Origin of the sequence: Paracoccus methylarcula (assembly GCF_003007735.2) — a bacterium.
Taxonomy (GTDB): Bacteria; Pseudomonadota; Alphaproteobacteria; order Rhodobacterales; family Rhodobacteraceae; genus Paracoccus; species Paracoccus methylarcula.
In genome coordinates this window covers 112,897-168,256 of record NZ_PXNQ02000012.1, presented here as the reverse complement: position 1 = coordinate 168,256, position 55,360 = coordinate 112,897, and the positions used below count along the sequence as shown (strand labels likewise).

The following is a 55,360-nucleotide window of genomic DNA, read 5'->3' as shown; positions in this document are numbered from 1 at the left end:
TCATTCCGCGATCGGTCAGCAGGTCGCGCGTCGGAACCAGCCAGTCACACAGGTGAAACCCCATGATCCGTTCCTTGCCTGCCCGCTTCAACTGGGCTTCGAGCTCGGGATCCCACCAGACATGATAGGCGTCCACCGCGCAGCCGATCCCCGGGCCAAGCCGATCGCAGATATCCAGTGCCTGGCGCATGGTGTTCACGCAGGCCCGGTCGGCCGCATACATCGGGTGCAATGGCTCGATCGCCACCTTGACCCCGGCCTTGCGGGCATATTCCAGCGTTGTAGCCAGCCCTTCCTCGACCACGGCCCAGGCATGGGGCAGATCACGGCTTCCCTCGGCAAGCCCGCCAACCACCATCACCAGGCAATCGGCGCCAATCTCGGCGGCCTCGTCGACGGCGCGGTGATTGTCGTCGATCACGGCCTGATCCAGCGCGCCGGTGGCCGTGTACCAGCCGCCGCGACATAGGCCGGAGACCCCCAGACCCGCGTCACGGATCGCCTTGGCTGCGGGCTTGACGCCCATTTCCTGAAGCTTGTCGCGCCATGGGCTGATGCCGCCGAAACCGTGCCGCGCACAGCCTTCGATACATTGCGCCAGGTTCCATTGCTCCCGCACGGTCGCGGTATTCAGCGAAAGCTGATGTGGTTCCAACCCGCTCATAGCTCGACCCCCCGCGCGGCAAAGACCGGCCGCGCCCGCGCTGCCACCAGTTCCGGATCAGTGAACAGCCCCGCCGAATTGGCCAGCCGGATGATGTCTGCCAGATGCAGGGTCGAACGCGTGCTCTCCTGCCCGCCGATCATGGTGAAATGATCCTGATGCCCGGTCAGATAGGCCATGAACACCACGCCGGTCTTGTAGAACCGCGTCGGGGCCTTGAAGATATGGCGGGACAGTGGAACCGTCGGAGCGAATGTCTGATGATAGGCCGCCTTGTCGCCTTCGGCCAGTTGCGACAGGGCGCGGGCCGCGACCCCGGCGATCGGATCGAAGATACCCAGAAGCGCATGCGAATATCCCCGGTCATCCCCTTCGATCAGATCGGGATAATTGAAATCGTCGCCGGTATACATGCGCACGCCCTCGGGCAGGCGGCGGCGCATGGCGATCTCCTTTTCAGCGCTCAGAAGGCTGATCTTGATCCCGTCCACCTTGGCCGCATTGGCCTCGATCACCGACAGGGCGGTATCCATTGCCGCCATGTGATCGGATGTCCCCCAATAGCCTTCGAGTGCCGGGTCGAACATCTCGCCGAGCCAGTGCAGAATGGCAGGTTGCTGAAGTCCGGAAAGCACGCGGGTATAGACGCGCTCGTAATCTTCCGGCCCCTTGGCCGCCCTTGCCAGCGCCCGGCTGGCCATCAGGATCACGCGGGAGCCGGCGGCCTCGACCGCCTCGCATTGTTCCTCGTAGGCTCGGATCACGTCATCCACCGTGACATCCGGCCCGGGAGCGAGATGATCGGTCCCTGCCCCGGAAGCAATCAATGCCCCCTTGTCCCGAGCCAGGGCGGTCGAGCGCCTGATCAGTTCCAGCGAGCTGGACCAATCCAGCCCCATTCCGCGCTGCGCCGTATCCATGGCTTCCGCCACGCCGAAGCCGAGCGACCACAGGTGCTCGCGGAAGGCCAGGGTGCGATCCCAATCCACATTGGCATCCAGCCAGGGATCGCCATCGGCCAGCGGATCGGCCACCACATGGGCGGCGGCATAGGCGATGCGGTTCCAGTTGCCGGTGGCTTTCGGCGCCGGTCCGGCCTGCAATGTCACCGCGCCATCGGGAAGGTTCAGCCTTGTCATAGCCCCAGATCCTCCAGATCGATCCAGCGCCGCTCTTTCGAACTCTGATAACCGGCCTGCGCCAGTTGCACACCCTTGGCCCCTTCGGCGAGGGTGTAATGCCAGGGCGCGTCCTCGGCCACATGCCGCAGGAACTGTTCCCACTGCACCTTGAAGCCGTTATCGAAAACGGTGTTATCCGGCACTTCCTCCCAATCGTCATAGAAGTCGAGCGGCTGAGGCATATCGGGGTTCCAGACCGGTTTCGGCGTATTCACCCGATGCTGGCTGTAACATTTATGCAGCCCGGCCACGGCAGAGCCATGGGTGCCGTCGACCTGGAACGTCACCAGATCGTCGCGCCGAACCCGTGTGCACCAGCTGGAATTGATATGCGCGACGATCTCGCCATCGGGACCGTCCAGCAGAAAGGTGGCATAGGCCGCGTCATCGGCTGTGGCCCGGTATTGCTTGCCCGCCTCGTCCACACGCTTGTCGATATGGGTAAAGCCGAGGCAGCTGACCGATTTCACCGGCGCCACCACGTTATCCAGCACATAGCGCCAGTGGCAGAGCATATCCGAGATCATGCCGCCGCCGTCCTCGGCACGGTAATTCCAGCTGGGGCGCTGCGCAGGCATCCAATCGCCTTCGAACACCCAATAGCCGAATTCTCCCTTGACCGAGAGGATCTTTCCGAAAAAGCCACTGTCGCGCAGGCGCTTGAGTTTCAAAAGCCCGGGCAGGTCCAGCTTGTCATGCACGATGCCATTCTTGACACCCTTGGCCTTGGCATGCCGGGCGATTTCCACCGCCTCCTCCAGCCCCTCGGAAACCGGTTTTTCCGAATAGACATGCTTGCCCGCGTCAATCGCCTGACGCAGCAACCCCGGACGCATCTGCGTGCTGGCAGCGTCAAAGAAGATCGTGTCGTCCGGATTGGCCAATGCGGCCTCCAGGTCGGTGGTGAAACGCTCGACCCCATGCGCCTTGGCCAATGCCTCGATCTTGTCTGCATTCCGGCCAACGATGATCGGGTCGGGCACCAGATGGGTACCATCGGCCAGCACGACGCCGCCCTGTTCACGAATGGCCAGAACCGATCTGATCAGGTGCTGGTTCATGCCCATACGGCCGGTGACGCCGTGCATGATTATTCCAATGCGTTGTTTTTTCATTATTATATCCTCTCGTGCTATTTTGCTGATGTCGAAACCCGGTCAGGATGCCATGTCCAGAACCCCGGACGCGCCAAAGCCGGGACGATCGAGGGAGGCGATACGCACGCGTCCCGTCCCGATCGCCAGTTCAATCCGGCCGTCCTGCCGCCGGAATATGTCTCCATGTGCTGAAAGCATGGCTTGTTGCTCGGCTGGCCCCGCCCCCTGCAAACCTCCCGCGAAATGATGGCCGTTGCGCTCCACGTCCCGCACGCCGCAGGCTGCGGCCATGGCGCTGTCCTGTGTCCAGCAAAGGCCGGGCTGGCAGGTGAGATCCTCGCCGCTTAATATGGCGCCCGCGGCCTTGGCCCGTGCCATGTTCACCAGCGCCCGCAAGACCCCTTTGCAGCTTTTGATAGAGGTCCCGGCCCAACCCAATGCCAATGCCCTTGGCAGGGCATCAAGACTGTCGTCGCTTTCATCGATCACAAGCGGAACGCCGAAATCCGCGAGGGTCTCAAGAGCGGTTTCCCGGGCAAAGGGCTGTTCGAAGAACCTGATCCTGCTGCTGATTTCGGCCAGATCGTTCCGGGCAAGCCTGTCCAGCAGGACGCGGAAGGCATCGGGGGTGTATTGCTCATTGGCATCCAGCGTCACGCCGCCCTGCATCCGCCCGCCCAGAATGGTCTGAAGCTCCGTCAGCCTTGCCGCGTCGCGCTCGGGATCGCCTTTGAGCTTGATTTTCCAGGCACGGATTCCGGTTGCATGCGAGACCTCGGTCACGGTCACCGGCAACCCGTCTTGCGGAGCATCTTGCGGGCGGTCCCGCAAGGGTGCATCGAACCCGATCGTGTGGCGCAGGTTGATCTGTTCCGGCGCCCCGATCCCCTTCATCACCGACAAGAACCTGTCCTTGGGCAAATCGGCGGGCAGATGACGCGACAGTCCGAAGATATCCGCCTGTGCCGCGCGCCAGAAAGGAAGCCCCGCCGCATGGCAGGCCGCATCGATGAGCGCCATTTCAAGCAGCGCCGGGCCGAAACCGGCGGCCAGTGCCGGCATGTCCGGGTTCAGTTGTTGCGGCACCGCCTCGCGCAGGTTCTGTGACAGGCTGGCAACCGTTCCCGACTGCCCATTCGCCAATCCGGCGGCAATCCCGGAAATTCGGCGCAGCTCGTTGACCGTGTCTTCGTTGCTCAGGGTGGTGCGCTTGTCGAACCAGCGCGGCACCATCAATTGCGCCGAATACCCTCGCAGGACGCGCCCCGCGATCTCGGTTTCTATTCGGCAATAGATCTCGGCGGTTTCGCGCATCTCGGTATTGCCGAACTGGAACGGCAAACGCATGGTAACGGGCCGCTCGGACAAAACGACATCGAGGATTTTCAGCTTCGGAGCGCTCATTCCAGCCCCCTTTCACATGCGCGCAGCGTGGCCATGGCCACCCCCGCGGTCACCCGCGCGTCGATCAGCTTGCGGAATGGCTCGACACCCACCGGGGTGGACCAGCCGGTCTCCCTGAGCGCCGCGACGATCTCATGGAACGGATCATCCCCCATGCCGGGCGCGCCGCGATTGGTGTCATTGGCGTGGATATGGCCGATATGCCCGCCCGGAACCCATTTCCGGATCAGCCCGCAAACGGGCGGCTCCATCTGCCCGGCCGCGCTGCAATCGATCATGGTGCGAAAGGCAGGGCTGCCGACCGCCTCGGCAAGTGCCGCGCCCTGCGCCACCGTCGTGATCACATCGGTCTCGGCCGTGGAAAGCGGTTCGATGCAATAGGTCACGCCCCGCGTCTCGGCCCGTTCCGCGACAGGTTTGAAAAACACCGCGAGATGTTCCGTCAGGGCATCGTCTGCCATCCCATCCGGCCGGCGCCTTTGTCCGGGAGAGCCATGAATCAGATAGTCGCCGCCCAGATCAGCACAAAGATCAACCAGATCCCCCAGAACCCCGGCGGTTTCAGCTTGCTTGTCCGGTGCGGTGATCGACAGATCGGGATAGCCCGACAGCAGCCAGTGAAGGCCGGTAATCCGAAGTCCGGCATCGGTAACGACAGTCCGGATTTCGTCGCGCTCCTGTTTGCTCAGCATATGCGGTGCGGAGGCAAGGGTCGCGGGGGCCAGTTCCAGCCCCATATAGCCCAACTCGCGCGTAACCGCGCATTGTTCGCGCAGGCTCAGCCCATCCGCCGCAAGCAACTCATTGCACAGGGTCAGGTCAAGCATCCTGCCCCCTCCGCCGGAACAGGCGCAGGACAGCCCGGCGCAGGAATGGCAGGTTGAACAGGATGGAGAGCACGATCAGTGCCACGAAACACGCCGAAACCGGGCGCGTGAAAAACGGCGTCAGATCGCCGTCGCTCAGGGTCAGACCACGGCGCAGGCTCTTGTCCAGCAGATCGCCCAGGATGATCCCCAGCACCAGCGGCGCCATCGGATATTTCATCTGCCGCAACAGGAAACCGGCAATGCCGAAGAACACCATGATCCAGACATCGAATATACGCTGGCTCAAGGCATAGGTGCCGATGACGCACAGGACGAAAACGACCGGCATCAGATAGGCATAGGGGACTTTCAGCACCTGGATGAAAGCCCGGGTCAGGGACAGCCCGTAGATGCCCATGGCAATCGTCGCCAGTATCAACATGGCGGCGATGGTGCTGATGAATTCCGGCTGCTCGATCATGATCAGCGGGCCGGGACGGATCCCGTGAATGAAGAACGCCGCGATCAGCACCGCCGCCGATGCCGAGCCGGGCACCGCCAGCGTGATCGCCGGGATAAGGGAGCCGGGAACAACGGCCGAATTTCCGGTTTCCGCCGCGATCAGTCCTTCCTGACTGCCCTTGCCGTATTTCTCCGGCTCCTCGCTGGTCTTGCGGGCAGCGGCATATGATGCCCAGGCACCGATATCCTCGCCCACGCCGGGAATGATCCCGACGAGCGTGCCGATGATGCCGGAACGGATGCAGACGAACTTGTAGCGCCAGAGATCGATCAGCCGAGGCAGGCTCCGGTCACTCTTGTCCTCTGTCACGGCCAAGACGCCCCGCCGGTTCCACATGGCGGTAAGCACTTCAGCAAAGCCGAAAGCGCCGACCATGGCGGGAATCAGCGCGATTCCGGCATTCAGGTCGTTAAACCCGAAGGAAAAACGCACATGGGCGTGGATCCCTTCCGATCCAACCATCGCGACCATCAGGCCGAGGATACCGGCAATATAGCCCTTGAGCGGCTTGTTGTCGGCTGTGAGCTGACCGGAAATCACCACACCGAACACCGCCAGCCAGAAGAATTCGAAACTGCCGAAACTGATCGCGGCCTCGGCCAGCGGCGGCGCGATCATGACCAGCATCACGATGGCCACAAGCGTGCCGATCATCGACCCGGCGGTCGCCAACCCCATCGCGTAGCGTCCGCGCCCGGATCGTGCCAGAGGGTAGCCATCAAGCGCCGTCGCGGCCGAGGCCGGAGTCCCCGGAATATTCAGCAGGATCGCGCTGCGCGAGCCACCGTAGATCGCCCCGACATACATGCAGAGCAGCACGAGTATCGCTGTGTCGCGATCCATCGAGTAGGTCAGGGTCGTCAGCAGGGCGACCCCCATCGTCGCCGTCAGGCCGGGCAAGCTGCCGACGAAAATTCCCAGCAGCATCGACCATGCCACATGGAACAAGGTGATCGGTGTCAGGAGCGTCCAGAGCGCGTTTCCGAGATCGATAAGCCCGCTCATGGCAGCCTCACCAGGAAAGCATGCTCGAACAATGCGGAAATGCCGTAGGAGATTCCAATGCCGAACAGCAGGGATACTGCCACGGCGACAAGCTTGTTTTTCCTGTCAGGCCAACTGAAGATCAACGTAAAGCCAAAGACGAATGCCGCGGTTGCCCAGATGAATGGCAGGGCTCCGACAAGCACCAGCGCGTAGAGGACGCAAATTCCACCGGTCAGGACGAGCCGCAGCCATGAGCCGTCGGCCATGACTTGTTCGTTCTCCGCCTCGGTCGTTTGCAGCGTGGATCGCCATAGAAAGATCGCGCAAACTGCCAGGAGAATACCAAGGATGATTGGCACCAGGCCCGGGATTGATGCCGGATGGATCTGGCGTATCTCCAGCCGGTCCATTGTCCAGCCACCGGCAGCCATTGCCACGCCGAGCACGAACAGGACCACCGCAGTCATGCGGTCAGCCGTCGTCATTCTCAACATTGGAGTTCCTTTCGCAGACACTGCGGCATTCGGGTTTTCCGGAAACGCCCAAGTCTCGAATCCTGTCGGTTCGATGCGTCCCCGGGTTCAGTCAGGCATCCGTTCCTGCCTTGAATGCCTGTGGCGGGAAGACGGCCCCGGCCGCCTTCCGAAAGCCTACTGGCTGCAATCGATGCCGATTTCCGACGGATCGATCACTGCCTCGCCGCGCTCGACGCGCGCGCAAGCTTCGTCGATCACGACAGGCATCGCCTTTTCCAATGCTCCGTCACCATAGCTCGGATCGAATATCGCGCCCTGCTTTGCCGCGTATTCCTTGAGCAGTTCCGAATCCATCACATGGTCCTGCCAGACCTGATCGACCGTGTCATAGACTTCCTGCGGCGCTCCTGCGGGGATGAAGACACCGAAATAATCCTTCGCCACGTGGAAATCGCTGATGAAATCGGTGATCGGCGGGATCGGGTCCACGCCTTCGAATTCCAGGGGCGCATCGGAAAGGACCGCAAGCCCGCGCAACCGCCCGGCACGGATCATTTCCGCCTGTTCGACTGCCAGCTGCGTCGTCGTGATCGCCTCACCGCTGGCCGCGGCGATCACCGCCGGGTTGCCCCCGTCATAGGTGATCATCCGGGCGCCGGCCAGTTCGTCACCGGCCTGTTGCTTGATGGATGCCAGGGCCATCCCCCCGGACGAATTCACGCCCGCCGTAGCGACGGTGACCGAGCCGGACTTCATCGCCTCCAGAAGAGCGGGGAAATCCTGATACTCGGAATCGGCATTGACGCTTACCACCGGGGCATTCGCGACATGCAGATAGATATGGTAATCCTCGATCGAGGTGCCTTCGATCAGCCCGGTCACCGAATAGGTGGCATTATTGGCAATGGCATTCGCGGTCCAGGTATAGCCATCGCGCGCGGCATCCAGCGCCGCTCTCGTCCCGGTTGAGCCAGAGGCTCCGGGCTGGTTCACCACGACAACCTCGGTGCCCAGTGCCTCCTCCAGGATTGGCGCCACGATGCGGGTCACCTGATCTGTCGATCCTCCGGCCGCCCAGGGCACAATGATGTTGATCGGGCGATCCGGTTGCCAGCTATATTCCGATTCCTGCGCTGCAAGCGGCGTTGACAGCAAAGCCAGAACCCCTGTGATTCCAGCGAGTTTCACGATTCTCATCTAACTCCCCCCAAACTTACCTTTCGGTAGGTTACCGTATGGTAATATACCTGTCAATCATGCTGAGAAGCAATCTGCAGCCGCCCTGATCCCCGCATGTGTGAACCCCGGGCTCACCATGTTCCCGTCAGCGCAACTCAACCTGAACGGCTTCGCGGCCGCCGCAGCGATCCAGAAGATCGCCATGCACGGTTGACCGGAAGCATGTCGCCGTTGAGGGCACAGGTCATGTCAGCGGCGTTTTCCGCGACAAGGCCGGGATATTTGCGCAATGAAAAGGGGATCGGCCCCGTCAGCGGCCAGCGGCCTTACCGATACAGACCCGTGGAAATCCGCGGGTTCACGATGTCTCGCGGGTCCTTGTGCGAATATGCCACAGGGTCCTGCCAAGAATGGCCAGAACCACCACCACGATCAGAAACACCGAAATTGCGGCAATCGCCGGATCGATATTGTCGCGAAGCCCCATCCACATCAGGCGTGGCAGGGTGACGGCCTCGATCGAGGTGATGAAAAGCGTGACCGCGATTTCCTCCCATGACAGCACAAAGGTCAGAAACAGCGACAGGATCAGACTGAAGCGGATGTTCGGCAGGATGACCCGGAAAACCCGCGTGCCCAACCCTGCACCCATCGACCGCGCCGCCAGATCCATCCGTCGGTCAATCTGCGACAGCCCGACCGAGATCAGCACCACGGCGAAGGGCGCCACCATCACCACATGCGCCATGACCACCCCGGCCCAACGGTCATAGGCGATGAAATCGTTGAACTGCGACAGCGTCACCAGAAAGAAATACAGCGTCAACGCCGAGACGACGGGCGGCGCCACCATGGGCAACAGCGCCAACCCCATCAGGAGCCCGGCAAACCGCGGACGCAGCATCCAGATCCCGATGGCGAAACCCGCGGCAAGCGCCGTCGAGACCAGCGCCGAGACCACCCCTACCCGGATCGACAGCCACGCGCCCTGCGCCCAAAGCGGATTTTCGATCAGCGCGCGGTAATGGCGCAGTGACAGCTCGTCCGAGGGGATCGAGAGAAAGCGCGAGGGCGTGAAGCTGACCGGGATGACCGCGACCAGCGGCATCAGCAGGAACAGCGCCAGCAAAGCCGCGATCACGCGTGCAGGAAACCCTGGTTGAAGACGTTTCATCGGGCTGTCCTTTCCCCAAGCTGGCGCAACAGCAGCGCGATCAGCAGGCCGACACCGGCCATCAGGATCACGCTCATGGCCGCCGCCAGCCCCCAGTTCGGGCTTTGGAACAGGCGCAGATAGATCAGTTCCGCCACCATCACGCTGCGCCCGCCGCCCAGGATGGCGGGGGTGATGAAAAAGCCCAGTGAAAACACGAAGACCAGCAGCATGGCACCAAGAATACCGGGCCGCGTCATGGGCACGAATACCTGCCAGAAGATGCGCGCACGAGAGGCCCCCATGCTGCGCGCAGCCATCAGCACCCGTTCATCCACATTGCGCATGGCGGTGGCGATGGGGAAGACGGCAAAGGGGATCAGGAAATGGACCATCCCCACGACCACCCCGAATTCGTTGCGCACCATGACAAGCGGCAAGTCGATGATGCCCAATGCTTCCAGCCAGCTGTTCACCAGCCCCCGGTTCGACAGGAGTGCGAGCCAGCCGAAAGCGCGGGTAAGCACCGAAATCCAGAAGGGGATGAGGATGCACAGCTCTACCAGCACCCGTGCCACCGGCCCGCTACGCACCCAGATCAACGCCAGCATGTAGGCCGCCGCGACCGTAATCACCGTGACCATGGTGCAGATCCGCAATGTCCGCCAGATCACGCTCTGCACCAGTGGATCCGTCAACGCCGCGCGATATTGATGCAAACCCGGCTCAGGCAATGTCACGCTCCAGCGCATGACACCCAGAAACGGGATCAGATAGGCCGCCGCCAGAAACAGCAGCAGCGGACCAAGCAAAAGCATGTGACGGCGGGTCATGGCGTTTCTCCGGGATCCTTGCTGCCCCGGCCGAGATTGACCGGGGCAACAGGCATATCGTCATGTCAGGCCGAGATGATGCCCAGATAGGTATCGAGCGCCGCGGAATAATTTTCCTCGTACCACGCCATGTCGAGCGGGATCTGAACCGCGAAATTATCGGGATCGACAGGGTTGTAACGCACCTCTTCCGGCGGCAGCAGGGCATCGGCGGCCGGATTTGCCGGTCCCTGCCCCAGCATGCGGAACATGACCAGCTGCTTTTCGGGATCCTGCGCTGACGCGATAAACTGCATCGCCGCCTCGGTGCCGCCGGGATTGTTGGCAATGACGCCCATTGCCCCCGGCGCGATCAGGCCGTCGTCCCAGATGAAGCCGATATCGCCCTCGGAATCCTCTTCGATCAGTTTCGCGCGGGTCGACCAGATCAGCGCCATCGACGCATCGCCATTCATCAGCAATGCCTGGCTATCCGCGCCCCCGCCCCAGAAACCGATGACATGTTCCTTGAAGGCTTCGATCTTGGCATGCGCGCGATCGAGATCCAGCGGATAGAGCTGATCACGCGGCACGCCGTCAGCCAGAAGCGCTGCTTCCCACATGCCCACGCCCCACTGATACATCGCACGGCTGCCCGGATATTTCTCGACATCGAAGAAATCCGCCATGCTGGTGGGCGGGTTGTCACCAAAGCGCCGCGCGTCATAGGCGACGATGTAGCTGTAGAAATACGACGAGGCGGAAAATTCCCATCCAAAGCCCGGGCGCATCTTGTCGCGGTCCACGACATCATAGTCTATGGCCGTCATGAGCTCGCGCTTGCCCAGCATTTCAGCCGAGAACGGGTCAACATCGACAAGATCCCAGCTTGGCCGCCCGGTTTCCGCCTGCGCCGCTATTGCACCCTCGGTCGGGCCAGAGCCGTCCTGGCGCACGGCAATGCCGGTGGCTTCCTGAAAGGCCTGTCCATAGGCCGCGTCATAGGCCGGCCCGGCATCGCCCCCCCAGTTCACGAAAACCAGCTGACCGGTTTCCGCCTGAGCCGGGCCAGCGCGCAAGCCCAGGGCAGAGCTGCCCAGAAGCATCATCATTCCGGTTGCGAAATGCCGCCTCGAGATCTGGCCGCGCTTCAGCCGCGTTTGCAGGATATCCACCGCATCGCGTTGAAAAGGTCCGTTCATTTTTTTATCTCCCAAATTGGTTACATTGTTATTGTTCACTTGTCTGCCCGCCGTTTCGGCATGGCCCGCTTGCAGGTTCACAGCATGAATGCACGCTCGCCCGGCCATGTTGCCCAGATCTCGGCGCCTGGCGTCAGCCCATCGGAAAGCTCTGCCGTCGGAACCGATAGCACGAGTTCGGCGCCGCCGGCCGTGCGCAGGTTCAGCCGCGTCACCCCGCCCAGATAGGTCAGATCCGTCAGCCGGGCGGCCACGGCGTTTCCTTCCGCCGGGGCCTGGAGCGCGATCCGCATGTATTCCGGACGGATCGCCAAGTCACCATCAGGATCTCCCTGAACGGTGACCTCGCGGCCCTCAAGCTTGCCATCCCGTATTGGCAGGACATTTATGTCGCCCAGAAATTCAGCGACGAAACGGTTCCCGGGCCGCTCATAGATGTCGCGCGGCGAACCGATCTGCTGCAGGCATCCGGCTTCAAAGATGGCGATGCGGCTCGACAGCGTCAGCGCCTCTTCCTGATCATGCGTGACAAAGACAAAGGTTGTGCCCGTTTCGCGGTGAATGCGGCGCATCTCGTCCTGCATCTGGCTGCGCAGGTTGCGATCCAGTGCGGAAAAGGGCTCATCGAACAGCATGACCGGCGGTTCATAGGCAAGTGCGCGCGCAAGCGCGACACGCTGCTGCTGCCCGCCGGACAACCCGGCAGGGCGCTTGTGCCCATGCCCGCCCAGCCCCACCATCTCGATGATCTCTGCCACGCGACGACGAATTTCGGCCCGCCCGCGCCGCTGGACCTTTAGCGGAAAGGCGATGTTTTCCTCGACAGTGAGGTGCGGAAACAATGCATAGCCCTGGAAAACCATGCCAAAGCCGCGCTCTTCGGGGGAAATATCCGTCATGTCACGGCCGTCCAGCAGCAGACGGCCGGTCGTGGGCGGCTCGAACCCGGACAAGACCATCAGAAATGTCGTCTTGCCCGAACCGGAGGGGCCAAGCAATGTCAGGAATTCGCCGCGCGCGATGGTGAGTGTTACATCGGTCAGCGCCTTGAATGTGCCAAAGCTTTTCCCGATGCCAGTCGCATCGATTTCAGCCGCCTTGCGTTCAGTCCTTGCCATATGCTCCCCGGTTTTTCGTTGTTGAGCCGCAGCATGCCGACATTCCCGAACCTAGGAACCGTTACACCGTCATGGCAATCGAAAATCTTTCGCCCGGTTGTGAAACGGAATTTGCCGTTCGGCTTCCACGCCATCTTCGGTCAGTTCTGCTCGCAGCCAGTCACGGAACGCGGCGCTGGCCGGATTGCCGCTTTTTTCGGAAGGCATGACAACATAGTAGGATTCAGCGGACCGGATCGCCAGGTCGAAGGGGCGCACCAGTTTCCCGTCGGCCATCGCCTGTTGGCAGATGAACACGTCGCCCATCGCCACACCCTGTGCAGCCAGTGCTGCCGCATAGACCATGTTCATATCCGAGAAGAAGACCCCGCGCTGTGACGACGCCCTTGGCAGGCCCGCCACGCGAAACCATGCCTCCCAGTCACTGTTATCGTTCAGGTGCAGCAGCTCGACATTGTGCAGCGCGGAAGGCGACTCCAATCCGCCGATGCGGTTCAACAGGACAGGGCTGCAAACGGGAACGAAATCAACCTCTTTCAGCAATTCAACATCCATGCCCGGCTGATCCCGGAAACCAAAGGTGATGAACAGGTCAACATCGGGATTGCTGACGTCATCCAGCCTCCGGGGCGAAACGATCGACAGCGAGACATCGGGAAATGCGCGCGAAAACCCCCCGATCCGGGGACAAAGCCAGGAAGAGGCGATCCCCGGCGGACAACTGAGAACAAGCGTTCCACTGACCCCGCGCGACGCGCTGCGGATTGCGGCGCCCGAGATTGTCGCCAGCGCGTGGCGCACCTCGTTGGCATAGGCCTGTCCTTGCGGCGTCAGTTCAACCCGCGTGCCCACCCGGTTCATGAGCCGGAAGCCAAGCGTATTCTCAAGCAGGCGCAACTGATGGCTGACCGCACTGCGCGTCAGGTTCAATTCTTCGGCCGCCTGCCAGACGGTGCTATGGCGGGCAAAACATTCGAGCGCGCGCAGCGCTTGGGTCGAAGGTATGCGGGGCATCTGAACTCCGTGCTGGGGTCAGCGTAATGTCGCGATGGCTGCTTCACCAGCACTTGGTGAATTATTTTTTCCATTTCCAAGAAAAGGTTTCACTGGCCCGCATGGAAACCGGGCGCTACCGCTAAGGTCATATCCCCGCTGCCAGCCTGAGCGCCACCGCCCAAGGAGCCCACCTTGCACCCGAATGACCAGCCTCCTGCCCCGCAAACCGCCTTTACTGCCGCGCAAGGCAGCGCATTGGCTCATATCGAGGCGCAGCGCGCGGCATTGTCCGAATGGTGCGCGACGATCTTCGATTTCGGCGAAACCGCCTGGCGAGAATACCGGTCCGCTGAATGGTATGTCGCCCGGCTGAAGGACGAAGGGTTCTCGGTTGAGGAAGCCTCGGCGGGGATGGATACGGCCTTTTGCGCCGAATGGCACAACGGCCCCGGCCCGATGATTGGTCTTTATGCGGAATATGACGGTATTCCGGGCAATTGCCAGGCGCCGGAGACTCGCCGCACACCCCGCCCCGGCCTCGGTTACCAGGCAGGGGGCCATACCGATCCGCATTCCGGGCTGGGCATCGCCGGGCTTGGCGCGGCACTGGCCATCAAGGCGGCGATGGAGCGGCATGCCATCCCCGGTGGCATCCGTTTCACCGGGGAACCGGCTGAAAAGGTCCGGGGCTCCAAGCCGATCCATGCCGCCAAGGGCTATTATGACGGGCTGGCCGCCATTCTTTCATTCCATCCCTTCTACATGCTCCCCATGTGCAATACCGTGCGTTGGGAGACCCATTGCGGCGCCGCTTACGCGATGGTTTATCGCTTTCTCTGCGATGCGCCGGAAAACTGGGCATGTCAGGACGCGCGCCGATCCCACAGGCCCACAGCGCCGTGCGCGCTCCGGGTGCGGGCGAGGCACTGAACCTGATGTTCACCACCAGCAAGGCGCTGCGCGATTCGTTCCTGACCCATCACGGCGGCTGGACGATCTCGGAGGCCGTGCTGACTCATGGACAGGCAACCGCCGACAACCTGCCTGCCGGACTGGCCGAGCTGCAATACATGATCCGGGCGCCAACCGTGGCGATGGCCGAGGCCGTCACTGCTGCGCTTGACCGCAACGCGGACGCCGCGGCAGCCATGACCGGCTGCCGGTGGGAACGGCATTGGGTGTCGAAATCACGCCCCGGCCTGGCCAATCACGCCATGGCAGGAATGGTTTGGGACAAGCTGAAGCAGCTTGGCCCACCGCAATGGGACGATACGGCTTGCGATATCGCCCGCGCGATCCAGCGCGAACTGGGGCTGGCTCCGATGGAAGACCCTTTCATCCCCGAAATGTCCCGCCTGATCGACCCGCAGAGCGCCGAAGCCGTCCTGCGGCGCGACCTGCCGCCATCGCAGAGCCATTCCACCTCGGATGATTACACCGAAATGTGCTGGCACGCCCCCACCGCACGCTTCTATATCGCCCGCCCCGCCCTGCGCGCGCCCGAGGGTTTCGCCTATCCTGCCTGGGTGATGAACGCGCTTGGCGGCATACCGGCGACCATCGATCCGATGGTCCGGCGCGCGGCGCAGGTATTGGCGGTCTCGGGCCTGCAGGTGCTGGAGGACGCAACATTGCGCAGCCGCGCCATGGAGGAATTCAACGCACGAACCGGCGGCGGCATCGGCGGCAGCGACTGGATGGCGCCGCTATGTGATTACGACCCGCCGCTGCATTTTCGCTGGCCCGAATATGTCACCACCCATCGCGGCCGCGACTGGTGGATCCCGTCCTCCATGCCGGGTGCCTGAGCTTTCTCTCTGTCAAAAGGAACCGTCATCATGAACATGCAGACCCAAGCCGAGCCCTTTACCCTCCAGCGCCGCAACCCGGGTGGGGGCACCGCCCCGCTGCGCCGTTGGGGTTTCGCCAATGAGACCGACCGGTTGACCGATGTATTGTTGGGAAGTCCCGCCCATCTGAAACATCTGTCCACCTCCAGCCTGTCGCGCAAACATCTGCGCGAGGCGCCCTGCAACATCCAGGTTGCCCAGGCCCAGCATGCCGAACTGGTTGCCGCATATCAGCATTTCGGGGTCAATGTGCATGTGCATGACGCGCAGCCCGAGCTGCCCATGCAGGTTTATGCGCGCGATTCCAGTGTCATGACCCCTTATGGCGCGATCATCACCGCCATGGCCCAATGGTGGCGGCGCGGCGAGAACTACGCCGCGATCCGGACCTGTGAACGGTTGGGCATTCCGATTTATGACATGGTGACGGCGGGCACGTTCGAGGGCGGCGATTTCAACGTCATCGAAGAGGGCTGCGTGCTGATTGGTTGCGGCGGCGCGCGCACGCAGGAAGAAGGCGCGCGCCAGGTCGCAAGCTGGTTCGAAGCCGAGGGCTGGGAGGTGCGCATCGCCTTCATTGACGAATACTATGTCCATATCGACCTGATGGTGGTGCCGGTCGCCGACAAGCTCACCGCCGTTTGCGAGGCCTGCACCGACCCGGCGGTGGTTGACTGGCTCAAGGGCAAGGGACATGAAATCATCGACGTCCCCTTTCAGGATACGATGGCACTGGGATGCAATTTCATGTCTCTGGGCTGCGACAGGGTCATCGCACCGACATCGTCGAAAACGTTGATCGGCAAGCTGCGCGCACGCGGGTTCGAGGTGGCCGATCTGGACATGTCCGAAATCTCGAAAACCGGCGGCGGCATTCACTGCATGGCCCAATCGCTGAAGCGCGAAGCCTGAAGGCGCAGGTGATGCCCGCGCGCGCCCCGGCAATGCTGCTGTCGGGGTTCGCCAGGATCAGGAGGACACATGCTTGAGGAATTGCGCGCGGCGCTTGGCCCCGTTGGGTGCCTGACCGGTGACGACATCCCCGAAGCGGCCCGCTCTGACGCCAGCCGCACCGGGCAGGCCCTGCCGCTGGCATTGCTGCGCCCCGCTTCGGTCCGCGAGGTGTCGGCGGCCCTGGCCATCTGCCACCACCACCGCCTGTCCGTTGTCCCGCAAGGCGGCATGACCGGGCTTGCAGGAGGGGCAAACCCTGATCCGGCCTCGGTCGCGCTGTCGCTGGAACGGCTGAGCGGCATAGAGGAGATCGACGCCGAGGGCATGGCCATGGTTGTGCGGGCCGGGACCGTACTCGAGCACGCCCAGCTTGCGGCACAAGAGGCCGGGTTTCTTCTGCCCGTTGACCTGGGCGCCCGCGGCTCTTGCCAGATCGGCGGGAATATCGCCACCAATGCGGGCGGGTTGCGGGTGATCCGTGACGGCATGACCCGCGACAACCTTCTGGGCATCGAGGTGGTTCTGGCCGATGGCACGGTCCTGGGCCAGCTTTCAAAAGTGGTGAAGAACAACACCGGCTATGATCTTCGCCACCTCTTTGCAGGGTCCGAAGGCACATTGGGGATCATCACCCGCGCCGTGATACGCCTGCGCCCCCTCCCCGCTCCGCCCCGCACCGCGCTGGCCGCATTACCGGATTTTGCCGCCGTGTTGAAATTCCTGCAAATGGCGCGCGAGGCTCTTCCCGGCCTTTCGGCATTCGAGGCGATGTGGCGCGACTATTTCGCCTTCAGCCAGAACCTGCTGCCCTATACCCTGTTCGATACTCCACCGCCTTTCGCCATCATCCTTGAAGCGCCCGACGACCCGGCATTCGACATGCTGCTTGAACGGGCCTTTGACGAGGGGCTGGTCACGGATGCCCTGATCGCTCGGTCGCTCGCCGATGCCCGCCGCTTCTGGACCCTTCGCGAGGGGGTCGCGATGGATGCCGCACTTCCCGGGCTGATCAATCTCGACATCAGCCTCGCAACCCGCCGGCTGGATGAATTTGCCTGCCGTTGCCGGGCTGACCTGCTGGCACGGTTCCCCGGCGCGCATGTCTCGTTCTTTGGCCATATCGCCGACAGCAACCTGCATGTGGCGGTCTGTCTGCCCGGTGACGACAATACGGCCCAGATCCATGACGTGGACGCGATCGTCTATGGGCTGGTGCGCGAATTTGGTGGTTCGATATCGGCTGAACACGGCGTGGGAACCCTCAAGCGCGACTGGCTGGGCCATAGCCGAAGCGAGGCGGAAATCGCTGCCATGCGGGCGATCAAGGCGGCGCTGGACCCGCGCGGGATCATGAACCCCGGCAAACTGCTGCCGATCTGAAGATCTGCGCCGCAAATCCTTGCTTGTTTCCCGGGCTGCATCCTTCGGCCCGGGCGTGGCAGGAACGATCAGTCAGTGGATTGCGATCCCGACGCCCGAGGACTAAATCGGGCCGGAACGCTTCGAGAGCCAAAGGGACAGGAACAGAAAGCCGAAGGCGGCATGGGCGATCGCGTAGACGCCCAGATAGCTGATCGCCACGACCAGCGGCATCAGCCCCCATGCGGGCAGGCCGAAAACGCGGGTGAACAGGCCGAGCATCGCCGCCAGCAGGGTCTTGCGCGGATCGGTTCCGGTAATGCCGCCGATGGTCGTGAAGGCCATGACGTAGAGCGCGAAGTAATCGGCAGGACCGAAATGGATCGCCGCCTTCGCCAGCAGCGGCGCGAACAGCGTCAACCCGATCGTGGCCATGGTCAATGGCCTGCTCAGCCTGATGGCCTATCTGTCCTCGGAATATTTCGCCACCGGGAAAGTGCCCGAACGAACCGGCAACGATCACCCGCTGGTCGCGCCTTACGGGCTGTTTCGCTCCGCCGATGGCCAGATCGCGGTTGCGCCCTCGCATGACCAGATCCTGCGGCGCTTCCTGGACGCGCTGGATCTGGGCTGGGTGCTGTCGGAACCGCGTTACGACAATAACACCGCCCGCATGGCGCGGCACAGCGAGTTGCGCGAGCTGATCGAGGCGCGCATGGCCGGTCAGCCGCGCGACCACTGGTTGCGGGTGCTGAACACTGCGGGCGTGCCCTGCGGCGTGGTGCAGGATCTGGCGCAGGTTTTTTCCGACCCGCAGATCGCCGCGCAGCAGATGGTGATCGAGACAGGCTGGCAGGATGGTCTGGCGCAAAAGGTGCTGGGTTTTCCGATCAAGCTGGGCGCAACCCCATGCAACCTGCATCGCCCCGTTCCGCGCTTGGGGGGCGGAACGCAAGAGGTTCTGGCCGAGGCGGGATACAGCGCCGAAGAGATCGCAAGGCTGGCGGATGCCGGAACGGTCCTGAGATCCTGACCCGGCTGGCAGCGTCGGCGCCAGCATGAAATGGCGTTTTCAAAACTCAAGGCGCATCTTCGCCGTATCGGGGCAAAGACCATCGATGCCCCATGGCAGGCCGTCGGTGGAATCCGCGGCCTCTACGAGCCGAATGAATGCTGGAGCCACGTCAAGGCCGCAGGATGCGGGTTCGATTAAATGCAAGTCGCTCTGGATGTGAGTTTTTTATTGCATTTTGATTATTTTTCGTCATTTTATACTCATTATGAGGTCAAGACATGAGCGAATCGGCACGTCATGAAACTATTTCTGCAATTCTTGAGGAGCGGCCATTCGTGTCCGTCAAGGAGCTCCAACAGATATTGCATGTCTCGGCAGCAACGGTTCGCCGCGATATAGACAAGCTCGATGAGGGAGGGCATGCCCGAAAGGTGCATGGCGGGCTGGCCGCGCTTGACGGGGGAACGCGGCACAAGACCATTGCACTGCCATTCATCGAGAACATAGATATCGCCGTCGAGGCCAAGACCGCCATTGCCCGTGAGGCCGGCAAGCTGGTTCGGGATGGCAGTCTGATCATCGTGCATGGCGGATCGACCTGTTTCCACTTCGGCCGTCACATCGCCAACCGGAATATTCGCGTATTTACCAACTCGATGCCGGTGGCGGCATATTTGGGCGAGCATGGCACCTGTCAGTTGACCGTGGGTGGCGGAGACCTGCATCGCGAACCGGGGATTTTCTATGATCCGGCACGAGGCGGCTACGAGTTCTACGCTTCACAGTTCTTTGTCGGGGCGCTCGGTGTCAGCAGCGCCGGCCTGCTTGAAAGTCATCCGCTGCTCGTGCGCTTCATCAACGACATGTGCGACCTGTCAAACGAGATCATCGTTCTGGTCGATAGCCGGAAATTCGCTGAACGTCCGCCCAAGGTGGCGCTGCCGCTCAGCCGGGTCACGAGGCTGATCACCGATGACGGGCTGACTGATCGCGATGCCGCAATGCTGGAAGAGCAGGACGTGTCCTTCACGGTCGCGAACACGGGAACGGGGGTGGCATGACCGCAACGGAGAAAGCTCCACTGCTGGAGATGCGCAGCATCTCGAAGACATTCGGTCCGGTGAAGGCTTTGCAGAATGTCTCCCTGACGGCATGGCCCGGCGAGGTGCATGCCTTGATGGGTGAGAACGGCGCCGGGAAATCGACACTGATGAAGGTGCTGTCAGGGGCCTATGTCGCCGACAAGGGAGGTGAAATCCTGGTGGATGGCACAGCCATGCCCGACTGGCGATCCGAAATTGGCGCGCGAATGCGGTATCGCCGTGATTTACCAGGAACTCTCGCTCGCTCCCAATCTGAGCGTGGCCGAGAATATCTTCCTGGGGCGCGAACCCGCATCGAGGGGAATAGTCAATCGCAAGAGAATGTCCGAGCGGGCCAAGCCGGTTCTGGACCGGCTCGGCGTCGATTTCCCGCCCTCCACCATGGTTGGCGACCTTTCTCTGGGAGAACGGCAATTGGTCGAGATCGCGCGGGCCATCGCCTCGGACGCGCGTATCATCGTCATGGACGAGCCCACGACCTCGCTGTCGAGCCGCGAGAGTGAAAAGCTCTTCGCTGCGATCCGGGGGCTGACCGCGCATGGTATCGCGGTCATCTATATCAGCCATCGCATGGAAGAGGTCTATCGCCTGTCCGATCGCTGCCATTCACATCGCCGGTTCTCTATCGGAATGGCAGCCCGAGGAGTTTCGCCGCTGGCATCGGAAGCCGTCAATGCAATCGCGTCGAGATGAGCATTGCGAAATATGCCGCAACTGCCCGGATCGAACGCTCCGGTGGGGTCAACCACCGATGCCTATTCACACCCTCCGCCTTACCGCGCGCCAGTGCATGTCACCCTTCCCCGTAGGGCGTCAAAAGAGGACGATTCGCGAAATAGGCATCGATATTATCCAGCACCAACTGCGCCATCGCACGGCGCGTCTCTGTCGTGGCTGATCCGACATGAGGGGCCAGAACGCAATTCGGTGCCTCCAGCAAGAAGGATGGCACATTCGGTTCATCGTCGAAGACATCCAGCCCTGCTCCGGCGATCCGGCCCGATTGCAAGGCATGCGCCAACGCCGCGGAATCCACCACCGGACCGCGGGCAACATTGACGACGATTCCTTGCGGGCCAAGCGCCGTCAGCACCTCGGCATCGACCAGCCCCCTTGTATCCGCGCCTCCTGCAGCGGTAACGAAAAGCAAATCGCAATCGCGAGCCAATCCGACGGGGTCAGGACGGTAAGCATCGGGTGCCCCCGGCCTCTCGGAACGGGCGGTATAAAGGACCTCCATCCCCATGCCCCGCAGCAGATCGGCCAGCTTGCACCCGATCCGCCCATAGCCGAGGATACCCGCGCGCCGCTCCAGCACTGACATGCCAAGGGCCAGCTTGCCTTCCCCGGCCCAGGAACCCGAGCGGATGAAGCGGTCACCTTCGGCGATACGGCGACCGGCGGCCAATGCCAGGCCAAGCGCCATCTCGGCCACGGCGAGGGAAAGGACATCGGGAGTGGTGGCCACCTTGATACCGCGGCGGCGCGCCTCGGCCAGATCGACGGCATCGACGCCGACACCGTTCACCGCGATCAGCCGCAGGGCGGGGAGCGCCGCCATCTGTGCGACGGACAGGCCCAGGCCTCCGGTGGTCAGCACGACCTCGACATCCGCCGCGGCAGAAATGTCGCGGATGACATCGTAATTCGTGATCAGACGGTCGGTCATCTCTTGCGGTTTGAGATCGGCAAGAGCCAGGATGCGAGGAACCGTCACGCGATTTGTCCGAGAAAGTTTTTCAGACGTTCGTTTTTCGGAGAGCCAAAGAACGCGTCGGGTGCGTTTTCTTCGACGATCAGGCCCTTGTCCATGAAGATCACCCGGTCGGCCACGGCGCGGGCGAATTCCATCTCATGCGTGACGCAGAGCATGGTCATCCCCTCTCGGGCAAGGTCGATCATCGTGTCCAGCACCTCCTTGACCATCTCGGGGTCCAGCGCCGAGGTCGGTTCGTCGAACAGCATGATGCGGGGCTTCATGCAGAGCGCGCGGGCGATGGCCACTCTTTGCTGCTGTCCGCCGGACAGTTGCGCGGGATATTTTTCGGCCTGTTCGGGGATCTTCACCCGTTCAAGATAGCGCCGCGCGGTTGCCTCTGCCTCGGCGCGCGGGGTCTTGCGGGTCTTCATCGGGGCGAGCATGCAGTTCTCCAGCACGGTCATATGCGGGAACAGGTTGAAGCTCTGAAAGACCATGCCGACATCCTGGCGCACCTTGGCGACATTGTCGCCGCCCGCGGTCAGTTCGACCCCGTCCACGGTGATGGTGCCGGACTGGATCGGCTCAAGCTGGTTGATAGTGCGGATCAGCGTCGATTTGCCCGAGCCGGAGGGACCGCAAATGACGATCCGCTCGCCCCGTTCAACCGTCAGGTCGATATCGACCAATGCATGATAATCGCCGTAGAACTTGTTCACGGCGCGCATGATGATGGCATGTTCGGTCATGATCCGTTTCCTTGAAAGCACGCCCGGCACCTGGGGGCCGGGCGCATGTGGTTACTCGGCATTCTTCACGAAATCGGGCAGGGGTTCGCCCAGCCATTTCTCGTGGATCTCGTCCAGAGTGCCGTCGGAGCGGGCCTCACCGACGAAGCCGTTGATCTTTTCGAGCAGCGCGTCCGAGCCCGGCGCAACCGCGATACCCTGCACCTGGCTGGACAGGTCGAACTTCTTGTCAAAACGGTCGCCCGTGGCGCCGGCGATCTGCGACATGACCACGTTCGAGGCGCCGATCAGCTTGACCTGTCCCGACATCAAGGCCTGCACCGCGCTCGCATCGTCGTCGAAGCGGCGTATGTCGGTGCCTTCCGGGGCGACCTCGGAGACACCCGTGTCCTGGGTCGAGGCGCGCGCGACCGCAATCGACTGGCCGTCAAGGCCACTTGCTTCCGTCACCTCCAGCGTCGAGTCGCCATAGACAGCGATGCTGATGCCTGCATAGGGAGTCGAGAAATCGACTTTCTGCGCCCGCTCCTCGGTGATGCCGAGCGAGGCGACCAGCACATCGACCTGCCCCGACAGCAGGTAGGGGATCCGGTTCGGTCCGGTCACCGGCACGATCTCGGGGGTGACACCCAGATAGTCTGCCAGCGCCTTGGCGACATCGGCGTCATATCCGTCCGGTTTGCCGGAAGTGTCCTGGATGCCGAAGGGTGGGAAATCCACCAGCATCCCGATCTTGACGCTGCCTGCGGATTCGATGGCCTCCAACTCTGCGGCCAGCGAGGGTGCGGCAAGGCCTGCGGCCAAAGCGCTGGCCGCGAGGACCGTGAAGATGCGGCGGTTCGGTTTCATGTTTCTCTCCTCCTTGGGTTCTCAACGGGTGATTGCGCGACGCATCCGCGCTTCCATATGCCGGGCCAGCAGGGAAAGGGGCCAGCACAGGATGAAATAAAGTATCGCGACGGTGCCGAAGACGAGGAACGGCTTGAAGGTCGCGTTGTTGATGATCTGGCCCGCGCGGGTCAGTTCGGTAAAGCCGATGATCGAGGCAAGCGATGTGCCCTTGATCAGTTGCACCAGAAAGCCGACGGTCGGCGCGATGGCAACGCGCATCGCCTGTGGCAGGATCACGTGGCGCATCCGGTCCCGATAGGACAGCGACAGGGCGGTGGCGGCCTCGGTCTGGCCCGAAGGAACGGCCTCGATGGCACCGCGCCAGATCTCTCCCAGATAGGCGCTGGCATGCAGGGTCAATGCGACCGCGGCGGCGAGCAGCGGATTGATCGGCAGACCGACGACCGCAAGGCCGAAATAGACCAGGAAAAGCTGCATCAGCAACGGCGTGCCCTGGAAGACCTGGATGAATCCTGCCGCCATGCGGCGCAGCGCCCTGCTATGCGAAGTCCGCGACAAAGCGATAAGCAAGCCGCCCAAGGCCCCACCCAGAAACGCGATGGCCGAAAGGATCAGCGTCCAGCGAACCGCAGAGGCAATGAACAGGACGTCGGCAGAGGAAAATTCGCGGATCATGTCAGCGCCCCGCCGGATAGGTGAAGAAAATCCGCCGAATGGCCGAGAACATGGTCGAAAAGCCGAAAGCCAGCAGGAAATAGAGGATCGTCAGGACCAGGTAAATCTCGAAGCTGGCAAAGGTCTGCGCGTTCAAATCTGCTCCGGCAGAGGCGAGGTCATTGGCCGAGATGACCGAAACCACGCTGGAGGTCAGCATCAGATAGATGAACTGGCTGGTCAGCGAGGGATAGATGTTCCGCAGAGCCGGTTTCAGGATCACGTAACGGAATATCTGCACCGGGTTCAAGCCAAGCGCACGCCCGGCCTCGACCTGCCCCTGCGGGATGGATTCGATGCCGGCACGTATGATCTCGGTCCCGTATGCGCCGACATTGATCACCAATGCGACCAATGCGGCGACATTCGGGGACATGCTGATCCCCGCCGCTGGCAGGCCGAAGAAAATGAAGAAGATCTGGACGAGGAAGGGCGTGTTGCGAATCACCTCGACATACACATCTATCAGCCAACGCAGCGGTCTGATGCCCGAAGTCTTGGCCACTGCTCCGAGTACAGACACGATCAGCCCCAGTATCATCGCCATCAATGACAGGCGCACCGTCAGCCACGCGCCGTAGAGCAGCAGGTCAAGATTGTCGAATACGGGCTGGAAGTTGAACTGATACATCTGCCCTCCCCTGCGGATGTTGCGGTTTCCTCTATTTAGAACGATCTAAATTGCGCAAAATGAAAAGTCAACCGGCATGATACGCGCTGCTGTCGCGGATCATCAGACTCGGCGCAACGATGGAGCGTTCGACCTCCGCATCAGGCTTGAGAAGACGGCGGGCCAGCAACCGGGCGGCGGCGGCGCCAATCTCCTCCGGTATCATCGCGACACTGGTGAGGAGAGGATAGGTGAGTTCGGCGAGCGGCAGGTCATCGAGGCCCACAACGGCAATGTCCCGCCCGGGCTCATGCCCCGCACGACGCAGACCCAGCATCAACCCTGCAGCCAATACATCGTTGAAACACAGCACCGCCGAAGGCGAAGTTTCCAGTTTCAGCAGTTCGCTCGCGGACCGTGCCGCCCCTTCCCAACTGAGTTCGGCCTCGACAATGCCGGCATCTTCGGCGCCGGTTTCGGTGATGGCGCGGTTGAAGCCCTCCATCCGCTCGGCCCACGCCGAAGTGCGCGCGAAAACCGACAGAAAGGCGATCCGCCGATGACCAGATTCCACCAGATGCCGCACTGCGAGCTGCACGCCCTTGATATAATCGGCACCCGCATAATCGGTCACCTTGTCGCCCACTTCCCGCAGGGATTGCACCAACGGCAGACCCCATTGCTGCATCCGCAGGGGTAATTCGGGATCGGTTCCCTCGGCGGGACAAAGGATGACGCCATCTACGCCGTGACCGCGGAACCGCTGCAAGATCTGGGACTGGCGGACCGGGTCGTCATGGCTGTTGGCCAGCAGGACAACGCGATCGTCGTCGCCCATCATCTGCTCGACCCCCGACAGGAACTCGGTGAAAAAGGAATTCACAAGGTTCGGCACGATCACCCCGATCGTGCGGCTGCTATTGTTGCGCAACCTTGCGGCTCCGATGTCGCGGACATAATCGAGATCGGCCATGACCTGTTCGACCTTTTCTCGTGTGCGGTCGGCAACCAGGGGCGATTTTCGCACCACCAACGACACTGTTGCCCGCGATACACCGGCGACGCGTGCAACGTCGCCCAGTGTAACCTTTGTTTGCTTCATGACTGTCCGCCAGTATTGGTTTCCTCAACGGATTAAATCGTTCTAAACCCAACTTTGCAAGCCGGCAAACATGAAAGCATGCCTCCTTTGGCCTGCGATTCATCCTGCGGCTTTGAAGAAGTTCCGGCCCCGGCACATTGCGGGTATTGGCAGCGAATGCATCACCATCCTTTGCTTCGTTGATCACCCAGGGTGCAATCATCCCTGCCGCAATCGTCATCTTCTGGAGCTGCATCCTATGGGGATGGAGCGCCGCAGCCGACAGCCCAACGATATGTGCGGGCGCAGCCGACGCTGGCCGGGCTATCGACCTTCGTCCAATTTACGCCACTTGCAACGGTATTACAGTTTTGGAATGCGTTGGCTTGTCTTATTCTTGCTGCTGGGAGCCGCTCCGCTTCGTGCCGATCCCCTGGCGCGTGACGAAATCGCGGCGATGATCTCGGCCCCCTATGCACTGGGTGAGCCGTTGAACGATCACGGCGTGTGGAGCCTGCTGAATTCGGGTGGCGGCGAGGCGGGCTATGTGTTCGAGACCGGTCCGCTTGCACCGCTCCCCGGTTTTTCCGGACAGCCGATCAATATCCTCGTGATGCTGGATCTCGAGGGCAGGTTCATCGACACGCGCCTGCTGTCGCATAACGAACCGATCTTTGTTTCCGGTCTGGGCGAGGCTCCCCTGCGCGAATTCCTGGCGCAATACCGGGGGCATTCGATCAACGAGGCCCTGGTCGTCGGCACCCCCTATGGCGAAGGACAGGAAGCGTCCGGGCTGGTCTATCTGGACGGGGTGACAAAGGCCACGGCCAGCGTGCGGATCGCGCATGAATCGATCCTTGCGGCAACGCTTTCCGTGGCGCGGGAACGGATGCAGGGGGTGAAGGCGGGACCACCACCGAGGCCGGATCCCGATCATGTCGAGGAACTCGAATGGGACGAACTGGCCGCCCAGGGGCTGCTGCGTCACCTGCATGTCGGCAATGCAGACCTGCAGGAGCTTTCGCCGGCTCGGTCTGGCAGCATGATGACCCTGATGCCGAGGCTGATCCCGAGGGAGCCTATCTCGATCTCCATGCGATCGATATCGGACCGCCGGCCATTGCCCGGGCTGTCCTGTCTCCTGCGACATTGGCCGAGGTCGAACGCCTGACATCGCTTGCGCCGGACGATGAACTGATCCTGTTGATCGAGGCAGGGCGCCACGGGCTGGTCGGCGAAAACTTCATCCGCAATACCGCGCCCGATCTGCTGGGGGCCGGGCAGGACGGGTTGCCTCTGGCGCTCCGGGACGCGGATATCATCGCGGAGCTTGGGGCGAAGGTGCCAAAGGAGTTGCGGGACGCCACGATCATGGTGCTGCGGCTCGACCGTCGTCTCGGCTTCGATCCGACGCGCGAATGGCGCTTGATCGTCAAGGCACAGCGCAAGCACGGAATGCTGCAGCCCGAAACCGGCATCAGGGAATTTCCGCTGGCCATGCGCCTGCCGGAAAGATTCTTCCTCACCCCAAGCGCCGCCGCCGCCGCGCCCCCCTGGCTGGATGCCTTGCGGAATCGTCAGACCGACATGGTCCTGCTGGGAGCAGGCTTGCCACTGCTGGTCCTGTTCCTGTGGCGGCAGCGATGGTTTGCGGCAAGGCGGCATTTCACTGCGATCCGGCTGTCGATTCTCGCCCTGGTCATCGGCTTCGTCGGGTTCTGGGGGCAGGGACAGCTTTCCATCGTGACGCCCCTGGCGGTGATCCGGGGCGTCACGCAGGGTGGCGGATTGGCGGTGCTGCTTTACGATCCCTTTTCGCTGCTCATCTGGCTGACCGCCATCCCGGGTTTTTTCCTTTGGGGGCGCGGGCCGTTCTGCGGCTGGCTGTGCCCCTATGGGGCGATGCAGGAATTCGCCCATCATCTGGGCCGCCTTCTGGGCCTGCCGCAATGGGAGCCCCCCCGGTCATGGGGGCGGGCGCTGCTATGGACCGGACCCGTTGCCCTTGCCGGGCTGGTCGCGACGGCCTTTCTTGCGCCCGAAAAGGCCGAGAGCGTCGCCGAGATCGAGCCGTTCAAGACGGCCATCACTACCTATTTCATGCGGCCATGGCCCTATATGGCCTGGGCCGCCGGATGGCTGGTATTGTCGATGATCTGGTTCAAGGGGTTTTGCCGTTCGCTCTGCCCCTTGGGCGCGATGATGCGGCTTGGCGGTCTGCTGCGCCTGCGGCGCTGGATCCCGCGGCGCGCGGAATGCGGCAGCCCCTGTCAGCTATGCCGGGTGCGTTGCCGTTACGACGCCATCGCGCCCGGGGGAGACATCCGCTATTCCGAATGTTTCCAATGTCTCGATTGCGTCCGCATTCATGACGACGCGCGGCAATGCGTGCCCCTGATCCTCAAGGCGAAAGGCAGGAGGGCCGCGGCATGATCGGGCGCAGGCGATTCCTGACGATCATGGCGGCTGCGGCCGCCTCGACGGGTTCGGTGGGAGCAGCCGAATGGCGCGGCCGGGCCCTTGGGACCGATGCCCGCATCCTGATCCGCGGCGGAGCGGTTTCGGCACGGATCATCGCCGCGGTTCGCGCGGAAATCGAACGGATCGAACAGGTGTTTTCCCTTTATCGCGAATCGGAGCTGGTGCGGCTCAACCGCAAAAGCCGGGGAAGGGTATCCGCCGATCTGGCTGCGGCCCTGACCCTTGCCCGCAATGTCCACGAGGCGACGGAAGGCGCTTTCGATCCCGCCGTCCAACTGCTCTGGCAAGGGCTGGCGCAACCCGCCGGCAAGACAGCAAGCACAGGCCTGCTTGCCTTCGCGGGTTTGCGGCAGAACGGGCGCCGGGTGTGGTTGGCAAGCGGGCAGGCGCTGACCTTCAACGGGTTGGCGCAGGGGCTCGCGACCGATCGCGTCGCCGCGTTGCTGACAAAACACGGGTTTGATGAAATGCTGGTCGATATGGGCGAGAACAAGGCAATCGGCACGGATTTCAAACTGGCGCTTGCCGATGGCCGAGCGGGCTCTCTGGGCCGGATCACCCTGCGCGCGGGGCGCGCGATTGCGACATCCTCGCCCGATGCCTTGCGCTTTCCCGGAGGGCAGAGCCACATTCTCGGCCCGCAGGGGCAGGTGCCGCGCTGGTCAAGCGTCTCGGTCGAGGCCGGGTCGGCGGCACTTGCCGATGCCGCCTCGACCGGATTCGTGCTGATGGACCGGGATGCAATCGGCCGCGCGGCCCGAAGGCTCGGGGTCGGCCCGGTCCGGCTGGTCGATTTCGAGGGAAACCTGACGGCGCTGTGAGCCTTATCGCAGGGCGGGATGATAGGTCACGCCATATTTCCGGAAGAGCCGTTCAAGCCGCCCATCCGAGATGGCTTCGCCGATGATATCATCGACCGCATAGCCGAGGGGCCGATGCTGAGCCGACAGCGCCAGACCCAATGTCCATGTCGAGCGTTCAAGCCCCACCAGCGGCGGTTCGTGGACGGCAATGCCATCGCCCGCCCCCGCCTCAAGCTGCGCCTGCGGTCCCATCACCGCCATGATCTCTCCGTTGTTCAGCGCCTCCATGGCCTGCGCGACCGATGGGTAACGATGAATCCTGTCGCCGCCCGCACCGACCAGCGAGGTCAGGTGGAAATCGGAGAGCGAGTCGTTCTCGACCCCCACCGTGTCATAGCGGAAATAGGCCGGGACCGGGGGCTTCTCGGGGTAGTCGGCACGGCGATAGGCGATGGCCAGATGCTCGTCGGCATAGATGCCGGTGAAGACGACCTGATCGAAGCGGCAGGCGTAATCCACATCATAGGGCGCATGCAGGAACAGGTTCGAGACATGCCCGCCCACGACCGCGCCGCGATAGATATAATTACGCAGATCGTGGTCGAACGTCTCGCCAGCCTGCACAAGGCGGATGCGCGTCTCGACCCCCAGGCCATCGCCGATCATTCGCGCCAGATCGACATCTATGCCCCGCGCCTCGCCCTCCTGCTCCCAGGACCAGGGGGCGAAATCCGCATAGACCGCCACCTCGATCCAGCCATCCTCGACAATCCGGTCGAGCCCGCGCCCGATATCCTGCGGAAAGCTGTTCTGAAGCCGCTGCTCCGGCGCGACACCTTCGCATGCCGCGAAAAGCGGAGCGGGGACGAGCATTGCCGAAAGCAGTAGTGGAAAGGCGGCACGAAGCGTCATCATCGCCTCAATGCGAAGCCGAAAGGCCGATCTCCAGCGCCTCGGCGGCCTTCTTGGCGCCATCGGGGTTGTCGGCCAGGATCCGTGCTGCCCGCGATACCGCGCTATCGGCGACCGGAGCGCCGGAGGCAGTGACGACCTGCTCCGCGATCTCCTGCAATTCGGTGGCGAGCGCGGCACTGTCGCCCTCGCCAGAGGCGAGCGTATCGTGAATTTCCCGCAGCCGCGCGGTATGGTCGTCCAATGCGCCATCCTCGGGCCGGGTCTCGATATAGGTGCGGATCGCCCATGCCGCTTTCTGGCCCAGAACCTCGCCAAAGGCCGGCATCTTCGTCGTTCCGTCCTGCGTATAACCGTGGCGGAACCGTTCGATATACCATTCGTCGCCATATTCCTCGGCCTCGAGATAGCGCAGGTCGGGGGCAAGACCACCGGACACCGCGCCAAGACCATGGCAGCGCGCGCAGTTCTGGTTATAGCCGGAATCGCCGATCTTCACCGCGGCCAGCCAGGTCTCCTCGCCGGCGGCATCGGCGCGATAGGGATTCTCGGTCAGCCATTCCTCGCCCACATCCGGCAGGGCGTCGGTCTTGATCGGCTGCGGCGCGACATCGCCATGGGCGAATATCTGCACCGGGATGGCGATGCATCCGGCGGCGAATGCCGTCAGCAGGGCTTTTTGCATCTTGGTTGGCATGCGGGCTCTCCTCCATGTCCTCTTGTCGCGAAACCAGATAGGGGCGGGCGGCTTGTCCCGGCAATTCGACCTTGGTCGATACGTGCCGGGTCAGGGTGTCGTGTCAGGGTGTCGGGCGGGCGGCGGCGCCCCAGGGAAAGCGCCCGGTCTTGATTGTCTTGACCGGCTTTTGCGACGCGATGTCGATCACCGTCACATCGCCCGAGACGCCGTTGGTGGTGAAAAGCTGCGTCTGATCCGGTGAGATCGCCATATGCCAGACCCGCCGTCCGACAAGGATGTAATCCAGAACCTCCCGGCTCGCGGCATCCACGACCGCAAGGTGATTGGCGGGACCAAGTGCCACGAAGACCTTGCTGGCATCGGGCGAGAATTTCATCCCCACGGGCTGCAGTTGCTCGGGCCGGACATTCGGCAGGGCGAAACGGATCTTGCCCAGTTCGGACCGGCTTTCGGCATCGAACACCGTCACCGTGCCCCCGATTTCCGAGCTGACCCAAAGTTCCCTGCCGTCGGGACTGAACTCGGCATGGCGGGGACGGGCATCGACCAGCGTATTGGCGATGATCTCATGGCTTTGCGTATCGATCCAATGCGCCATGTTGGTGGTTTCCGAGGTGGTGATCTGTATCCGCCCATCGGGCGAGATTCCCATCCCCTCGGGTTCGATGCCGACATCGATCTGGGCGACCACCTTGCGTGTCGCGGTATCGACGACGGTGGTGATCGCGTCATCCTCGTTGGCGATATACAGCAGCCGGTCATCGGGCGAGAGGATGAATTGCTCGGGATCCGCGCCCGAGGGCAGGTCATGCAGGATCTCGCCGCTATCGGGATCCATCACCTGCACGGCATTGGAATCCGAGGCGCAGATGTAAAGCCGCTTGAAATCGCGCGAAAAGGTTACACCGCGCGGCCTCTGCCCGGTGGGATGGGTGGCGATGACCTCCAGCGTATCGGTATCGATCACGCTGACCGTGTCATCCAGCTCATTGGTCACCCAGATCTCGTCGCCATGTACCGGCATGGCCGCGGTCAGGCCGAGAGCGAGGATCAGCAGGCAGGGTCGTTTCATTGCGTCGCTCCAAATTGCATGCATTCGCTGTCGGGCAGATCCTTCCCCAGGGTGTCGAGCTCGGAGCGCTCATGCAGGAAGCCCTCCAATGGCGCGGTCCCGACCACCGCGCGTTCGGTGACCAGCGGGATGGGCTGGCGCATCTGTCCGTTCCAGTTGCGGAAGGAAAGCGGCGTGCCGAGATAACCCGCCAGCCGGAAGGCGTCGGACAGAAGGTAATCCCGCAGCCCCTCCACATCCCTTGCCCCGCTGCGCGTGACTGCCTCGCCAATCGCGGCGACCGCAGCCCAGGCCCCGAAATCCTCGGATCGCATCTCGCGCCCGGCAGCATCGCGGAACCGTCCCTGAAGCTGCGCGGCGCCCCATTGCTCGACCACCCCGGACCAGCCCTGGGGCACGATCCCCTCCGAGCCGGCCAATGGGCGCGGCACCCAGGTGTTATAGGCGACATAGCGTCCGTAATCGCCGCGCTCATCAGCGACCAACAGCAGGTCATGTTCGGGCAGGTCCTGCGTGAACAGGGGAATCTCGGCAGAGGCCACGCGGCGCATATTCGCATCGAAAGCCCAGGCCTTCTCGCCTTTCAGCGCCATGCCGAATTTCTCCAGCGATGCGCGCAGGGCCGCCGCGAAAGCCTCGTCCTCGGGATTCGGCCCCTTGATCAGGACGAGATCGGTCCATTGCTTCTTCAGCGCGAATTGCGACAGGGCATCCGCCCGCATCGAGAGGCTGGGCGTGGTATGCAGCAGGTTGGCCCGGCAATCGCCGCCGCGCAGCCGGTCATCCTGCGCCGTCGCGTTGAAGATCAACGCATCCCCGGCGGCGGGCAGGTCGGCAAGCTGCAACAGCTCCTTCGCGGAGGCCTTGACGACCAGCAGCCGGGCACCGTCATCCAGAACCTCCTCGACCGCTGGCAGGAAAGGCGCGCCTGGCGGCACGACAGTCTCGTGCAGGACGTATTCCTGGCCGGTGAACTTGCCCGTCGCCGCGATCTCGGACAGCGCCAGACGGGCTCCCGCAACACCCAGATCCCCGGGCGGAGCGATCATGTTCGACAGGATCGGCGGCGGCGTCACCCGCCTTTCGATCATGTCGATGCGGATTTGCTCCGCTCCCGCCATGGTCGCATGGAACGCCAGGGCGATCGCTGTGGCGAATGATCCATTCATTTACGTTGCCCCCTCTCGGGGTGAAAGCTGGGCAAATCCACCGCCGGGGGAAATACGACCATCGTCTATGAACCGGCTGTGCCGCAGGTCATGATACGATCGGACGCAACGCGAACAACACCAGGACCCAAGCCGCAGATGCAACCTGCCCGGCTCCTGTCGTCTTGATTTTCAGGGTGTTCTCGGAATCTCACGCCGCCATTCGACCAATGGACAATATACGCGCCGCGGCAGGCCTTCATACTTTCGGGGATGCCTCGGGCCATCAGCATGACCGCCGGGGCGCATATATTGCGGAGGGAGAACCAATGAACAGATTCGTGCTGGCGGCGGTGCTAGCCATGAGCGGCATTGCGACCGCGGCGATGGCTGCCGTGACCGAGGAAGACCTGGCGAACGATCAGCAGAGTACCGGGGACGTTCTGACCAACGGCATGGGCCGGGGGTTGCAGCGCTTCAGCCCGTTGACCACGCTCAACAAGGAAAATGTCGGGAATCTCGTGCCTGCCTGGGCGTTCTCTTTCGGGGGCGAGAAGCAGCGCGGGCAAGAGGCGCAGCCCCTGGTCCATGACGGGGTGATGTATGTCACGGCGTCCTATTCGCGCATTTACGCGATCGACCTGAAGACCGGCAAAGAGATCTGGCAGTTCGATGCCCGTCTGCCCGAAGGCATCCTGCCTTGCTGCGACGTGGTCAACCGGGGGGCGGCGATCTATGGCGACAACATCTATTTCGGCACGCTGGACGCGCGGATCGTGGCGCTTGACCTGAAGACCGGCGATGCGAAGTGGAACAAGAAGATCGCCGATTACAAGGAAGGCTATTCCTACACCGCCGCACCCCTGATCGTGAACGGCCTGGTCATCACCGGCAATTCCGGTGGCGAATTCGGGATCGTCGGCGAAGTGCAGGCCCGCGACGCCGAGACCGGCGAGACGTCTGGACCCGTCCGGTGATCGAAGGGCATATGGGCACGCTCAACGGCGAGGAAAGCACCATGACCGGGGAGCTCAATGCGAGCTGGCCGGGCGATATGTGGAAGACCGGCGGAGGCGCGACCTGGCTGGGCGGCTCCTATGACGCCGACACCGATACGCTGGTCTTCGGCACCGGCAACCCGGCACCGTGGAACAGCCATCTGCGCGGCGCGGGCGAACCGGTCGAGGGCAATACAGGCGACAACCTCTATGCGGCCTCGCGGCTCGGGATCGATCCGGCGACGGGCGAGATCAAGTGGCATTTCCAGTCCACCCCGCGCGAGGGCTGGGATTTCGACGGGGTGAACGAGGTCGTTCCTTTTACCGACAAGGACGGAAACCAGCGTTTCGCGACCGCCGACCGCAACGGCTTCTTCTATATCCTGAACCGCGAAGATGGTGGTTTCGTCGCCGCCTATCCCTTCGTCAGCCAGATCACCTGGGCGGAGGGGATCGATGAGAACGGCCGCCCGATCTACAACGAGGACAACCGCCCCGGACCAGTGGACGCCGCGGCCGAAGGAGACAAGGGGCAGCAGGTCTTTGCCGTGCCGTCCTTCCTGGGTGGCAAGAACTGGATGCCGATGGCCTACAGCCAAAGCAGCGGATTATTCTATGTCCCCTCGAATGAATGGGGCATGGATATCTGGAACGAACCGATCAGCTACAAGAAGGGCGCCGCCTATCTGGGCGCGGGCTTTACCATCAAGCCGATCTTCGAGGACCATATCGGTTCGCTGAAGGCAATCGATCCGAATAGCGGCGAGATCAGGTGGGAATACAAGAACGAGGCTCCGCTTTGGGGCGGTGTGATGACGACGGCGGGCGGGCTGGTGCTCTTCGGCACGCCGGAGGGTGAATTCAAGGCGCTGGACGACGAGACCGGCGAAGAGCTCTGGTCGTTCCAGACCGGATCGGGGATCGTCGGCCAGCCCATCACCTGGGAGCAGGATGGCGAACAATATGTCTCGGTCGTCTCGGGCTGGGGCGGCGCCGTTCCGCTATGGGGCGGCGAGGTCGCCAAGAAGGTCAATTACCTGAACCAGGGCGGCATGGTCTGGACCTTCAAACTGCCCAAGCAACTGGCGCAGGCGGAGTGAACTGCCCCTGCCGGACATTCGGGCGCGCGCGGTTCAGGCCGCACGCGCCCTTTCCCGTTCCTTCTCTGGCGCTGCCGCATATTCGACCTATTTACGGGTCGGCGCGGATACCGATAGCGCGTAACATGAAGGGCAATGACAATCGCTATGAGGGTCAACCGATGGCCAGCCATTCTTCGCAAGACGTACAGCCCCGCTTCCGATCGGCATTGATCGTCGAGGACCATCCGCTGTTCGGCGATGCGCTGGCCATGACCTTGCAATCCGTCTCCGGCATCAGGACCGTTTCGCATGCCGAAAGCCTCGGACAGGCGGTCGGGCATATCGAGGGTGAAGAGCCGGTCGATATCATCCTTCTCGACCTGAACCTTCCCGATGTGGACGGGCTCGAAGGGCTGATCGCCTTGCGCCGGCTGGCACCGAAGATCCCGATCCTTCTGGTGAGTTCGCTCAATGAAACCCGCGTCATCCGGGCCGCACTTGCCGCGGGGGCGGCGGGCTTCGTGCCAAAGCATTCCCGCCGCGACATTTTCCGCGCCGCTTTCGACGCACTCGCGGCCGGAGAAATCTATGCACCGGATCTGCCCACGGCCGAGGAACTGGAGGCCATGGCGCCCTCGAATGCCGATGTCGCGGTCGGGCGGCTGTCGCGGCTGACCCGCCAGCAGGCCCGGATCCTGGACCTGATCTGCGAGGGCAAGATGAACAAGCAGATTGCGCATGAACTGGCGATCGCCGAAACTACCGTCAAGGCGCATGTCACGGCGATCATGCGCAAGCTGGGCGTCGTGTCACGGACGCAGGCCGTTCTGATGGCGCGCGACGCGAAGATGATGGGGCAGTTCGGCGATGCCGGAGGAAATTCGTAACCCGCTCGGGAAGGGCGCGGAACATGGCGGCACCCCCCGGCGCGCGTCGGCGGCATGCGACGGGGCGGATCCCGTCGCGGAACTGGCGGCGGGAATCGGTCCCGGGCCATTTGCCCTGATCATCATTCTTGCAGCCATCTCCGCCGATCTTCCCGCGATCCTCCGACGCGCGCGGGAGGCATGGCCAAGAACCGGGATCGCCGGCTGCACGACCGCGGGCGAGATATGCGAGGGCGGCTATGCCGACGGGCATATCGTGGCGATCGCATTCCCGGTGTCGGATTTCGCGGCCGAAACCGTCGTGATCGATCCGGTAGATGCGATCGACTCGCGGCTTGTCGTGTCGCAGCTTCAGCAGGCGCGCCGGAACCTGCTGAAACAGCACGAAGACTTTCCCCATGAACTCGCCGTGCTGATGGTGGACGGATTGTCGGGCCGGGAAGAGCAGCTCATCGCCTCTCTGGCCGGGGGACTCGGGCCGGTCCCGACCGTCGGAGGCTCGGCGGGCGACAACCGAAAATTCAATGCGACCCATGTCTTTGCGCAGGAAGCCATCCATGACCGGGCGGCAGTCCTGTGCCTGCTGCGTTCGAAGATGCGTTTCAAGATATTCTCGTTCGACGGCACGCGCCCGTCTCGCACCCAGATGGTCGTGACCCGCGCCGACACCGCACGCCGGGCGATCCTGTCCATAAATGACGAACCCGCGGCGCAGGAATATGCCCGGCTTCTGAATGTGCCGGCAGGGCATCTGGGGCCCGAGATTTTCGCGACCCGCCCCGTCCTTGTCCGCGCCGGAGGACGCCATCATGTCCGCTCGATCCGGAAGGTCGCGCCTGACGGCTCGCTGATCTTCTTCGGTGCCGTGGCCGAGGGCATGGTTCTGACCCTGTCCGAGGAATGCGATATCGCCGCGCATCTGGACGAGGCCATGCAGGAACTGTGCGGCGGGCGGGCACCGGGAATGATCCTCGGTTTCGATTGCATCTTCCGGCGGATCGCGGGGGAAGGCATGCAGCAGGTGGCACGGATCAACCGCATCCTCGACCGGCACAGGGTGGCGGGATTCTCGACCTATGGCGAGCAGATCAATTCCATGCATGTGAACCAGACCTTCACCGGCGTCGCTTTCTATGACGCCAAGGACGGCATTTGATCATGTCCCCGTCCGCTCGCCACCTTCCCGCCGATATCGAAGGGATGATGGCGCCTTCCGACGATATCCATCGCCGCCAGGAAAAGCTGGTGCGGATCGCGCAATCCCTGATCCGGCATATCGAGGAACTGCCCGGCGACAACGGTGCGAGCTACGCCCAGTTTCAACGCGCTGCCATACTCGAGGACGAGGTGCGGGCCCGAACGCGAGAGCTGGAACATGCGCTCGACCTGCTGAACAGCTCGAATGCCGAACTCGAGACCGCATACCGGGAAAAGGATACCGCACGGCAAAACCTCGCCGCCGCCATCGAGGCCGTCCAGGAGGCTTCGCCCTGTTCGATGCCGATGACGTGCTGATCATGTGCAATGCGCGTTTCAACGCGCTGCTTCCCGATATCGTCGACCGGCTCTGTCCGGGGCTGAGCTTCGACGACTATCTGCATCTGGTCGCCAGCTCGCGCCATCTCGGACTGCCGCCGGGGACAACGCGCGACGACTGGATCGCCATGCGCAAGCGCCGCCACAACGAGCGGCATTTCGCGCTTGTGCAGGGAATGGCCGAGGACCGATGGGTTCAGGTATCCGAGCAGCGGACGCGGGACGGCAGCACCGCCATCCTGCAGACCGAGGTGACCGATCTCATCCGCGCCGAACGGCAGGAACGCGGGCGGATGCTGGACGACCAGACAAGGATATTGCAGGCCACGCTCGATCACGTGCCGCTTGGCGTCTGCATCTTCGACGGGCGCCTGCAATTGCTGGGCTGGAATGCAAACCTGGCGGAATTCCTGGCAATTCCCCGGACCCGGTTGCGCAGGGGGATGCATTTCGACGACCTGCTGCATCGGCTTCGCACGCAATTCTCCTTTCCCGCCTTCCAGGGGGCCAACCGCCTGTCAGATTGGGTCCGCTCGGTCCGGCGCAAGGACAGTTTCAAGGTCGAGGCGGCGCGCGGGGGCGATGGCCGCAGCCTCGCCATCTTCGCACAGGAACTGCCGGATGGCGGATTCGTCATGTCGCTTGATGACATCACCGAACAGCGCAATGCGATGCAGGCGATCCGGCGGGCCAATGAAACGCTCGAATCGCGGGTGACCGAGCGCACATTGGAACTGGAGGATGCGCTGGCCAGTGCCGAACGCGCAAACGCCTCTCGCATCCGCTTCGTGGCCGCGGTCGGGCATGACCTGATGCAACCGCTTTCGGCCGCGACGCTTTACATCGGCTCGCTGATCGAAGAGGTGGATAACGCGCAGCAACGGCGCAAGCTGGAAAATGCCCAACGTTCACTGGATTCGGTGAGTTCGCTGTTGGGCGATCTGCTGGACATTTCACGGCTGGAGGTGGGGCAAGCCACCTTGACGATAGAGCCGGTGTCGCTCGGACCGATTTTCGAGCAATTGCGGCAGGAATTCGCCCCGGCCGCGCAGCAGAAGGGGCTGGAACTGATCGTCCGTCCGGTCCGGGCAACGGTGATGTCGGACCGGACCTATCTGCGGCGAATTCTCCAGAACCTGATTTCCAATGCCATCCGCTACACGGATCGCGGTCGTGTCCTGGTCGTGGCCCGCAAGCGCGGCGACCGGCAATTGGTCCAGGTCCGCGATTCCGGGCGGGGCATTGCCGAAGAGGATCAGGAGGTGATCTTTCGCGAGTTCAAGCGCCTCGACGTCAAGGCTTCCGCCGCAGAGGGGCTGGGCCTGGGATTGGCCATCGTCGAGCGCGCTGCCTCGTTGCTGGGTCACGGCCTGGAATTGCGCTCCGCGCCCGGTCGTGGAACGACCTTCGCAGTCGAGCTCGCCTCCACCCGCTTGGGCGACCGCCACCCGGCCGAGGAGAACGGCACCGGCCCGCAGATCGCCGAACGGGAACTCAAACTCACCGCCCTGATCGTCGAGAATGATGCAGAGATGACATCCGCGCTGTCTCAGCTTCTGGAGCAATGGGGCGTCGAAGTGCTGGATGTCGCCTCGGGCGAAGAGGCGTTGGCATTGCTGGAGGAAACCGGGGTCGAGCCCGATCTGTACCTGGTCGATTACCAGCTTGGCCCCGGCATGGACGGGCTGTCCTGCCTGGACCTGATCGGCGAAAGATCGATGGTTCCACCGGTGCGATGCCTGATGACAGCGGACAGGTCCGATGCGCTGTCGCGCGAGGTGGAAAAGCGCTCGATCGAATTGCTGCACAAGCCGATTTCATCCGAGAAGCTTGCCAGCTTGGTGTTCCCGGCACTCGGAATACAAGATGGAATGGGATAACGAGGCGAATTGTGCGGATCGGTCCCTAGTGCAAATGCCTCAGCTTGTCGGGGTTCCGCACCACATAGATTGCCGTGACCTTTCCATCCTCGATCTCCAGCGCCGTCGTCTGAAGCTCGCCATCCGCCTCCAGCGTAACGAAACCGGGCAGTCCGTTGACGAATGCCGACCGGACAAGCGTCGAGCCGTTCGTCCTGAACAGGGTCGCCAGATACTCATGCGCTTTCACCACGGCATCGAAACCGATGATGGGCTCGGCCGCTGCCGGACGCTTGCCGCCGCCATCGGCATGGATGCTGACATCGGCGGCCAACATCGAACGCAGCGCTGTCATGTCGCCACTGCGCGAAGCGGTGAAGAATGCCTCGGCGAGTTCCAGCCCGCGTTGTTTCTCCACCTGGAACCGCGACCGCGCCTTGCGGACATGGGCGCGCGCCCGGACGGCCAACTGGCGGCACGCCGCCGGTTCACGCTTGACGGTGATCGCCACTTCGCCGAAGTCGAGACCGAAGACATCATGCAGCAGGAATGCAGCCCGTTCGAGCGGGGATAGACGTTCCAGCGCCAGCATCAGCGGCAAGGTGACATCCTCCTCTTCCTCCTCGTCGAGAACCGGATCGGGGAGCCAGGGCCCGATATAGGTTTCGCGCTGGCGGCGAGCCGATTTGAGCTGGTCGAGACAAAGGCGCGTAACCATGCGGCGCAGATAGGCCTCGGGCTCGCGCACCTCGCTGCGGTCGACCTTCATCCAGCGGATGAAGGCCTCCTGCATCATGTCCTCGGCATCGGCCACCGAGCCGAGCATGCGGTAAGCGACGCGCATCAGCCTTGGCCGCAACGGATCAAAGCTGGCCGCCGCGTCCTGCTGCCCGGTGTCCGCCATCAGGCGACCGCCTCGGTCCTGGCCCAGAGGGTCTTTGCCGCCGCCGGGTCGATGAACCCGCCGAAGCCGACCGCGATGCGGTTCCAGCCATTGATGATATTGATGATCAAGGTCAGCTTGACCCGCTCCTCCTCGGTGAAATGCGCCTCAAGGGCTTCATAGGCCGCTTCATGCGTATGGCCCTCGGACAGCCGGGTCAACGCCTCGGTCCAGCCGAGCGCGGCACGTTCGCGATCGGTGTAGCAAGGCGCCTCGCGCCAAGCGGACAGCAGGTAGATGCGCTGTTCCGTCTCTCCCTGCCCCCGCGCCTCGATGGTGTGCATGTTGATGCAATTGGCGCAGCCATTGATTTGCGAGGCGCGAATTTTCACCAGCTCGGTGATCGTGGGATCAAGGCTCTGGTTGATGGCAATCGAGGTATCAAACCAGAGTCTCATCAGATCGGGGGCTGCGGCTACGGGGTTCAGTTTTGCAGTCATGGATTCGGTTCCTTCCGTTGGTTCCGATACTGATGACGATTCAGGATCCGCAAATGTGACATTCCCGCAGGATTTTCTTTTGCTCATGGTGGACCTGATTGAGATTATTGGAAGCAATCGACAGAAAATGCTGCGATCGGTTCGGGAAAGCCGTTTTGCACCGCAGGTAGCAGCATGATCATCATTGAAGAGGCATGTCACCTGATACAGGGACCTGACTCTTCCTGGCATTGGCGAGAATCGCCGCGATAGAGCATGGTGAGCGCGGCAGGCACGGACCGCCGATCAAACCAGGGCGGTTCCGGGGACTCTTGAACAATGTGACGGGCGTTCTCGCAGCGGCGGCAAGATCGCCCACGTGATTCCGATTCAATCAACTGGGACGCCGCGATGCGGCGCCCCAAGCAGGGGTCAGGCCGACTCACTGACTGCAAACTCGGTCATCATCCCCGTGGAAAGATGCGGCATGTGGTGGCAATGCAGCATCCAGCGGGCGGCCTCGCCCGCGTCAAGCGCAACGTCGACGACCATCGACATCGGCGGCACATAAACCGTATCGCGCAGCGCGCCCGCAACCCGACGGCCGTTCAGCCCGACAACCTGGAACACATGGCCGTGCAGGTGCATCGGGTGACCCATCATCGACATGTTGTGAAACGACAGCACCACGCGCTCGCCACTGCTCGCGGTGATCGCGTGATGCTCGCCCCAGGTTGCGCCGTTGATCGTCCAGACATAGGGCTGCATCGAGCCCGCCAGCATCAGCACCTGACTGCGGTCGATCGGCCTGTCCGGCAGGGACTCTAGGCGATCAGTCCCGGCATCTGGTAGATCGGATTTAAAATGAATCTGTCCGGCTCGGATGTCCAGATCTTGCACATGTATTCATAGGGCGTGAGGCCGCCGAGTGTCTTGAGCCTGCGCGCGAAGTTGTAGGCTGCGATGAAGTCGGCCAAGTGGGTGCGGAGCTGGTTGTGGTTTTCGTAATGGACGCGTTTGACCGTGGCGTCCTTGATCGTGCGGTTCATCCGCTCGACCTGGCCATTGGTCCAAGGGTGGTTTGGCTTCGTGAGGCGGTGCTCGATACCGTTGGCCTCGCAGATCATGTTGAAGCGCATTACCCTTCCTGCTCATCTGGGCATGCGGCCGCTATCTGTCCATGAAGGCAAACATCTGTATCATGGTCGCGCTCCTGGCATTGCTGCTGCTCGGTGCCTGGAAAGCCCATGTCAGCCAAACCGACAGCGGCTACGGTCCCGAGTTTGGGCTTGCAATCTACCTCCCATACATTGCCGCGCCAGTGATCGGCGCCGCGATTGTTGGCTTGTCGATCGGAAGATGGTTCAGGTGGCGCGCTTCGAAAGGACGGAAGAGCGAGGCTGGTATCCGTGCTCAATGATGGCGAGAGACTCCATCCTCCGCTTTCAGTAATCAAATCGCGGCGGTGGCCGGCGAACCGGTCGATCAATTGCTGTGCTTATCTGTTCCGTAATCTCATCCAAGGCGTCCGGATCACCATAAGAACTTGAAAGATTGATTTCTCTCTCCTTGCCGGCAGTGTTTGGGGAGCGATATATCGCGGACAAGTAGGATCCTCCGCCTCCCTTGGCGGGCAACAGCTTTACCTGCTTGAGTTCGGTGATCCGATCGAGCGGCACGATATAGAGCCGCGTGGTGCAGATATTCAACGCAGCGCCATCCGTCGAAATGCTGCCGCAAATATCTGGGGCGAAAAGGGGGTAAGCAGCCCGTCGAGACCAAAAGGACAGGGAGTGATCGGGCAGTACTCCCTGTCAAAGGCAGGATGGCAAATCAGACCGTAGCGATCGATGAGGTCCTGACAGGTTTCGCGCCAAGGAAAACCGACCCTGTCGAACATTTCATGAAGGGCATTTGCTGTCCCGGGACCGGAAGGTAGATTGACAGGCATTTCATCTGTGGGGAGATCGCTCAATTCCTTGCGCATGGAAAACCGTTCCTGAAGCATTTTGAAACGTCTCACAGTCGTCATCTTTCCTTTGATCTTACTCCGCGAGGGGCATGAACGTTCTGATCAGCTCAAAGCAGGGCATGCGGGACTTCATGTTCCGGCCCGCAAAGCGAATATGCCCTTTGGTCAGGCACGAACGCGAAAAGACTGATCGTATGGAGCCAGCCCGTCCCCGGTCATTGTATGATTATGCTAAGTATTTGTGAAACGGCTTCGGTGGCTGACCGCACCCCAATCGGAAATTCAACAGTTTATGGTGCCTATAGGCGTCGAGACCCCACGCCCAAGCACTGTCTGGCCCCAGAGCGTCCCGAACGCCACGCCGTCACACCTCCTCCTCGCCCAGTGGCCAGTGGATGCCGGCGTCGGGAGCGGGATCGCTGGCGGCGGCAGGCAGATCAGGCAGCTCCTGCAACCCCTCCAGCCCGAACAGGTCCAGAAAACCCTCCGTGGTCACGAAGCTCTGCGGCGCCCCCGGTTCCGGGCTGCGCGGGCCGGGCGCGATCAGGTCGCGGGCGCGCAGATGCGCCAGCGCGTCGCGGCTGACCTTGCCGCCGAACAGCGCCGCCAGCCCGGACCGGGTGATCGGCTGGTGCCAGGCGATGGCGGCCAGCAGCGCCAGTTCCCCCTCGCGCAGCGGCACCGGGCCGGGATCGGGACCGGCGGCGGCGCGGATCGCATCGGCATAGGCCGGGCGGGTGCGCAGCGCCCAGCCAGTGCCGACCCGGTGCAGCGCATAGGGCCGATCGGCCAGATCCGCCCGCAGATCGTCCAGCAGCAGGTCGACGCTTGCCCCCTGCCCCACGACCCGTGCCAGCACCTCGCGCGAGACCGGCTCGGCCGAGGCGAACAGCACCGCCTCGATGCGCCGCTGCCATTCGCGCCAGCGCAGCTCAGCCGGGAGATCGTCCAGCTCCCGATCCAGGACCGCCTCTTCGCGCCCTGATTGCCTTGGTTCCGCCCCCATCGTCACAACCCGTAGATCCGGAACGCGGCGCGGCCGCTGAACTCGCGCAGCACGCCAAGCGCGACCAGCCGGTCACAGAAGCGCCGCGCCGCCCGGTCTGACATGCGCGCCGCCGTCCCCTGCACCACCGGGCTCAGCGCCAGCGCCGGGGTCAGCGCATCGACCTTGAGCAGCAGATCCACCGCCGCCGGCGCCGCCTTTGCCCGCAGCTTCGGCGCCACGGCCCGCAGCTTTGCGGCGCGGCGTGCCAGGTCCCCGGCCAACCGTTGCACCCGCGGCGCCGATGTCACCAGCGCCCGCGCGCAGGCCAGTTCCAGATCCGCACCGCCGAGCGTCAGGTCCCGTCGCGAAAATCCCGGTGTGAGCACCGGCAGCATGGACGACCAACCAAGCGCGACGGCCAGAGCGGCCTCCGCCGCCATCAGGCCGCCGGCAGATCGCCGGGGTGATCGGCCCGGCTGTCTTCATAGGCTGTTGCCGCCGCCGCCAGCGGCGCGGTCCCTCCTGTCCCCCTCTCCAGGTGTTGCCGCGCCGCCTGCCGCCAGGTGAGCGCCACCGCTCCTGCCGGATCCGGATGCTCGGAAGGGCGCAGCAGATGCACGGCATCGCGCAGCGCCGCCAGCCCGGCGGGCTTTCCCATCAGGCGCAAACTGGCCTCGGCGGCCAGCAGCGCCAGCCGGTCGCATAACAGCGCCATCGGCACCGATGCGCGTCCCATACCCACCGGATGCAGACTGGCCAGCGCCGCCCCGGCCAGAAACCGTGCCTGGTCAGGGTCTTGCGCGGTCTCGGCCCGGATCCAGCCCGGCGCCAAATCGAAGCGAAACGCCCCGGTGAGGTCCTCTTCGGAGCCGACATCATTGCTCATTTTCATGCGGAATGCCTATCACATGATGGCGCTTTAGGAAAGAATTATCGCCATATTCCGCCGCCTCTTGCAGTTCTTGGATATGTCCGATAATCTTCCATTATCGGACATGAACAAATCCACCCCGGACAAGGGTCAAAATGCAGCGCAAATCGCCCTCGACGCCCGGACAGCCGACGCAGCAGCAGGAGCCGGACGAGAGGAATCGCCCCGATCCCATCGCCCTGCCCGCGCATGTCGCCGGATCCGGCACGCTCGACCGCCTTGTCCACACCGCCCGCGACTATGCCCGGGCCGCAGTTTCGGACAACACCCTGAAAGCCTATGCGCAGGATTGGGCGCATTTTGCCCGCTGGTGCCGGATGAAGGGAACCGATCCCCTGCCGCCCGCGCCCGAGATGATCGGCCTCTACCTTGCCGATCTGGCCGCGCCGGTGGACGGCGCCCCTGCTCTGTCGGTGACCACGATCGAACGCCGCCTCTCGGGCCTGGCCTGGAATTACACGCAGCGCGGCTTTGCGCTGGCGCGGAGCGACCGCCACATCGCCACCGTGCTGGCCGGGATCCGCCGCCGCCATGCCCGGCCGCCGGTGCAGAAGGACCCCATCGGGCCGGATGACATCCGCGCCATGCTGGCCACCCTGCCGCATGACCTGCGCGGGCTGCGCGACCGGGCGATCCTGCTGCTGGGCTATGCGGGCGGATTGCGTCGGAGCGAAATCACTGGCCTGGACGTCCACAAGGACGACACCCCGGACTCGGGCGGCTGGATCGAGCTGTTCGCGGATGGTGTCCTGCTCACGCTGAATGCCAAGACCGGCTGGCGCGAGGTCGAGATCGGACGGGGTTCCAGCGGCCCGACCTGCCCGGTCCATGCGCTGGAGCAATGGCTGCGCTTCGGGAAGATCACCGCCGGGCCGATTTTCGTGGCGGTGACGCGCGACGGCAGGCACGTCCTGCCGCAGCGGCTGAATGACCGGCATGTGGCGCGGCTGATCAAGCGCTACGCGCGCGATGCCGGGCTGCGCCCCGATCTGCCGGAAGCCGAGCGGTTGAAGCTTTTTTCCGGTCATTCGCTGCGCGCCGGCCTCGCCTCCTCGGCCGAGATCGACGAGCGTTACGTCCAGAAGCAGCTGGGCCATGCCTCGGCCGAGATGACCCGCCGCTATCAGCGCCGCCGCGACCGGTTCCGGGTCAACCTGACCAGAGCCGCCGGGTTGTGATCGGGCGAAGGTAAATCGGCAAATCTGCCGGGAAATGGAGGATGTGTCCCGCGATGGCCGGGGGCTGCCTGCCCGTCGCCGGCTGGTTCTCGAACCAGTGGCGCGACCGGCCGGCGACCCCGGGGATATTTGCATGAAGAAGAAGGGAACGGCGGGCGTCAGAGCGCTTGCAGCAATTCCGCTGTCTCGGGCATGCGGGCCAGGCTGGCGGTAATGCGGTCGCGCCATTTCGGGCCACGGTCGCGGGCATCCTCGAGCGCGTCGAGCAGGTCCTCGGGGCGGTCCGTGGCCAGCGCCTCGATCAGGAAGGCGGCTTGTGCGCGGTCCTTTTGCGCCTTGATGCGGTCGGCGTCGCGGCGGCGTTCGGCCACGATCAGCTTGTGGATGGCATAGCGTTCGGGGCGGGGGACCTGGACCAGCACGCCGCTGCGATAGGGGATGGCGGCGGCGATCGGCTCGGCGATCAGGTAATTCAGATGGTTCAGCGCCTGCGCCTGCACGCCAAGCGCGGGCAGGTTGCGCAGCCCCTCCTCGCCGAAAGCCGGGGTCAGGAACTCGACCAGCGCGTTGCCCGAGCTCTGCCGCCAGCGCCATGTCCGGCCCGGTTCCAGGCTGGGGGCCGGGCTGAAGGCGAAATCGCCCAGCACCTGCTGGACCGGCGGGGCGGCGGCATCCTCCAATGCCAGCGACAGGCGCTCGAAACTGGCGATGTCCAGATCGTCGGTCTGCGCTGCCTGCGTCAGGTCATAGCGCAGGTTCAGCTCTCCTTCATACAGGCGGAAGGCATGGGTGCCGACCACCGTGCCGCCCAAGCGGAACACCCCTGCCCCGGCCAGCGCCGCCATCAGGCTGCCGGTCGAGGGATCGAGGCCGAGGAACCCTTCGGTCCTGAGCAGCCGCACCAGCCGGGCGCGGGCGCGGCGGCGTTCCTGCGCCGGGGCGCGGGCCTCGCGGTGCCGCGCGAACAGGGCGCGCAGCGCATCGCTGTCCTCGCCGATGTAATGCTTGCGCACCTCGCTGCCGACGCGGAAACTGTCATACCAATAGATCCGCCCGTTCCGCGTCACCTTCGTCGGCGTGCCGCGCAGGTCGGACACCGCCTCTTCGCGCAACGCGCGCAGCAGGTCGTGATAGGCGGCATGGGCGATCTGGCTGTGATGCTCGGGCATGTTCAACAATTCCTGTGACTGTAGAATACAGCGATGTTCAACAAATGGAAAGATTGTTGAACATCATGGGCGAGCGATGACCCGTCTAGTGTCCGGCGCGGAGCGCACCACCAGATATCGGGGGAGCATACAGAAAATGCTTGCGAGAATCGGGGTTTCGGGCCATTTATTTACGGAGCAAACAGAATAAGACGGCTTAAAGCGTAACAAACGCATCAACAGCCGCAGAGAATCGAGGGGCAGAATGCGGCAGAAGACTCGCATCGACAAGCTGGTGGGCGATCATGCACTCGCGCTGTCCGAGCGCCTGCAGGCGCATAGGGCACAGCTTTTCCCGCCCGACGCAAGGCGCGAATTGCGCAAGTTCACCAGCGGCGAGGTGGCGGATCTGCTGGGCGTCAAGGATGCCTATCTGCGCAAGCTGGACCTCGAAGGCCGCGGCCCCAGCCCCGAGACACGGGCGGGCGGGCGGCGCTATTATACCCCCTCCGACATCCAGGAATTGCGCAAACTGTTGGAAAAAGGTGCGAAATCCACCGGCACCTATCTGCCCGGACGCCGCGGGGAGGACCATCTTCAGGTCATCACGGTGATCAATTTCAAGGGCGGCTCGGGCAAGACCACCACCGCCGCCCATCTTGCGCAGAAACTGGCGCTGGACGGATACCGGGTGCTGGGCATCGATCTTGACCCGCAGGCCAGCCTTTCGGCGCTGCACGGCTTCCAGCCGGAATTCGACCTGCTGGATGGCGGCACGCTTTACGATGCGATTCGCTATGAGAACCCGGTGCCGTTGCGCAACGTGATCCAGCGCACCTATTTCACGAATCTCGACCTTATCCCCGGGAATCTCGACCTGATGGAGTTCGAGCACGAGACGCCGCGCGCCATCATCGAACGCTCGGGCAATATCTTTTTCACCCGGATCGGCGACAAGCTGGCCGAAGTCGAGGCCGATTACGACGTCGTGGTCATCGACTGCCCGCCACAGCTTGGATTCCTGACCATGTCCGCCCTCTCCGCCGCCACGGCGATCCTTGTGACCGTGCATCCGCAGATGCTGGACGTCATGTCGATGTGCCAGTTCCTGCTGATGACCTCGAACCTCCTGGGCGTGGTCTCCGAGGCCGGGGGCGACATGACCTATGACTGGATGCGCTATGTCATCACCCGCTATGAACCCGGAGATGGCCCGCAAAATCAAATGGTTAGCTTTATGCGATCGATGTTCGGAGAGCATGTCCTGAACCATCCGGTGCTGAAGTCCACGGCGATTTCCGATGCCGGGATCACCAAGCAGACGCTTTACGAGATCGAGAAATCACAATTCACCCGCGCCACCTATGAGCGCGCGATGGAAAGCCTGAACGCCGTCAATGGCGAGATCGAAGGGCTGATACAGGCGGCATGGGGCCGCTGAAGGGGGAGAGATGGCACGCAAGGACCTGCTGAAAGGGCTGATGACCGAGGGCGCTTCGGCCGCCAAGGAGGACTCCCCTGCCCCGCCCCGCTACAGCCGCGGTGCGATCGGTGCGGTCAGCCGTTCCATCGCCGATCTGAAATCCCGCGCGCTGATCGAGGTGCCGGCGGACATGATCGACGATGCCGGGATCAAGGACCGGCTGGACGACGACCCCGAGGGGATCGAGGCGCTGAAGCGATCCATGGCCGAATATGGCCAGCAGGTGCCGGTCCTCTTGCGCCACAGCCCGAATTACGAGGGCCGCTACGAGGTGGTGTTCGGCCGCCGCCGGGTCCGGGCGCTGCGCGAATTGCAGATGCCGGTCAAGGCGATGCTGCGGCAGTTGAACGACCGCGAGCTGATCGTCGCGCAGGGGCAGGAAAACAGCGCCCGCAAGGATCTGAGCTTCATCGAGAAGGCGAATTTCGCCGCGCAGATGACCCGGGTCGGCTATGAACGCAAGGTGATCTGCGACGCGTTGTCGATCGACAAGACGGTGATCTCGCGGATGCTGAGCGTCACCGACGCCATCTCGGAAGAGGTGATCCGCGCCATCGGGGCGGCTCCTGCCGCGGGGCGTGACCGCTGGCTCACGCTGGCCGAGAAGGCGAAGGGCCATGACCCGGAAGCGCTGATCGAGGCCGCCAAGGGGCCGGATTCCGACGCGCGTTTCGTGGCCGTCCTGGCCTCGCTGGCCGCGCCGAAGCCTGCCCGGATCGCCCCGCGCGACTTGCAGGGGCAAGACGGGGTGTCGCTTGGAAAGGCACGGAAAACAAAGGGAAAAACTGTGATCGAACTATCCGGCGAGGGCCGCGCCTTTGCCGATTGGCTGGTCGATCGCATCGAAGAGCTTCACCGCGACTGGCAGAAAAAGGAAGGCCGGGCGGGAAGATGAGGCAAATGAAGCAGCAAGGAGGCACGACACGGTAGGACCAAAAGAAAAGCCCCCCAGGACATACATCCCGAAGGGCCGTTTCTCGATCTAGCACCTCGAAGATAGCGGCAAAAGTTGACAGCTGTCAACAACGTCCTTGTGGGCGAATGGCGGTTTTTACCTCCGTGACATGAAAATGAGGCATATTTCGATGACGCCTTTCGGGCGCAGCCGGTGACGGCTGGCCTGCTCGCAAACCGGGCATTGGCCGAGGCCCCTGCCCCGGATCTCGCCCCCGACAAATGGGCGGTTCTGCGTGACCTGACGGCGGCTCGCGCGGATTTCGGCATCAGCGACCGCGACCTTGCGGTTCTGGCGGCGCTCTTGTCCTTTCATCCCGGCAAGGTCCTGGAGGATGACGACAAGCTGATCGTCTTTCCCTCGAATGCCAGCCTGTCGGACCGCGCGCATGGGATGGCCGAAAGCACCCTGCGGCGGCACCTGTCCGCGCTTGTGCACGCCGGGCTGATCCTGCGCCGCGACAGTCCGAACGGCAAACGCTACGCCACCCGCGACCTGTCGGGCGCGCTGGACCGGGCCTTTGGTTTTGACCTGCGCCCGTTGCTGACCCGCGCCGCCGAGATCACTGAGGCCGCGCAACAGGCCCGGCAGGCAGAGCTTGCCCGGCGGCGTCTGCGCGAAACCACAGTCATCCTGCTGCGCGACGCGGCCAAGCTGATCCAATGGGGCCGCGAACAGGTCCCGGCAAATTGGGACGCGCTGTCCGATGCCTGCGCCTTGCTGCAGCGCGCGCTGCGCCGCAAGCTGGATGCCGACAGGCTGCGTGAACTGGCCGACCAGGCGCGCGAGATGCTGGACCGGATCAACGCGATGCTCGCGCCAGAAACAGAAGAAACGAGCGGCAGTGACGGCGAAAATGAGCGGCACTATCAGAGTTCAGATAAAGATAACCATGAATCTGAACCTTGCGAAGAAAAGCAGGATGAGCGATCCGGACATATCGCGAAAGACCCGCCGATCCCGCTTGGGCTGGTACTGAAAGCCACGCCCGATATTCTCGACTATGCGCCGGACGGGATCCGAAGCTGGCGCGATCTGGTCGCAACGGCGAATTTCGTTCATCCGATGCTCGGAATCAGCCCGGATGCCTGGAGACAGGCGCAGGAAGCCATGGGCGATGAGGTTGCGGCGGTAACCTTGGCGTGCATCCTGCAACGAGCAGGCGTGATCCTGCGGCCCGGCGGTTACCTGCGCGCGCTGACGGGCAAGGCCGAGAGCGCGGGGTTCTCGCCCGGTCCCATGGTCATGGCGCTGCTTCGTGCCGAGAACCGCCTGGCCGCGTGATGCGCTTTCCCAAGCTGCAAGGGATGTGCAAGTTGACAGCTGTCAACTGCGCGGGAGGTTCGCATGGTAGCTCTGAAACAGGCTTCGTGCGGCAGAGCCGGAGCACGCATCGTGCAGGAGAAAGCGGGGCAGGGGGTGTTGACAGCTGTCAACTTTCGGCCTGCTTGCGGGGATGGGCCGGATCATGCGCTGGTCTCGGAGCCCCCGACAAGCGCATATCCCTGCGAGTGGCGAGTTGAACTTCCCATGACAGGAGAGTCATTGATAAATCTGGACAATTTTATCCTACGGGTACGCAGGAATCACGCCTCTGGCGGGAAAAATCATTATAATTCAATAGGATTCATGCGACATTCCAGCGAGAATCTTGCTCATATGCTAATTACCGGCAGCAGGATCGTCGCCAGCGGCCGTATCGCTGCAAGCAGCATGGCAAGAGGGATGGGAAATACGGCAAGGCGGGCAGGGCGCCCCGGCAGGATTCCAACATCCTGCGCCACCGGGAAAGAGTCTCAGAACCCCGGTGGAGCGGTCCCGAGACTTCCGGTAAGCACCGACGGGCTCAGCCCGTCATGGAACGGCGGTGAGCGGATCGCCTATGCCGCCTTTTCCGGTTTCTTGCCCATGATGATCATCGCGAGGATATCGTCCTCGGTGACGTCCTCGACACGCTCGGTCCCGATGAGCTGTCCGTTCTTCATCACCGAAACGCGGTCGCACAGATCCAGCATCTCGCGCGTGTCGTGGCTGATCAGGAAGATGCCCAGCCCCTGGGCCTTCAGTTCCTTGATGAGATCGGCCACCATCCGGGTCTCATGCACGCCAAGCGCGGCGGTCGGCTCGTCCATGATCAGGATCCTGGCGTTGAAATAGACCGCGCGGGCGATGGCCACCGATTGCCGCTGGCCGCCCGACAGGGCAGAGACGGGAACCCCGAGTTTCTGGAAATTGGGGTTGAGCCGCGCCATGATCTTGCGGGTCTCGGCCTCCATCCTGGCGTCGTTCAGCATGCCCGCCGAGGTCACGATCTCGCGCCCCAGGAACAGGTTCGAGGCCGCATCCAGATTGTCCGCCAACGCCAGCGTCTGGTAAATCGTCTCGATATTGTAGCGCCTCGCGTCACGCGGCCTGTCGGATTTTGCCGTGGTCACGATCGAGCAGGGCGTGGGCATGGGGCTGGTGCAGGACAACCGCATCTTCCGGGGCGCGCGCGGCGTGGGGCTGGAGCTGGGGCACACGACGATGCAGATCGACGGGCGCTTTGCCGCTGCGGCCAGCGCGGATGCCTGGAGGCCTATGTGGCCGATTATGCCCTTGTCCGCGAGGCCACCACCGCGCTTGACTGGGATAACAATCCCGTTCCCTCGCCCGCGCAGATGATCGAGATCCTGTTCGACCAGGCCAAGGCCGGCAATCAGGAGGCGCAACTGATCTTTCGCCGCGCGGGGCGTTACCTGTCCGCAGGAATGGCCAACATGATCCGGCTTTTCGATCCGGAACTGGTCATCCTGTCGGGCTCGCGGTTGCGCTATGATTTTCTCTATGCCGAGGAGGTGCTGTCCGAGATCCACCATTTCTCGGACCGGTTGGGCCGTCCGCGCACGCCGATCGAAGTTCATACCTGGGGCGATCTCGTTTGGGCGCGGGGCGCGGCGGCGCTGGCCTTGTCGGAAATAACGGCCGAGATCGGCCAATCCGCGGAGTCCGCCGGTCCGTGAGATTGGACCGTTGCCAATGCGCCCGGCATATCCTTGGTTATCAGGTTTCATGACCGCGGATCCGCTGGCCGATTTCCGGTCCACGGAAAATCAAAAGTGAGATGCAAAGTTCCGCGGATACGGCTAGGTTCCCGGTATGTCGAACAAATCCAATATCATCAGCACGGCTTTCGACGCCTCGGACAGGCCGGACAAGCGCAAGAACGAGTCCATCGCCGACTGGCTGGGCCGCCGGATCGTCTCGGGTGCGATCAAGCCGGATGAGACGGTTCCCAAGGAGATGGATTTCCTTGCCGAGACCGGTATTTCCCGGGGCGCCTATCGCGAGGCGCTGCGCAGATTGGTGGGCAAGGGGATGCTTGTCACCCGGACCCGCAGCGGCACCCGCGTCGCCCCGCGCGAAAAATGGTCACTGCTGGACCCGGACGTGGTCCGCTGGAGTTTCGAGAGCGGCGCGCCGCCCGACTGGTATATCCGGGCGATCTACGAGTTGCGCGCGATGATCGAGCCTCCGGCTGCAGCCTTCGCCGCCGAGCGCCGCAGCGAGGACGACCTGCAGGCTTTCCGCGACGCGCTGCATTCGATGCGCTATTGCGACATGACCGAGGAAAGCTGGCACAATGCCGATGCGAGTTTTCACCGCGCGATCCTGATCAGTTCGCATAACCCGGTTCTGCTGTCGCTGGAGGCGGGGATCTGCGCCGCCGTCGCCTTCACCACGGCGTTCCGCTATCGCGACATGCCCAACCCGCACACGCGCAACCCGGTCGAGGAACATGCCGCGGTGTTCGAGCGGATCGAGGCGCGCGATCCCGTTGGCGCGCGGCGGCTGATGACCGGGCTGGTCGATACCGCGCTGCTGGATTCCAAGGGCACCACGGTTTTCGACCTCGGGTTGCCGACGCTCAAGGTCTGAGCGCCGGCCACGGATCAGCCCTTGACGCCGGAAGAGATCATTACCGCCTCGGTGACCTTCTTCTGGAAGATCAGATAGGCGATGACCACCGGCGCGGCGGCCAGCAGCGCCACCGACATGATCCGCGCATAGGCTACGCCGAAAGCGTCATTGACCTGGGTGATGCCGACCGGGATGGTCATCATCTCCTCGGTCGTGATGACCAGGAAGGGCCAGAGAAAGGCGTTCCAGGACATGATGAAAGTGATGATGCCAAGCGCGGTGGTGATCCCCCAGTTCAGCGGCAGGTAGACCCGGAACAGGAGCGTGTAATCTCCGCCGCCATCGAGGACGACGGCTTCCTTCATCTCCTTGGGGACGGCGTCGAAGAATTGCTTGTAGACGATGATCACCACCGGGACGACAAGCTGCGGCAGTATGATCCCGCCCCATTTATTGATCAGGCCAAGATCGTTCATCAGCACGAATTGCGGCACCACCAGCGCCTGCGCCGGCACCATGAAGCTGGCCAGCACGATGCCGTAAAGCAGTCTGCGGCCCGGAAACTGCATCTGGCTCAGCGCATAGGCGCACATCATGCCGGTGACCAGCACGACCAGCGTGATGATCAGCGAGGTGCCGATGGAGTTGATATACCAGTCGATCAGGCTGGTGTTGAACATCGCGTCCACATAGGAGCTGATATTGAACTCGTCCGGCAGCAGCCCTGCCGCTTCGGACACCACCCGGTCCTCGGAACGGATCGAGGTGACGAAGGCCCAGTAGAGCGGGAAGATCCAGATGATCCCGGCCACGAGCGTGATGCAGGTCAGGGCGATATTCTCGAAACGGCGCTGATGGTTCATTTGCCTTTCCCTCCGATGCGCAGGATCTGGAACTGCAGGACCGAGATCACCACGATCAGCAGGAACAGCACCAGCGAGATCGCCGCCGCATAGCCGCCGTGATTGAGCTGGAAGGCCTCGCGGTAGACCATCAGCAGCAGGACATAGCTGGAATTGAACGGCCCGCCTTGCGACAGCAGGTAGATCTGGTCGAAGATCTTCAATTGCAGGATCAGTTGCAGCGTCAGCACCAGCGCCGTTACCGGCCACAGAAGCGGCCATGTGATCCGCCAGAACAATTGCCGCCTCGTGGCCCCGTCAAGCGCGGCGGCCTCGTAAAGTTCCGTGGGGATATTGCGCAGACCGGCAAGGAACAGCAGCACGTTGAAGCCATTGGTCCACCAGATCGTCACCGTGGCGACGGTGGGCATGACCCAATTGGGGTTCTTGAAGACCGGCACCGGCTTGCCAGTAAAGAACTCGATGACCGGTTGCAGGATGCCGAACTGGAAATCCAGCATCCAGGCCCAGATCTGCGTGACCACGGAAACCGGCAGCACATAGGGCGTGAAGAACATCACCAGCACCAGCGCCTGCATCCGCCCCGACAACCGGTTCACGGCCAATGCGATGGCCAGCGCGATCACCGTGGTCGGGATCACCGTCAGCAACACGAAATAGCCGTTATTGACGACCGAGGTATAGAACAGCTTGTCCGAGAAGAGCCGGATGTAATTGCCCAGCCCGATCCATTCTCCGCCGCCGATCAGCGGTGCGTTGGTAAAGCTCATCCGGACGACCTCGATCACCGGATAGGCAAAGACCAATGCGAAGATCGCCACGTATGGCAGGATCAGTGAAACGGCCACCAGCCTGTGCCGCGCCTTGTTTCGGATCATCGCCATATTCTACCCCATACCATTGCCAATATGGCCCCCGCGCACGCGATGCGCGCGGGGGCGATCCGTCAGTTCATGCGGCTTTGCAGTTCCGATTTCACCTGCTCGACCGCCTCTTCGGGCGACATGTAGCCGTGGATGGCGGGCGAGATGATGTTCTCGGCCGCATCATAGGCGGGCGAGGCGACACCGGCGACTTCGCTGCGCGGATCATAGGTCGCCCGGTCGGCCAGCGTGGCATAGGTGGCGTTGGGCTGCATGGTGGCGAATTCCTCGCTTTCCGCCACCGGCTTGTAGGCCGGGATATGCCCGGCTTCGGCCCAGGCAATCGCGTGTTTCTCCATCCAGCCGATGACCGTCATCACGGCCTCGCGCTTTTCGGGCGGCATCTCGGTGCCTTCCTGGTGCGGGATGGCGAAAGCGTGGCTGTCGGCCCAGGTGGTCTGGCTGTCCATCAGCTTGGGCACCTCGACCGCGCCCCATTCGAAGCCCAGCTTGCCGCCCTCTTCGAGATCCTTCATCGTGGGCACCTCCCAGACACCGTTCAACTGGAAGGCCGACTTGCCCGAGGTGAACAGGGCGACCGAAGCCTCGTAGAGCGCCTGCTCGGGCTGCCAGCCCTCTTCGTGCCACTTGG

Annotated in this window: 56 protein-coding genes and 6 pseudogenes (2 of these 62 running past the window's edge); 24 read left to right on the top strand and 38 right to left on the bottom strand. The window is 62.9% G+C overall.

What is annotated here, in order from left to right; genetic code table 11:
* The 13 genes from A7A09_RS18045 to A7A09_RS17985 form a co-directional block, all read right to left on the bottom strand.
* Positions 1-664, bottom strand: partial view of a sugar phosphate isomerase/epimerase family protein gene (locus A7A09_RS18045; protein ID WP_106692680.1) — the 5' portion only. Its footprint begins 164 nt before the window's first position; only the first 664 of its 828 coding nucleotides appear in the window; it begins with the start codon at positions 662-664; its stop codon lies off the left edge, out of view.
* A complete protein-coding gene (locus A7A09_RS18040) occupies positions 661-1,803 on the bottom strand; it encodes a dihydrodipicolinate synthase family protein (protein ID WP_106692679.1) in 1,143 nt (380 codons plus the stop codon). Before A7A09_RS18040 ends, A7A09_RS18045 begins: the two co-directional genes overlap by 4 nt.
* The gene (locus A7A09_RS18035; RefSeq protein ID WP_106692678.1) at positions 1,800-2,960 is read right to left on the bottom strand and encodes a Gfo/Idh/MocA family protein; all 1,161 of its coding nucleotides are present in this window, start codon (positions 2,958-2,960) and stop codon (positions 1,800-1,802) included. Before A7A09_RS18035 ends, A7A09_RS18040 begins: the two co-directional genes overlap by 4 nt.
* Positions 2,961-3,002: 42 nt before the next feature.
* Positions 3,003-4,346: an enolase C-terminal domain-like protein gene (locus A7A09_RS18030; protein ID WP_106692677.1), complete on the bottom strand. Its 1,344-nt coding sequence runs from the start codon at positions 4,344-4,346 to the stop codon at positions 3,003-3,005.
* On the bottom strand, positions 4,343-5,173 hold the full coding sequence (locus tag A7A09_RS18025) for a sugar phosphate isomerase/epimerase family protein (protein ID WP_106692676.1): 831 nt from the start codon (positions 5,171-5,173) through the stop codon (positions 4,343-4,345). The genes A7A09_RS18030 and A7A09_RS18025 overlap by 4 nt, the downstream gene beginning before the upstream one ends.
* Positions 5,166-6,683 carry a tripartite tricarboxylate transporter permease gene (locus tag A7A09_RS18020; RefSeq protein WP_106692675.1) on the bottom strand — a complete coding sequence of 506 codons (1,518 nt, stop codon included), beginning with the start codon at positions 6,681-6,683 and terminating at the stop codon, positions 5,166-5,168. Before A7A09_RS18020 ends, A7A09_RS18025 begins: the two co-directional genes overlap by 8 nt.
* Entirely contained in the window at positions 6,680-7,159 is a 480-nt protein-coding gene (locus A7A09_RS18015) for a tripartite tricarboxylate transporter TctB family protein (protein WP_106692674.1), read from the bottom strand. The genes A7A09_RS18020 and A7A09_RS18015 overlap by 4 nt, the downstream gene beginning before the upstream one ends.
* Positions 7,160-7,315: 156 nt before the next feature.
* A complete protein-coding gene (locus tag A7A09_RS18010; protein ID WP_106692673.1) occupies positions 7,316-8,338 on the bottom strand; it encodes a Bug family tripartite tricarboxylate transporter substrate binding protein in 1,023 nt (340 codons plus the stop codon).
* 340 nt (positions 8,339-8,678) lie between these two features.
* A complete protein-coding gene (locus A7A09_RS18005) occupies positions 8,679-9,494 on the bottom strand; it encodes an ABC transporter permease (RefSeq protein WP_106692672.1) in 816 nt (271 codons plus the stop codon).
* Positions 9,491-10,306 (bottom strand): ABC transporter permease, encoded by an 816-nt coding sequence (locus A7A09_RS18000; RefSeq protein ID WP_106692671.1) that lies wholly within the window; start codon positions 10,304-10,306, stop codon positions 9,491-9,493. The genes A7A09_RS18005 and A7A09_RS18000 overlap by 4 nt, the downstream gene beginning before the upstream one ends.
* Positions 10,307-10,371: 65 nt before the next feature.
* Entirely contained in the window at positions 10,372-11,487 is a 1,116-nt protein-coding gene (locus A7A09_RS17995; protein WP_106692703.1) for an ABC transporter substrate-binding protein, read from the bottom strand.
* A gap of 77 nt (positions 11,488-11,564) precedes the next feature.
* Positions 11,565-12,605 (bottom strand): ABC transporter ATP-binding protein, encoded by a 1,041-nt coding sequence (locus tag A7A09_RS17990; RefSeq protein ID WP_106692670.1) that lies wholly within the window; start codon positions 12,603-12,605, stop codon positions 11,565-11,567.
* Positions 12,606-12,674: 69 nt separating this feature from the next.
* Positions 12,675-13,619: a LysR substrate-binding domain-containing protein gene (locus A7A09_RS17985; protein WP_106692669.1), complete on the bottom strand. Its 945-nt coding sequence runs from the start codon at positions 13,617-13,619 to the stop codon at positions 12,675-12,677.
* Positions 13,620-13,793: 174 nt separating this feature from the next.
* On the opposite strand from A7A09_RS17985, the gene A7A09_RS21680 reads away from it, so the two are divergent.
* The 4 genes from A7A09_RS21680 (at position 13,794) to A7A09_RS17970 (ending at position 17,785) form a co-directional block, all read left to right on the top strand.
* Positions 13,794-14,531 carry a zinc-binding metallopeptidase family protein gene (locus A7A09_RS21680; RefSeq protein WP_245999452.1) on the top strand — a complete coding sequence of 246 codons (738 nt, stop codon included), beginning with the start codon at positions 13,794-13,796 and terminating at the stop codon, positions 14,529-14,531.
* Positions 14,462-15,409, top strand: a complete 948-nt coding sequence (locus tag A7A09_RS21675; protein ID WP_245999451.1) for a zinc-binding metallopeptidase family protein — start codon at positions 14,462-14,464, stop codon at positions 15,407-15,409. Before A7A09_RS21680 ends, A7A09_RS21675 begins: the two co-directional genes overlap by 70 nt.
* 30 nt (positions 15,410-15,439) lie before the next feature.
* Entirely contained in the window at positions 15,440-16,363 is a 924-nt protein-coding gene (locus A7A09_RS17975; RefSeq protein WP_106692668.1) for a dimethylarginine dimethylaminohydrolase family protein, read from the top strand.
* 69 nt (positions 16,364-16,432) lie between these two features.
* Positions 16,433-17,785, top strand: a complete 1,353-nt coding sequence (locus A7A09_RS17970; RefSeq protein ID WP_106692667.1) for an FAD-binding oxidoreductase — start codon at positions 16,433-16,435, stop codon at positions 17,783-17,785.
* 102 nt (positions 17,786-17,887) lie between these two features.
* Here the strand turns inward: A7A09_RS17970 and A7A09_RS21670 are convergent, their stop codons facing one another.
* Positions 17,888-18,199, bottom strand: coding sequence for a tripartite tricarboxylate transporter permease (locus A7A09_RS21670; RefSeq protein WP_245999450.1), 312 nt, complete (start codon positions 18,197-18,199; stop codon positions 17,888-17,890).
* On the opposite strand from A7A09_RS21670, the gene A7A09_RS17960 reads away from it, so the two are divergent.
* The 5 genes and pseudogenes from A7A09_RS17960 to A7A09_RS17950 all read left to right on the top strand — a co-directional run bounded on the left by A7A09_RS17960 (position 18,198) and on the right by A7A09_RS17950 (position 20,575).
* Positions 18,198-18,797: a CoA transferase gene (locus tag A7A09_RS17960; RefSeq protein WP_106692666.1), complete on the top strand. Its 600-nt coding sequence runs from the start codon at positions 18,198-18,200 to the stop codon at positions 18,795-18,797. The two genes, A7A09_RS21670 and A7A09_RS17960, sit on opposite strands and share 2 nt — an antisense overlap.
* 27 nt (positions 18,798-18,824) lie before the next feature.
* Positions 18,825-18,977: pseudogene (locus A7A09_RS22250) on the top strand (IS630-like element ISSpo6 family transposase); the annotation flags it as partial.
* Between the two features lie 80 nt (positions 18,978-19,057).
* Positions 19,058-19,840 (top strand): DeoR/GlpR family DNA-binding transcription regulator, encoded by a 783-nt coding sequence (locus A7A09_RS17955; protein WP_106692665.1) that lies wholly within the window; start codon positions 19,058-19,060, stop codon positions 19,838-19,840.
* Positions 19,837-20,058 (top strand): annotated as a pseudogene (locus A7A09_RS22190) (ATP-binding cassette domain-containing protein); the annotation flags it as partial. The gene A7A09_RS17955 and the pseudogene A7A09_RS22190, both read left to right, overlap by 4 nt.
* Positions 20,012-20,575 (top strand): ATP-binding cassette domain-containing protein, encoded by a 564-nt coding sequence (locus A7A09_RS17950; RefSeq protein ID WP_211341179.1) that lies wholly within the window; start codon positions 20,012-20,014, stop codon positions 20,573-20,575. The pseudogene A7A09_RS22190 and the gene A7A09_RS17950, both read left to right, overlap by 47 nt.
* A 100-nt stretch (positions 20,576-20,675) precedes the next feature.
* On the opposite strand, the gene A7A09_RS17945 is transcribed toward A7A09_RS17950, so the two are convergent.
* From A7A09_RS17945 to A7A09_RS17920, 6 genes are all read right to left on the bottom strand, one after another.
* The gene (locus tag A7A09_RS17945; protein WP_106692664.1) at positions 20,676-21,599 is read right to left on the bottom strand and encodes a 2-hydroxyacid dehydrogenase; all 924 of its coding nucleotides are present in this window, start codon (positions 21,597-21,599) and stop codon (positions 20,676-20,678) included.
* A complete protein-coding gene (locus A7A09_RS17940) occupies positions 21,596-22,330 on the bottom strand; it encodes an amino acid ABC transporter ATP-binding protein (RefSeq protein WP_106692663.1) in 735 nt (244 codons plus the stop codon). The genes A7A09_RS17945 and A7A09_RS17940 overlap by 4 nt, the downstream gene beginning before the upstream one ends.
* Positions 22,331-22,381: 51 nt before the next feature.
* Complete coding sequence (locus tag A7A09_RS17935) at positions 22,382-23,179, bottom strand: transporter substrate-binding domain-containing protein (protein WP_106692662.1); 798 nt, start codon at positions 23,177-23,179, stop codon at positions 22,382-22,384.
* Positions 23,180-23,200: 21 nt separating this feature from the next.
* Positions 23,201-23,857, bottom strand: a complete 657-nt coding sequence (locus A7A09_RS17930; protein ID WP_106692661.1) for an amino acid ABC transporter permease — start codon at positions 23,855-23,857, stop codon at positions 23,201-23,203.
* 1 nt (position 23,858) lies between these two features.
* The gene (locus tag A7A09_RS17925) at positions 23,859-24,527 is read right to left on the bottom strand and encodes an amino acid ABC transporter permease (protein ID WP_106692660.1); all 669 of its coding nucleotides are present in this window, start codon (positions 24,525-24,527) and stop codon (positions 23,859-23,861) included.
* A gap of 67 nt (positions 24,528-24,594) precedes the next feature.
* Positions 24,595-25,608: a LacI family DNA-binding transcriptional regulator gene (locus A7A09_RS17920; RefSeq protein WP_106692659.1), complete on the bottom strand. Its 1,014-nt coding sequence runs from the start codon at positions 25,606-25,608 to the stop codon at positions 24,595-24,597.
* A gap of 355 nt (positions 25,609-25,963) precedes the next feature.
* On the opposite strand from A7A09_RS17920, the gene A7A09_RS22185 reads away from it, so the two are divergent.
* Genes A7A09_RS22185 through A7A09_RS17910 form a run of 3 tightly spaced genes read left to right on the top strand, consistent with a single transcriptional unit; the run spans position 25,964 to position 28,889 of the window.
* A complete protein-coding gene (locus A7A09_RS22185) occupies positions 25,964-26,758 on the top strand; it encodes a hypothetical protein (protein WP_366466271.1) in 795 nt (264 codons plus the stop codon).
* Positions 26,737-28,020 (top strand): 4Fe-4S binding protein, encoded by a 1,284-nt coding sequence (locus A7A09_RS22180; protein ID WP_366466269.1) that lies wholly within the window; start codon positions 26,737-26,739, stop codon positions 28,018-28,020. The genes A7A09_RS22185 and A7A09_RS22180 overlap by 22 nt, the downstream gene beginning before the upstream one ends.
* Positions 28,017-28,889: an FAD:protein FMN transferase gene (locus A7A09_RS17910; protein WP_106692702.1), complete on the top strand. Its 873-nt coding sequence runs from the start codon at positions 28,017-28,019 to the stop codon at positions 28,887-28,889. The genes A7A09_RS22180 and A7A09_RS17910 overlap by 4 nt, the downstream gene beginning before the upstream one ends.
* Positions 28,890-28,892: 3 nt before the next feature.
* On the opposite strand, the gene A7A09_RS17905 is transcribed toward A7A09_RS17910, so the two are convergent.
* The 4 genes from A7A09_RS17905 to A7A09_RS17890 form a co-directional block, all read right to left on the bottom strand.
* Complete coding sequence (locus tag A7A09_RS17905) at positions 28,893-29,783, bottom strand: substrate-binding periplasmic protein (RefSeq protein WP_106692701.1); 891 nt, start codon at positions 29,781-29,783, stop codon at positions 28,893-28,895.
* A gap of 7 nt (positions 29,784-29,790) precedes the next feature.
* Positions 29,791-30,480 (bottom strand): cytochrome c-550 PedF, encoded by a 690-nt coding sequence (pedF, locus tag A7A09_RS17900; protein WP_245999446.1) that lies wholly within the window; start codon positions 30,478-30,480, stop codon positions 29,791-29,793.
* Between the two features lie 103 nt (positions 30,481-30,583).
* Entirely contained in the window at positions 30,584-31,555 is a 972-nt protein-coding gene (locus A7A09_RS17895; protein WP_106692658.1) for a YVTN family beta-propeller repeat protein, read from the bottom strand.
* On the bottom strand, positions 31,552-32,724 hold the full coding sequence (locus A7A09_RS17890; RefSeq protein ID WP_106692657.1) for an ABC transporter substrate-binding protein: 1,173 nt from the start codon (positions 32,722-32,724) through the stop codon (positions 31,552-31,554). The genes A7A09_RS17895 and A7A09_RS17890 overlap by 4 nt, the downstream gene beginning before the upstream one ends.
* A gap of 308 nt (positions 32,725-33,032) precedes the next feature.
* Between A7A09_RS17890 and A7A09_RS17885 the strand changes: the two are divergent.
* From A7A09_RS17885 to A7A09_RS17870, 5 genes and pseudogenes are all read left to right on the top strand, one after another.
* Positions 33,033-34,801 (top strand): annotated as a pseudogene (locus A7A09_RS17885) (PQQ-dependent methanol/ethanol family dehydrogenase).
* A 161-nt stretch (positions 34,802-34,962) separates the two neighbouring features.
* Complete coding sequence (locus A7A09_RS17880) at positions 34,963-35,670, top strand: response regulator transcription factor (RefSeq protein ID WP_106692699.1); 708 nt, start codon at positions 34,963-34,965, stop codon at positions 35,668-35,670.
* Complete coding sequence (locus A7A09_RS17875) at positions 35,651-36,826, top strand: FIST N-terminal domain-containing protein (protein ID WP_106692656.1); 1,176 nt, start codon at positions 35,651-35,653, stop codon at positions 36,824-36,826. The genes A7A09_RS17880 and A7A09_RS17875 overlap by 20 nt, the downstream gene beginning before the upstream one ends.
* A 2-nt stretch (positions 36,827-36,828) precedes the next feature.
* Entirely contained in the window at positions 36,829-37,185 is a 357-nt protein-coding gene (locus A7A09_RS21665) for a hypothetical protein (RefSeq protein WP_245999445.1), read from the top strand.
* A 2-nt stretch (positions 37,186-37,187) separates the two neighbouring features.
* The gene (locus A7A09_RS17870; RefSeq protein ID WP_245999444.1) at positions 37,188-39,086 is read left to right on the top strand and encodes a hybrid sensor histidine kinase/response regulator; all 1,899 of its coding nucleotides are present in this window, start codon (positions 37,188-37,190) and stop codon (positions 39,084-39,086) included.
* A 25-nt stretch (positions 39,087-39,111) separates the two neighbouring features.
* Here A7A09_RS17870 and A7A09_RS17865 read toward each other — a convergent pair whose 3' ends face one another.
* The 4 genes and pseudogenes from A7A09_RS17865 to A7A09_RS17850 form a co-directional block, all read right to left on the bottom strand.
* On the bottom strand, positions 39,112-39,969 hold the full coding sequence (locus tag A7A09_RS17865; protein ID WP_106692655.1) for a sigma-70 family RNA polymerase sigma factor: 858 nt from the start codon (positions 39,967-39,969) through the stop codon (positions 39,112-39,114).
* Positions 39,969-40,448 carry a carboxymuconolactone decarboxylase family protein gene (locus A7A09_RS17860; protein ID WP_106692654.1) on the bottom strand — a complete coding sequence of 160 codons (480 nt, stop codon included), beginning with the start codon at positions 40,446-40,448 and terminating at the stop codon, positions 39,969-39,971. The genes A7A09_RS17865 and A7A09_RS17860 overlap by 1 nt, the downstream gene beginning before the upstream one ends.
* A gap of 411 nt (positions 40,449-40,859) precedes the next feature.
* Positions 40,860-41,252: pseudogene (locus A7A09_RS17855) on the bottom strand (multicopper oxidase domain-containing protein); the annotation flags it as partial.
* Positions 41,252-41,539 (bottom strand): annotated as a pseudogene (locus A7A09_RS17850) (integrase core domain-containing protein); the annotation flags it as partial. The pseudogenes A7A09_RS17850 and A7A09_RS17855, both read right to left, overlap by 1 nt.
* A gap of 68 nt (positions 41,540-41,607) precedes the next feature.
* Between A7A09_RS17850 and A7A09_RS17845 the strand changes: the two are divergent.
* The gene (locus tag A7A09_RS17845; protein WP_106692653.1) at positions 41,608-41,847 is read left to right on the top strand and encodes a hypothetical protein; all 240 of its coding nucleotides are present in this window, start codon (positions 41,608-41,610) and stop codon (positions 41,845-41,847) included.
* Positions 41,848-41,872: 25 nt separating this feature from the next.
* Here A7A09_RS17845 and A7A09_RS20625 read toward each other — a convergent pair whose 3' ends face one another.
* The 5 genes from A7A09_RS20625 to A7A09_RS21655 form a co-directional block, all read right to left on the bottom strand.
* Complete coding sequence (locus A7A09_RS20625) at positions 41,873-42,136, bottom strand: hypothetical protein (protein WP_148043713.1); 264 nt, start codon at positions 42,134-42,136, stop codon at positions 41,873-41,875.
* The gene (locus A7A09_RS20620; RefSeq protein WP_148043712.1) at positions 42,133-42,414 is read right to left on the bottom strand and encodes a hypothetical protein; all 282 of its coding nucleotides are present in this window, start codon (positions 42,412-42,414) and stop codon (positions 42,133-42,135) included. The genes A7A09_RS20625 and A7A09_RS20620 overlap by 4 nt, the downstream gene beginning before the upstream one ends.
* A 349-nt stretch (positions 42,415-42,763) precedes the next feature.
* A complete protein-coding gene (gene scpB / locus A7A09_RS17840) occupies positions 42,764-43,405 on the bottom strand; it encodes an SMC-Scp complex subunit ScpB (protein WP_106692652.1) in 642 nt (213 codons plus the stop codon).
* A 2-nt stretch (positions 43,406-43,407) separates the two neighbouring features.
* Positions 43,408-43,827, bottom strand: coding sequence for a DUF1403 family protein (locus tag A7A09_RS21660; RefSeq protein ID WP_245999443.1), 420 nt, complete (start codon positions 43,825-43,827; stop codon positions 43,408-43,410).
* A complete protein-coding gene (locus A7A09_RS21655) occupies positions 43,827-44,279 on the bottom strand; it encodes a DUF1403 family protein (protein WP_245999442.1) in 453 nt (150 codons plus the stop codon). Before A7A09_RS21655 ends, A7A09_RS21660 begins: the two co-directional genes overlap by 1 nt.
* Positions 44,280-44,413: 134 nt before the next feature.
* Between A7A09_RS21655 and A7A09_RS17830 the strand changes: the two genes are divergently transcribed.
* Positions 44,414-45,496 (top strand): tyrosine-type recombinase/integrase, encoded by a 1,083-nt coding sequence (locus A7A09_RS17830; protein ID WP_106692651.1) that lies wholly within the window; start codon positions 44,414-44,416, stop codon positions 45,494-45,496.
* Positions 45,497-45,654: 158 nt separating this feature from the next.
* On the opposite strand, the gene A7A09_RS17825 is transcribed toward A7A09_RS17830, so the two are convergent.
* A complete protein-coding gene (locus A7A09_RS17825; RefSeq protein ID WP_106692650.1) occupies positions 45,655-46,665 on the bottom strand; it encodes a nucleotidyltransferase family protein in 1,011 nt (336 codons plus the stop codon).
* A 244-nt stretch (positions 46,666-46,909) separates the two neighbouring features.
* On the opposite strand from A7A09_RS17825, the gene repA reads away from it, so the two are divergent.
* The 3 genes from repA (at position 46,910) to repC (ending at position 50,366) form a co-directional block, all read left to right on the top strand.
* The gene (gene repA, locus A7A09_RS17820; RefSeq protein WP_106692649.1) at positions 46,910-48,085 is read left to right on the top strand and encodes a plasmid partitioning protein RepA; all 1,176 of its coding nucleotides are present in this window, start codon (positions 46,910-46,912) and stop codon (positions 48,083-48,085) included.
* A gap of 10 nt (positions 48,086-48,095) precedes the next feature.
* Positions 48,096-49,022: a plasmid partitioning protein RepB gene (repB, locus tag A7A09_RS17815; RefSeq protein WP_106692648.1), complete on the top strand. Its 927-nt coding sequence runs from the start codon at positions 48,096-48,098 to the stop codon at positions 49,020-49,022.
* Between the two features lie 213 nt (positions 49,023-49,235).
* Positions 49,236-50,366, top strand: coding sequence for a plasmid replication protein RepC (gene repC, locus A7A09_RS17810; protein ID WP_245999441.1), 1,131 nt, complete (start codon positions 49,236-49,238; stop codon positions 50,364-50,366).
* A 596-nt stretch (positions 50,367-50,962) separates the two neighbouring features.
* On the opposite strand, the gene A7A09_RS17805 is transcribed toward repC, so the two are convergent.
* A complete protein-coding gene (locus A7A09_RS17805; protein ID WP_245999440.1) occupies positions 50,963-51,538 on the bottom strand; it encodes an ATP-binding cassette domain-containing protein in 576 nt (191 codons plus the stop codon).
* Between A7A09_RS17805 and A7A09_RS17800 the strand changes: the two are divergent.
* Positions 51,483-52,084 (top strand): annotated as a pseudogene (locus tag A7A09_RS17800) (ROK family protein); the annotation flags it as partial. The gene A7A09_RS17805 and the pseudogene A7A09_RS17800 overlap by 56 nt on opposite strands.
* 136 nt (positions 52,085-52,220) lie before the next feature.
* A complete protein-coding gene (locus A7A09_RS17795; RefSeq protein ID WP_106692647.1) occupies positions 52,221-53,000 on the top strand; it encodes a FadR/GntR family transcriptional regulator in 780 nt (259 codons plus the stop codon).
* Positions 53,001-53,014: 14 nt separating this feature from the next.
* Here the strand turns inward: A7A09_RS17795 and A7A09_RS17790 are convergent, their stop codons facing one another.
* The 3 genes from A7A09_RS17790 to A7A09_RS17780 all read right to left on the bottom strand — a co-directional run.
* A complete protein-coding gene (locus A7A09_RS17790) occupies positions 53,015-53,845 on the bottom strand; it encodes a carbohydrate ABC transporter permease (RefSeq protein ID WP_106692646.1) in 831 nt (276 codons plus the stop codon).
* Positions 53,842-54,723 carry a carbohydrate ABC transporter permease gene (locus tag A7A09_RS17785; protein WP_245999438.1) on the bottom strand — a complete coding sequence of 294 codons (882 nt, stop codon included), beginning with the start codon at positions 54,721-54,723 and terminating at the stop codon, positions 53,842-53,844. The genes A7A09_RS17790 and A7A09_RS17785 overlap by 4 nt, the downstream gene beginning before the upstream one ends.
* A gap of 68 nt (positions 54,724-54,791) precedes the next feature.
* Positions 54,792-55,360, bottom strand: the final stretch of a protein-coding gene (locus A7A09_RS17780) for an extracellular solute-binding protein (RefSeq protein WP_106692644.1). 718 nt of this gene lie beyond the right edge of the window; the window shows 569 of its 1,287 coding nt (coding positions 719-1,287); its start codon lies beyond the right edge, outside the window; it ends in the stop codon at positions 54,792-54,794.

Coding starts and splice junctions, on each gene's coding strand:
- A7A09_RS18040 (WP_106692679.1), bottom strand. CDS start 1,803: ATGACAAGGCTGAACCTTCCCGATGGCGCGGTGACATTGCAGGCCGGA.
- A7A09_RS18035 (WP_106692678.1), bottom strand. CDS start 2,960: ATGAAAAAACAACGCATTGGAATAATCATGCACGGCGTCACCGGCCGT.
- A7A09_RS18030 (WP_106692677.1), bottom strand. CDS start 4,346: ATGAGCGCTCCGAAGCTGAAAATCCTCGATGTCGTTTTGTCCGAGCGG.
- A7A09_RS18025 (WP_106692676.1), bottom strand. CDS start 5,173: ATGCTTGACCTGACCCTGTGCAATGAGTTGCTTGCGGCGGATGGGCTG.
- A7A09_RS18020 (WP_106692675.1), bottom strand. CDS start 6,683: ATGAGCGGGCTTATCGATCTCGGAAACGCGCTCTGGACGCTCCTGACA.
- A7A09_RS18015 (WP_106692674.1), bottom strand. CDS start 7,159: ATGTTGAGAATGACGACGGCTGACCGCATGACTGCGGTGGTCCTGTTC.
- A7A09_RS18010 (WP_106692673.1), bottom strand. CDS start 8,338: ATGAGAATCGTGAAACTCGCTGGAATCACAGGGGTTCTGGCTTTGCTG.
- A7A09_RS18005 (WP_106692672.1), bottom strand. CDS start 9,494: ATGAAACGTCTTCAACCAGGGTTTCCTGCACGCGTGATCGCGGCTTTG.
- A7A09_RS18000 (WP_106692671.1), bottom strand. CDS start 10,306: ATGACCCGCCGTCACATGCTTTTGCTTGGTCCGCTGCTGCTGTTTCTG.
- A7A09_RS17995 (WP_106692703.1), bottom strand. CDS start 11,487: ATGAACGGACCTTTTCAACGCGATGCGGTGGATATCCTGCAAACGCGG.
- A7A09_RS17990 (WP_106692670.1), bottom strand. CDS start 12,605: ATGGCAAGGACTGAACGCAAGGCGGCTGAAATCGATGCGACTGGCATC.
- A7A09_RS17985 (WP_106692669.1), bottom strand. CDS start 13,619: ATGCCCCGCATACCTTCGACCCAAGCGCTGCGCGCGCTCGAATGTTTT.
- A7A09_RS21675 (WP_245999451.1), top strand. CDS start 14,462: ATGTCAGGACGCGCGCCGATCCCACAGGCCCACAGCGCCGTGCGCGCT.
- A7A09_RS17975 (WP_106692668.1), top strand. CDS start 15,440: ATGAACATGCAGACCCAAGCCGAGCCCTTTACCCTCCAGCGCCGCAAC.
- A7A09_RS17970 (WP_106692667.1), top strand. CDS start 16,433: ATGCTTGAGGAATTGCGCGCGGCGCTTGGCCCCGTTGGGTGCCTGACC.
- A7A09_RS17960 (WP_106692666.1), top strand. CDS start 18,198: ATGGTCAATGGCCTGCTCAGCCTGATGGCCTATCTGTCCTCGGAATAT.
- A7A09_RS21670 (WP_245999450.1), bottom strand. CDS start 18,199: ATGGCCACGATCGGGTTGACGCTGTTCGCGCCGCTGCTGGCGAAGGCG.
- A7A09_RS17955 (WP_106692665.1), top strand. CDS start 19,058: ATGAGCGAATCGGCACGTCATGAAACTATTTCTGCAATTCTTGAGGAG.
- A7A09_RS17950 (WP_211341179.1), top strand. CDS start 20,012: ATGTCGCCGACAAGGGAGGTGAAATCCTGGTGGATGGCACAGCCATGC.
- A7A09_RS17940 (WP_106692663.1), bottom strand. CDS start 22,330: ATGACCGAACATGCCATCATCATGCGCGCCGTGAACAAGTTCTACGGC.
- A7A09_RS17935 (WP_106692662.1), bottom strand. CDS start 23,179: ATGAAACCGAACCGCCGCATCTTCACGGTCCTCGCGGCCAGCGCTTTG.
- A7A09_RS17930 (WP_106692661.1), bottom strand. CDS start 23,857: ATGATCCGCGAATTTTCCTCTGCCGACGTCCTGTTCATTGCCTCTGCG.
- A7A09_RS17925 (WP_106692660.1), bottom strand. CDS start 24,527: ATGTATCAGTTCAACTTCCAGCCCGTATTCGACAATCTTGACCTGCTG.
- A7A09_RS17920 (WP_106692659.1), bottom strand. CDS start 25,608: ATGAAGCAAACAAAGGTTACACTGGGCGACGTTGCACGCGTCGCCGGT.
- A7A09_RS22185 (WP_366466271.1), top strand. CDS start 25,964: ATGCGTTGGCTTGTCTTATTCTTGCTGCTGGGAGCCGCTCCGCTTCGT.
- A7A09_RS17910 (WP_106692702.1), top strand. CDS start 28,017: ATGATCGGGCGCAGGCGATTCCTGACGATCATGGCGGCTGCGGCCGCC.
- A7A09_RS17905 (WP_106692701.1), bottom strand. CDS start 29,783: ATGACGCTTCGTGCCGCCTTTCCACTACTGCTTTCGGCAATGCTCGTC.
- pedF (WP_245999446.1), bottom strand. CDS start 30,480: ATGCCAACCAAGATGCAAAAAGCCCTGCTGACGGCATTCGCCGCCGGA.
- A7A09_RS17895 (WP_106692658.1), bottom strand. CDS start 31,555: ATGAAACGACCCTGCCTGCTGATCCTCGCTCTCGGCCTGACCGCGGCC.
- A7A09_RS17890 (WP_106692657.1), bottom strand. CDS start 32,724: ATGAATGGATCATTCGCCACAGCGATCGCCCTGGCGTTCCATGCGACC.
- A7A09_RS17880 (WP_106692699.1), top strand. CDS start 34,963: ATGGCCAGCCATTCTTCGCAAGACGTACAGCCCCGCTTCCGATCGGCA.
- A7A09_RS17875 (WP_106692656.1), top strand. CDS start 35,651: ATGCCGGAGGAAATTCGTAACCCGCTCGGGAAGGGCGCGGAACATGGC.
- A7A09_RS21665 (WP_245999445.1), top strand. CDS start 36,829: ATGTCCCCGTCCGCTCGCCACCTTCCCGCCGATATCGAAGGGATGATG.
- A7A09_RS17870 (WP_245999444.1), top strand. CDS start 37,188: ATGTGCAATGCGCGTTTCAACGCGCTGCTTCCCGATATCGTCGACCGG.
- A7A09_RS17865 (WP_106692655.1), bottom strand. CDS start 39,969: ATGGCGGACACCGGGCAGCAGGACGCGGCGGCCAGCTTTGATCCGTTG.
- A7A09_RS17860 (WP_106692654.1), bottom strand. CDS start 40,448: ATGACTGCAAAACTGAACCCCGTAGCCGCAGCCCCCGATCTGATGAGA.
- A7A09_RS17845 (WP_106692653.1), top strand. CDS start 41,608: ATGAAGGCAAACATCTGTATCATGGTCGCGCTCCTGGCATTGCTGCTG.
- A7A09_RS20620 (WP_148043712.1), bottom strand. CDS start 42,414: ATGCGCAAGGAATTGAGCGATCTCCCCACAGATGAAATGCCTGTCAAT.
- scpB (WP_106692652.1), bottom strand. CDS start 43,405: ATGGGGGCGGAACCAAGGCAATCAGGGCGCGAAGAGGCGGTCCTGGAT.
- A7A09_RS21660 (WP_245999443.1), bottom strand. CDS start 43,827: ATGGCGGCGGAGGCCGCTCTGGCCGTCGCGCTTGGTTGGTCGTCCATG.
- A7A09_RS21655 (WP_245999442.1), bottom strand. CDS start 44,279: ATGAAAATGAGCAATGATGTCGGCTCCGAAGAGGACCTCACCGGGGCG.
- A7A09_RS17830 (WP_106692651.1), top strand. CDS start 44,414: ATGCAGCGCAAATCGCCCTCGACGCCCGGACAGCCGACGCAGCAGCAG.
- A7A09_RS17825 (WP_106692650.1), bottom strand. CDS start 46,665: ATGCCCGAGCATCACAGCCAGATCGCCCATGCCGCCTATCACGACCTG.
- repA (WP_106692649.1), top strand. CDS start 46,910: ATGCGGCAGAAGACTCGCATCGACAAGCTGGTGGGCGATCATGCACTC.
- repB (WP_106692648.1), top strand. CDS start 48,096: ATGGCACGCAAGGACCTGCTGAAAGGGCTGATGACCGAGGGCGCTTCG.
- A7A09_RS17805 (WP_245999440.1), bottom strand. CDS start 51,538: ATGCCCACGCCCTGCTCGATCGTGACCACGGCAAAATCCGACAGGCCG.
- A7A09_RS17795 (WP_106692647.1), top strand. CDS start 52,221: ATGTCGAACAAATCCAATATCATCAGCACGGCTTTCGACGCCTCGGAC.
- A7A09_RS17790 (WP_106692646.1), bottom strand. CDS start 53,845: ATGAACCATCAGCGCCGTTTCGAGAATATCGCCCTGACCTGCATCACG.
- A7A09_RS17785 (WP_245999438.1), bottom strand. CDS start 54,723: ATGATCCGAAACAAGGCGCGGCACAGGCTGGTGGCCGTTTCACTGATC.